General features: G+C 37.5%; 54 protein-coding genes and 1 pseudogene (1 of these 55 running past the window's edge). 25 read left to right on the top strand and 30 right to left on the bottom strand.

Going from position 1 to position 57,671, the window contains the following annotated elements; translation table 11 throughout:
* Nucleotides 1–728: the 3' portion of an alpha/beta fold hydrolase gene (locus H5968_RS10010; protein WP_187039832.1), read on the top strand. It extends 202 nt beyond the left edge of the window; only the last 728 of its 930 coding nucleotides appear in the window; its start codon lies off the left edge, out of view; its stop codon occupies nucleotides 726–728.
* 229 nt (nucleotides 729–957) lie between these two features.
* Here H5968_RS10010 and tsaD read toward each other — a convergent pair whose 3' ends face one another.
* Nucleotides 958–1,995, bottom strand: a complete 1,038-nt coding sequence (gene tsaD / locus H5968_RS10005; protein ID WP_187039842.1) for a tRNA (adenosine(37)-N6)-threonylcarbamoyltransferase complex transferase subunit TsaD — start codon at nucleotides 1,993–1,995, stop codon at nucleotides 958–960.
* Nucleotides 1,996–2,274: 279 nt separating this feature from the next.
* Here tsaD and H5968_RS10000 point away from each other — a divergent pair, with 279 nt between their 5' ends.
* The 3 genes from H5968_RS10000 to H5968_RS09990 all read left to right on the top strand — a co-directional run bounded on the left by H5968_RS10000 (nucleotide 2,275) and on the right by H5968_RS09990 (nucleotide 3,609).
* Nucleotides 2,275–2,769 carry a Photosystem I reaction center subunit III gene (locus H5968_RS10000; protein WP_096565858.1) on the top strand — a complete coding sequence of 165 codons (495 nt, stop codon included), beginning with the start codon at nucleotides 2,275–2,277 and terminating at the stop codon, nucleotides 2,767–2,769.
* A gap of 40 nt (nucleotides 2,770–2,809) precedes the next feature.
* A complete protein-coding gene (psaJ, locus tag H5968_RS09995; RefSeq protein WP_096565856.1) occupies nucleotides 2,810–2,959 on the top strand; it encodes a photosystem I reaction center subunit IX in 150 nt (49 codons plus the stop codon).
* A gap of 128 nt (nucleotides 2,960–3,087) precedes the next feature.
* On the top strand, nucleotides 3,088–3,609 hold the full coding sequence (locus H5968_RS09990) for a photosystem I reaction center protein subunit XI (protein WP_096565854.1): 522 nt from the start codon (nucleotides 3,088–3,090) through the stop codon (nucleotides 3,607–3,609).
* A gap of 70 nt (nucleotides 3,610–3,679) precedes the next feature.
* On the opposite strand, the gene gmk is transcribed toward H5968_RS09990, so the two are convergent.
* The 6 genes and pseudogenes from gmk to hetZ all read right to left on the bottom strand — a co-directional run bounded on the left by gmk (nucleotide 3,680) and on the right by hetZ (nucleotide 9,242).
* Nucleotides 3,680–4,276, bottom strand: coding sequence for a guanylate kinase (gene gmk / locus H5968_RS09985; protein WP_187039831.1), 597 nt, complete (start codon nucleotides 4,274–4,276; stop codon nucleotides 3,680–3,682).
* A 177-nt stretch (nucleotides 4,277–4,453) separates the two neighbouring features.
* Nucleotides 4,454–4,720: an extracellular matrix/biofilm regulator RemA gene (gene remA / locus H5968_RS09980; protein ID WP_096565850.1), complete on the bottom strand. Its 267-nt coding sequence runs from the start codon at nucleotides 4,718–4,720 to the stop codon at nucleotides 4,454–4,456.
* A gap of 56 nt (nucleotides 4,721–4,776) precedes the next feature.
* Nucleotides 4,777–4,914 carry a hypothetical protein gene (locus tag H5968_RS09975; protein ID WP_187039830.1) on the bottom strand — a complete coding sequence of 46 codons (138 nt, stop codon included), beginning with the start codon at nucleotides 4,912–4,914 and terminating at the stop codon, nucleotides 4,777–4,779.
* 463 nt (nucleotides 4,915–5,377) lie between these two features.
* Entirely contained in the window at nucleotides 5,378–7,624 is a 2,247-nt protein-coding gene (locus H5968_RS09970) for a DUF3488 and DUF4129 domain-containing transglutaminase family protein (RefSeq protein WP_187039829.1), read from the bottom strand.
* Between the two features lie 16 nt (nucleotides 7,625–7,640).
* Nucleotides 7,641–8,059 (bottom strand): annotated as a pseudogene (locus H5968_RS09965) (PatU); the annotation flags it as partial.
* The gene (gene hetZ / locus H5968_RS09960; RefSeq protein WP_187039828.1) at nucleotides 8,052–9,242 is read right to left on the bottom strand and encodes a heterocyst differentiation protein HetZ; all 1,191 of its coding nucleotides are present in this window, start codon (nucleotides 9,240–9,242) and stop codon (nucleotides 8,052–8,054) included. The gene hetZ and the pseudogene H5968_RS09965, both read right to left, overlap by 8 nt.
* Before the next feature lie 207 nt (nucleotides 9,243–9,449).
* Between hetZ and H5968_RS09955 the strand changes: the two genes are divergently transcribed.
* Nucleotides 9,450–9,941, top strand: a complete 492-nt coding sequence (locus tag H5968_RS09955; RefSeq protein WP_187039827.1) for a hypothetical protein — start codon at nucleotides 9,450–9,452, stop codon at nucleotides 9,939–9,941.
* Between the two features lie 76 nt (nucleotides 9,942–10,017).
* On the opposite strand, the gene sds is transcribed toward H5968_RS09955, so the two are convergent.
* On the bottom strand, nucleotides 10,018–10,989 hold the full coding sequence (gene sds / locus H5968_RS09950; RefSeq protein WP_096565828.1) for a solanesyl diphosphate synthase: 972 nt from the start codon (nucleotides 10,987–10,989) through the stop codon (nucleotides 10,018–10,020).
* 859 nt (nucleotides 10,990–11,848) lie between these two features.
* Between sds and H5968_RS09945 the strand changes: the two genes are divergently transcribed.
* From H5968_RS09945 to H5968_RS09930, 4 genes are all read left to right on the top strand, one after another.
* Nucleotides 11,849–12,028 carry a hypothetical protein gene (locus tag H5968_RS09945; protein WP_137667182.1) on the top strand — a complete coding sequence of 60 codons (180 nt, stop codon included), beginning with the start codon at nucleotides 11,849–11,851 and terminating at the stop codon, nucleotides 12,026–12,028.
* A 731-nt stretch (nucleotides 12,029–12,759) separates the two neighbouring features.
* A complete protein-coding gene (locus tag H5968_RS09940; RefSeq protein WP_187039841.1) occupies nucleotides 12,760–12,954 on the top strand; it encodes a transposase in 195 nt (64 codons plus the stop codon).
* A gap of 567 nt (nucleotides 12,955–13,521) precedes the next feature.
* Nucleotides 13,522–14,856 carry a tetratricopeptide repeat protein gene (locus H5968_RS09935; RefSeq protein WP_187039826.1) on the top strand — a complete coding sequence of 445 codons (1,335 nt, stop codon included), beginning with the start codon at nucleotides 13,522–13,524 and terminating at the stop codon, nucleotides 14,854–14,856.
* Nucleotides 14,857–15,260: 404 nt separating this feature from the next.
* Nucleotides 15,261–15,536 carry a transposase gene (locus tag H5968_RS09930; RefSeq protein WP_255427096.1) on the top strand — a complete coding sequence of 92 codons (276 nt, stop codon included), beginning with the start codon at nucleotides 15,261–15,263 and terminating at the stop codon, nucleotides 15,534–15,536.
* Between the two features lie 107 nt (nucleotides 15,537–15,643).
* Here H5968_RS09930 and murI read toward each other — a convergent pair whose 3' ends face one another.
* The 4 genes from murI to H5968_RS09910 form a co-directional block, all read right to left on the bottom strand.
* Nucleotides 15,644–16,498, bottom strand: coding sequence for a glutamate racemase (murI, locus tag H5968_RS09925; protein ID WP_187039825.1), 855 nt, complete (start codon nucleotides 16,496–16,498; stop codon nucleotides 15,644–15,646).
* Between the two features lie 364 nt (nucleotides 16,499–16,862).
* Nucleotides 16,863–18,752: an N-acetylmuramoyl-L-alanine amidase gene (locus tag H5968_RS09920; protein WP_187039824.1), complete on the bottom strand. Its 1,890-nt coding sequence runs from the start codon at nucleotides 18,750–18,752 to the stop codon at nucleotides 16,863–16,865.
* A gap of 391 nt (nucleotides 18,753–19,143) precedes the next feature.
* Complete coding sequence (locus H5968_RS09915) at nucleotides 19,144–21,003, bottom strand: N-acetylmuramoyl-L-alanine amidase (protein ID WP_187039823.1); 1,860 nt, start codon at nucleotides 21,001–21,003, stop codon at nucleotides 19,144–19,146.
* 903 nt (nucleotides 21,004–21,906) lie between these two features.
* Nucleotides 21,907–23,310 (bottom strand): cation:proton antiporter, encoded by a 1,404-nt coding sequence (locus H5968_RS09910; protein WP_187039822.1) that lies wholly within the window; start codon nucleotides 23,308–23,310, stop codon nucleotides 21,907–21,909.
* Nucleotides 23,311–23,540: 230 nt separating this feature from the next.
* On the opposite strand from H5968_RS09910, the gene H5968_RS09905 reads away from it, so the two are divergent.
* From H5968_RS09905 to H5968_RS09895, 3 genes are all read left to right on the top strand, one after another.
* Nucleotides 23,541–24,119, top strand: coding sequence for a hypothetical protein (locus tag H5968_RS09905; RefSeq protein WP_187039821.1), 579 nt, complete (start codon nucleotides 23,541–23,543; stop codon nucleotides 24,117–24,119).
* 255 nt (nucleotides 24,120–24,374) lie between these two features.
* Nucleotides 24,375–24,974, top strand: a complete 600-nt coding sequence (locus H5968_RS09900) for a Uma2 family endonuclease (protein WP_187039820.1) — start codon at nucleotides 24,375–24,377, stop codon at nucleotides 24,972–24,974.
* A 16-nt stretch (nucleotides 24,975–24,990) separates the two neighbouring features.
* Nucleotides 24,991–25,347: a tellurite resistance TerB C-terminal domain-containing protein gene (locus H5968_RS09895; RefSeq protein ID WP_187039819.1), complete on the top strand. Its 357-nt coding sequence runs from the start codon at nucleotides 24,991–24,993 to the stop codon at nucleotides 25,345–25,347.
* A gap of 144 nt (nucleotides 25,348–25,491) precedes the next feature.
* Here the strand turns inward: H5968_RS09895 and H5968_RS09890 are convergent, their stop codons facing one another.
* The 9 genes from H5968_RS09890 to fdxB form a co-directional block, all read right to left on the bottom strand.
* The gene (locus H5968_RS09890) at nucleotides 25,492–25,677 is read right to left on the bottom strand and encodes a type II toxin-antitoxin system HicA family toxin (RefSeq protein WP_370569763.1); all 186 of its coding nucleotides are present in this window, start codon (nucleotides 25,675–25,677) and stop codon (nucleotides 25,492–25,494) included.
* 41 nt (nucleotides 25,678–25,718) lie between these two features.
* Nucleotides 25,719–25,958 carry a type II toxin-antitoxin system HicB family antitoxin gene (locus tag H5968_RS09885; protein WP_096565808.1) on the bottom strand — a complete coding sequence of 80 codons (240 nt, stop codon included), beginning with the start codon at nucleotides 25,956–25,958 and terminating at the stop codon, nucleotides 25,719–25,721.
* Between the two features lie 68 nt (nucleotides 25,959–26,026).
* On the bottom strand, nucleotides 26,027–28,207 hold the full coding sequence (locus H5968_RS09880; RefSeq protein WP_187039840.1) for a DNA phosphorothioation-associated putative methyltransferase: 2,181 nt from the start codon (nucleotides 28,205–28,207) through the stop codon (nucleotides 26,027–26,029).
* A gap of 681 nt (nucleotides 28,208–28,888) precedes the next feature.
* Nucleotides 28,889–29,344, bottom strand: a complete 456-nt coding sequence (locus H5968_RS09875; protein ID WP_187039818.1) for a DUF29 domain-containing protein — start codon at nucleotides 29,342–29,344, stop codon at nucleotides 28,889–28,891.
* Between the two features lie 90 nt (nucleotides 29,345–29,434).
* Nucleotides 29,435–30,004, bottom strand: coding sequence for a Uma2 family endonuclease (locus H5968_RS09870; protein WP_187039817.1), 570 nt, complete (start codon nucleotides 30,002–30,004; stop codon nucleotides 29,435–29,437).
* Between the two features lie 206 nt (nucleotides 30,005–30,210).
* Entirely contained in the window at nucleotides 30,211–30,807 is a 597-nt protein-coding gene (locus H5968_RS09865; RefSeq protein WP_137667010.1) for a heme-copper oxidase subunit III, read from the bottom strand.
* A gap of 100 nt (nucleotides 30,808–30,907) precedes the next feature.
* Nucleotides 30,908–32,587 (bottom strand): cytochrome c oxidase subunit I, encoded by a 1,680-nt coding sequence (gene ctaD / locus H5968_RS09860; RefSeq protein WP_187039816.1) that lies wholly within the window; start codon nucleotides 32,585–32,587, stop codon nucleotides 30,908–30,910.
* A gap of 112 nt (nucleotides 32,588–32,699) precedes the next feature.
* Entirely contained in the window at nucleotides 32,700–33,680 is a 981-nt protein-coding gene (locus H5968_RS09855; RefSeq protein ID WP_187039815.1) for a cytochrome c oxidase subunit II, read from the bottom strand.
* 626 nt (nucleotides 33,681–34,306) lie between these two features.
* Nucleotides 34,307–34,600, bottom strand: coding sequence for a ferredoxin III, nif-specific (gene fdxB, locus H5968_RS09850; protein WP_096565798.1), 294 nt, complete (start codon nucleotides 34,598–34,600; stop codon nucleotides 34,307–34,309).
* A 752-nt stretch (nucleotides 34,601–35,352) separates the two neighbouring features.
* Between fdxB and H5968_RS09845 the strand changes: the two genes are divergently transcribed.
* Complete coding sequence (locus H5968_RS09845; protein ID WP_096565796.1) at nucleotides 35,353–36,942, top strand: helix-turn-helix domain-containing protein; 1,590 nt, start codon at nucleotides 35,353–35,355, stop codon at nucleotides 36,940–36,942.
* Between the two features lie 688 nt (nucleotides 36,943–37,630).
* On the opposite strand, the gene H5968_RS09840 is transcribed toward H5968_RS09845, so the two are convergent.
* The 3 genes from H5968_RS09840 to H5968_RS25105 all read right to left on the bottom strand — a co-directional run bounded on the left by H5968_RS09840 (nucleotide 37,631) and on the right by H5968_RS25105 (nucleotide 39,405).
* The gene (locus tag H5968_RS09840; protein ID WP_187039814.1) at nucleotides 37,631–37,993 is read right to left on the bottom strand and encodes a four-helix bundle copper-binding protein; all 363 of its coding nucleotides are present in this window, start codon (nucleotides 37,991–37,993) and stop codon (nucleotides 37,631–37,633) included.
* A 271-nt stretch (nucleotides 37,994–38,264) separates the two neighbouring features.
* Entirely contained in the window at nucleotides 38,265–38,492 is a 228-nt protein-coding gene (locus H5968_RS09835; RefSeq protein ID WP_096565792.1) for a photosystem II protein, Psb35-related, read from the bottom strand.
* A gap of 721 nt (nucleotides 38,493–39,213) precedes the next feature.
* On the bottom strand, nucleotides 39,214–39,405 hold the full coding sequence (locus tag H5968_RS25105) for a hypothetical protein (RefSeq protein WP_222620633.1): 192 nt from the start codon (nucleotides 39,403–39,405) through the stop codon (nucleotides 39,214–39,216).
* A gap of 157 nt (nucleotides 39,406–39,562) precedes the next feature.
* Here H5968_RS25105 and modD point away from each other — a divergent pair, with 157 nt between their 5' ends.
* Nucleotides 39,563–40,405, top strand: a complete 843-nt coding sequence (modD, locus tag H5968_RS09830; protein WP_187039813.1) for a ModD protein — start codon at nucleotides 39,563–39,565, stop codon at nucleotides 40,403–40,405.
* 297 nt (nucleotides 40,406–40,702) lie between these two features.
* Here modD and H5968_RS09825 read toward each other — a convergent pair whose 3' ends face one another.
* Nucleotides 40,703–40,900 (bottom strand): hypothetical protein, encoded by a 198-nt coding sequence (locus H5968_RS09825; protein WP_187039812.1) that lies wholly within the window; start codon nucleotides 40,898–40,900, stop codon nucleotides 40,703–40,705.
* Between the two features lie 391 nt (nucleotides 40,901–41,291).
* Between H5968_RS09825 and H5968_RS09820 the strand changes: the two genes are divergently transcribed.
* Nucleotides 41,292–41,615, top strand: coding sequence for a nucleotidyltransferase domain-containing protein (locus tag H5968_RS09820; RefSeq protein ID WP_187039811.1), 324 nt, complete (start codon nucleotides 41,292–41,294; stop codon nucleotides 41,613–41,615).
* Nucleotides 41,612–41,992 carry a HEPN domain-containing protein gene (locus H5968_RS09815; RefSeq protein ID WP_187039810.1) on the top strand — a complete coding sequence of 127 codons (381 nt, stop codon included), beginning with the start codon at nucleotides 41,612–41,614 and terminating at the stop codon, nucleotides 41,990–41,992. The genes H5968_RS09820 and H5968_RS09815 overlap by 4 nt, the downstream gene beginning before the upstream one ends.
* Before the next feature lie 417 nt (nucleotides 41,993–42,409).
* Here the strand turns inward: H5968_RS09815 and H5968_RS09810 are convergent, their stop codons facing one another.
* Both H5968_RS09810 and H5968_RS09805 read right to left on the bottom strand, forming a co-directional pair.
* On the bottom strand, nucleotides 42,410–42,832 hold the full coding sequence (locus tag H5968_RS09810) for a type II toxin-antitoxin system VapC family toxin (protein ID WP_187039809.1): 423 nt from the start codon (nucleotides 42,830–42,832) through the stop codon (nucleotides 42,410–42,412).
* Between the two features lie 121 nt (nucleotides 42,833–42,953).
* Complete coding sequence (locus tag H5968_RS09805) at nucleotides 42,954–43,199, bottom strand: hypothetical protein (RefSeq protein WP_187039808.1); 246 nt, start codon at nucleotides 43,197–43,199, stop codon at nucleotides 42,954–42,956.
* A 429-nt stretch (nucleotides 43,200–43,628) separates the two neighbouring features.
* Here H5968_RS09805 and H5968_RS09800 point away from each other — a divergent pair, with 429 nt between their 5' ends.
* Nucleotides 43,629–44,750 carry an SUMF1/EgtB/PvdO family nonheme iron enzyme gene (locus tag H5968_RS09800; protein WP_187039807.1) on the top strand — a complete coding sequence of 374 codons (1,122 nt, stop codon included), beginning with the start codon at nucleotides 43,629–43,631 and terminating at the stop codon, nucleotides 44,748–44,750.
* Between the two features lie 63 nt (nucleotides 44,751–44,813).
* Here H5968_RS09800 and H5968_RS09795 read toward each other — a convergent pair whose 3' ends face one another.
* Nucleotides 44,814–45,509 (bottom strand): DUF4145 domain-containing protein, encoded by a 696-nt coding sequence (locus H5968_RS09795; protein ID WP_187039806.1) that lies wholly within the window; start codon nucleotides 45,507–45,509, stop codon nucleotides 44,814–44,816.
* A gap of 105 nt (nucleotides 45,510–45,614) precedes the next feature.
* On the opposite strand from H5968_RS09795, the gene H5968_RS09790 reads away from it, so the two are divergent.
* The 7 genes from H5968_RS09790 (at nucleotide 45,615) to H5968_RS09760 (ending at nucleotide 52,061) form a co-directional block, all read left to right on the top strand.
* Nucleotides 45,615–47,204: an AAA family ATPase gene (locus tag H5968_RS09790; protein ID WP_187039805.1), complete on the top strand. Its 1,590-nt coding sequence runs from the start codon at nucleotides 45,615–45,617 to the stop codon at nucleotides 47,202–47,204.
* A 62-nt stretch (nucleotides 47,205–47,266) separates the two neighbouring features.
* Complete coding sequence (locus H5968_RS09785; RefSeq protein WP_187039804.1) at nucleotides 47,267–47,641, top strand: DUF1257 domain-containing protein; 375 nt, start codon at nucleotides 47,267–47,269, stop codon at nucleotides 47,639–47,641.
* Between the two features lie 117 nt (nucleotides 47,642–47,758).
* Nucleotides 47,759–47,971, top strand: coding sequence for a DUF2997 domain-containing protein (locus H5968_RS09780; protein WP_187039803.1), 213 nt, complete (start codon nucleotides 47,759–47,761; stop codon nucleotides 47,969–47,971).
* A 208-nt stretch (nucleotides 47,972–48,179) separates the two neighbouring features.
* On the top strand, nucleotides 48,180–49,301 hold the full coding sequence (locus H5968_RS09775; RefSeq protein WP_187039802.1) for an AAA family ATPase: 1,122 nt from the start codon (nucleotides 48,180–48,182) through the stop codon (nucleotides 49,299–49,301).
* A complete protein-coding gene (locus H5968_RS09770; protein WP_187039801.1) occupies nucleotides 49,298–49,798 on the top strand; it encodes a hypothetical protein in 501 nt (166 codons plus the stop codon). Before H5968_RS09775 ends, H5968_RS09770 begins: the two co-directional genes overlap by 4 nt.
* A gap of 4 nt (nucleotides 49,799–49,802) precedes the next feature.
* Nucleotides 49,803–50,354, top strand: coding sequence for a nucleotide exchange factor GrpE (locus tag H5968_RS09765; protein ID WP_187039800.1), 552 nt, complete (start codon nucleotides 49,803–49,805; stop codon nucleotides 50,352–50,354).
* Between the two features lie 123 nt (nucleotides 50,355–50,477).
* Entirely contained in the window at nucleotides 50,478–52,061 is a 1,584-nt protein-coding gene (locus tag H5968_RS09760; protein ID WP_187039799.1) for an Hsp70 family protein, read from the top strand.
* 41 nt (nucleotides 52,062–52,102) lie between these two features.
* Here H5968_RS09760 and pcrA read toward each other — a convergent pair whose 3' ends face one another.
* Together pcrA and H5968_RS09750 are read right to left on the bottom strand one after the other, a co-directional pair.
* The gene (gene pcrA, locus H5968_RS09755; protein WP_187039798.1) at nucleotides 52,103–54,433 is read right to left on the bottom strand and encodes a DNA helicase PcrA; all 2,331 of its coding nucleotides are present in this window, start codon (nucleotides 54,431–54,433) and stop codon (nucleotides 52,103–52,105) included.
* Between the two features lie 213 nt (nucleotides 54,434–54,646).
* Nucleotides 54,647–56,374 carry an ATP-binding protein gene (locus tag H5968_RS09750; protein WP_187039839.1) on the bottom strand — a complete coding sequence of 576 codons (1,728 nt, stop codon included), beginning with the start codon at nucleotides 56,372–56,374 and terminating at the stop codon, nucleotides 54,647–54,649.
* A gap of 731 nt (nucleotides 56,375–57,105) precedes the next feature.
* Here H5968_RS09750 and H5968_RS09745 point away from each other — a divergent pair.
* Complete coding sequence (locus H5968_RS09745; RefSeq protein ID WP_187039797.1) at nucleotides 57,106–57,543, top strand: CAAD domain-containing protein; 438 nt, start codon at nucleotides 57,106–57,108, stop codon at nucleotides 57,541–57,543.
* Nucleotides 57,544–57,671 lie beyond the last annotated feature (128 nt).

The raw sequence follows: 57,671 nt of genomic DNA, 5'->3' as shown, positions 1-57,671 counted from the left end.
TTGATTTTAATCACAGCCGAAACGCCCAAAAACTGCACAAACTAAAGCTCAATTCCACCACAGATCCTAAATTAGTTAGCTATACTGCTGATTCTCTGTATTCTCCTGCCTCATACTCCGAAGATTTAATAGCTCTGCTGGAAGTTCTCAATCTCAAGAGTGTTTGGCTGATTGGTCATTCTTTGGGAGGTACTATTGCTCTATGGACAGCGTCTCAATTACCTGACCGTGTTACAGGAGTTATTTGTATTAATGCTGGTGGTGGAATTTATCTTAAAGAAGCATTTGAGCAGTTTCGCTCAAAGGGTCAAAAATTTCTCCAAGTTCGGCCACGCTGGCTTTACCAAGTGCCTTGGATTGATTTGCTCTTTACCAGAGCCAGTGTATCACGTCCTTTAGACCGTTTTTGGGCGCGTCAACGAATTATTGATTTTGTTGTTGCTGATCCAGAAGCTGCACTAGAAACGCTTTTAGACTCTACAACAGAGGAAGAAGTGAACCGCTTACCTCAGTTAGTTTCACAAATAAAGCAACCAGTTTATTTTTTAGCTGGTGCGGATGACAAGCTTATGGAACCCAAATATGTACGCCATTTAGCCAGCTTCCATAGGCTGTTCCAATACGTTGGTAATAATTTTATTGAAATTCCTAATTGTGGACATCTGGCAATGTTAGAACAACCAGATGCCGTTGCTGATCATATTCGGTCATTAGTCATTAGTCATTAATCATTAGTCATTGGGCAGAAAATTTTAGATTTTAGATTTTAGATTGGGGTTGATAAGCTGTTACACAGCTAAATTGTATAATCCTAATATTCTGAACTCTTGTGGAACACGCATCTTGCCTGTTCCACTTATACAAATTAAATGCACAACAGCTTACAAACAATCCAAAATCCAAAATCCAAAATCCAAAATCCAAAATCCAAAATCCAAAATAAAAAATTCCTGCCTTCTAATACAACTGCATGACTTGGGTTAAAGGCAGTCGAGAATGAACGCCCAAGGTGAGAGAAGATGTATGTCCACGGGAAAGATGATCAGCCGCTGCACAGCCGATCATGGCGGCGTTGTCAGTACAGAATTTTAAGGGCGGGAATAGAACTTGGAGATTATTCTCGGCCGCCGCAGCTTGTAAATGCTTTCTGAGTCCACTGTTGGCCGCTACACCTCCACCTACGGCAATTATATTTAAACCATAGTCACGAGCGCAGGCGATCGCTCTTTTGGTTAAGGCTTTGGCTATTGTTTCTTGAAAACTGGCTGCAATATCTGCTACGGGCAATTGTCCACCATCTTTTTCTAACTGCTGCACTAACCTTAATACGGCTGTTTTTAAACCGCTAAAACTGCCATCATAGGGATGATAACCCCCACCTGGTAGGGAAATTCTTCCTTCTGGTAATGCAAAAGCTTGGGGATCACCTGTCTGCGCCAATTTATCAATCACAGGTCCGCCGGGATACCCCAACTTTAATAATCTTGACACTTTATCAAAAGCCTCACCCGCCGCATCATCACGGGTTTCTCCTAGAGTTTCGTAATTACCACAATCTTTAACATAAATCAAGCTTGTATGTCCGCCTGAAACGAGTAAGCTAAGAAATGGGGGGTCTAAATTGGGTTGTGCTAGGTAAGTAGCATAGATATGACCTTCCAGGTGATGAACTCCCACAAATGGTTTTTCATGCACCATAGCCAGGGTTTTGGCAGCCGTTAACCCTACCAACAATGCTCCTACCAGTCCAGGCGCACAAGTGGCGGCAATCCCGTCAATTTGTCCCCAGTTCATTGCGCTTTCATCGAGAGCTTGGGCTATTGCCTGATTAATTATTTCTAAATGTTGCCTTGAAGCTACTTCTGGAACTACCCCACCATACTGCTGATGGATGGGAATTTGCGAGGCTATGATACTGCTGCACACTTGACGATTCTTGACAATTGCCACAGCAGTTTCATCACAACTTGTTTCGATCGCTAAAACTGTGGTCATGGTGATTAGTGATTGGTGACTGGGGACTGGTGACTGGGGACTGGTGACTAGAAAGAGGCAAGGGGTGCAGGGTACAGGGGAGACTATTTTTCCCAATCACCAATCACCAATCACCAAACCTTACTTTTGGTTGCGAAGCTTTAACTTTTATTTACTTAAACTTTACTCGATTCCCAGCCAAGAGTATGATGACTTGCTAGTTATCCAAATTAAACATTGTACAAGCCGCTTCGTGTTGTACAAAAAACTTCTTGTTTTGTAATAAAAGGAAACAACTCAATGAGACGATTGTTTGCTTTGATTTTAGCGATTGGTCTTTGGTTCAATTTTGCCCCCTCAGCTAATGCTCTGGGCGCTAACCTTGTTCCCTGTAAAGATTCTCCCGCTTTTCAAGAGCTTGCCCTAAATGCCCGTAATACCACCGCTGACCCTGAATCTGGTAAAAAGCGGTTTGAACGCTATTCTCAGGCTTTATGTGGTCCTGAAGGCTATCCTCACTTGATTGTTGATGGTCGCTTGGATCGGGCTGGAGACTTTTTAATCCCCAGCATTCTCTTCCTGTATATCGCTGGTTGGATCGGCTGGGTTGGCCGCGCTTACTTACAAGCGATCAAAAAGGAATCTGATACTGAGCAAAAAGAAATCCAAATTGATTTGGGTTTAGCACTACCCATCATTGCTACTGGGTTTGCTTGGCCAGCAGCTGCAATCAAAGAATTTCTCTCTGGTGAATTAACCGCTAAGGATTCAGAAATCACTATTTCTCCACGCTAATTCATCTGCTCTCATTCACTTGTTTTTGGAGACTAAATTCATGGCTGACAAAGGCGAACAATCATCCTATTTGATTAAGTTCATTTCTACAGCACCTGTAGCCGCTACTATCTGGCTGACCATTACAGCGGGCATTTTGATCGAATTTAACCGCTTCTTCCCTGACCTACTTTTCCACCCTCTACCATAGGGTAAAACGGGTTGATATCAGTAAACAGTACCCAGTAAATAGATCAAATCTGATTGCTGTTTACTGATAACTGAATCAATGCCACCCCTTTTGAATTTTGAAGCTTGAATTTTGAGGCAACATAAAATATGGCACAAGCAGTAAACGCATCCAAAAATCTCCCCAGTGATCCCAGAAATCGGGAAACTGTAAGAGCAGCTGGCGGTAATCCTCAAGATGGAAATTTGGAAACTCCAGTCAATTCTTCTCCCCTGGTTAAGTGGTTTATTGGTAACTTACCCGCTTATCGTCCTGGATTAAATCCTTTTAGACGCGGGCTGGAAGTAGGTATGGCTCATGGTTACTTGCTCTTTGGACCTTTTGATAAGTTAGGTCCCCTGCGGGATGCTGCTAACGCTAACTTAGCTGGTTTATTGGGTAGTATTGGCTTGGTTGTAATTCTTACAGCTTGTTTATCCTTGTATGCTAATAGCAATCCAGCATCAGCACTTCCCAGTGTAACTGTACCTAACCCTCCAATGGATGCTTTTAACTCCAAAGAAAGCTGGAATAACTTCGCTAGTGCTTTCTTAATTGGTGGTATTGGTGGTGCTGTAGTTGCTTTCTTTTTGACTGTCAACTCTGGACTGATCCAAGGTTTAATCGGTTAATTTGATCTGTGGTAATGGGTAATTGGTGATTGGTAATTGTTAATCATTTTTGCCAATTACCTATTACCTGTTACTCAAATAAAACAGCTTCAATTTGATTTAAAGCAGTTTCCAAATCATCATTGACAATTTGAATATCAAATTCTGCTGCTGCTTCTATTTCCTCTTGGGCGCGATTTAGACGACGGGCGATCGCCTCTTGAGAATCTTGTCCTCTTCCCCTTATCCGTTTCTCTAGTTCTGAAAATGAAGGCGGTAGTATAAAAATACTCAGTGCGTTAGGGTAGGAAGTTCTAATTTGTCTTGCCCCTTCCAATTCAATTTCTAGTATCACCAACTTACCAGACTGAATTTGCTCAAGCACCGCTGCACGGGGAGTTCCGTAATAGTTACCAGCAAATTCCGCCCATTCCAAAAGTTCCCCTTGAGCAACTAATTTTTCAAACTGGCTGCGGGTGATAAAGTAATAATTTTGTCCATTAATTTCTCCTGGACGGGGAGAACGAGTCGTGGCAGATACTGAATAATAAAGCTCTGGATGAAGTTGGAGGAGCTTTTGCATCAAAGTTCCTTTGCCAACTCCACTAGGACCAGTTAAAACAATCAGTTTGCCAAAAGACGGACTTTCTGGGGTAGTAGCACCACTAGGTATGGGTAAGACTTGCATTATCCCTTCAACTTCTGAATTTATCAATAAACGTTATTCATTAGTCTTATACTTTGTTGTGAGAGCAAGCTAAGACTAAAGAATGAGAATTGTAGCACCAGTGACAGAAAACTTGTCTAATTGATATCCTAGCGTCGATATAGCATAAATAGGAGGGGTTGACAGCCCCACCTATAATTAGTTATCGGCAGTCTGATGCTCACGGGAAATGACAAACCGATTTGCTACCGTTTCTGGCTGAATCGCTGATAAAATAACATGACTGGAATCAGTGATAATGACAGCCCTAGTTCGTCTACCATAGGTGGCATCTATCAGTTGCCCTCTATCTCTGGCATCGGTAATAATGCGCTTAATTGGGGCAGATTCTGGACTGACAATGGCAACTACTCGATTAGCGGAAACAATGTTGCCAAAACCGATGTTGATTAATTGAATATCCATAAAAAAAATAGGCGCTCAAGGCGCGAGGAAAAGTTCTTGATAAACATATTCTCATGTTATACATAAAAAATGGGAGTTACAACGATTAAAGTCTTGATATCTTGAGTTTTTAAATCACAACTCCCGGCTTTTAGCTTTTTATCAGCTATAAATGCTAAAAATATTTCTAAGGATATATGGAAAATTCTATTCATAAAAGATAGTCGTCGATTGCCCACCAATACTGTTCGGTTAACGAAATTTACGTATTGGAGATCCCCCATTACTCACAAGGGTAGGTAGGGTTTGCTGAGAAAGTCTTTCCGTGAGGGCATAGGAGTCAGGAGTCAGGAGTCAGGAGTCAGGAGGAGATTTGAAAATTTCTTTGCCATCTCTTGAAATCCCAAAAAATGCACACTTTTTCCGGTATACCCTTCAAAACCCTTGCACTAATTTCTGTGTTTATCAGCCTCTAACCTTTGATATATCAAGGTTTTAGGTTTATTCAGCAAACCCTAGGTAGGGTTTGCTGAAAAAGTCTACACTATGGGCGGGCAAGACTTGTACTGAGCGGTTAGTGAGCGGAGTCGAACTATGTCGAAGTATGCCCACCCCACAAGAGTTTTATCATTAATATCTGTACCTCATAATAACGGAAACTGCTGTATCACCTATCACCTATAACTTACTAATAGCTTTCATCTTTTGCAACTCTTTCCAGCGTTGCTGTAATTCTTGCCAATTAGGACTATTCCCACCATAACGCCAACTTACATAAGCTTGACAAATTTCGTCAATTACCTGAGCCGTTTCTCTGGGATGTTGTTGATATGATACCTGAGCATATTCCAAAGGAGTCTGGGCTGGATGTTTACCTAAACCTTTTTGGGCTGTCCATTGCAACATTTGTTGATACAGCCTTTCCATAGGCGGTAACTTCTTCAACCACTTACGGTTAAGCCATTTTTTCCACTGTACCCAACCTAACCACCCCAAGAAAGCAGTTATTGTTCCTACAATTAAACCAGTGAAAATCCCTACCCAACCTTGAGAGAATAAAGAGAAAAACCAAGCGATCGCCCTAAACAACCATCTAAATAATGTACCAAATAAACCATTTAACAAACCAGTAACCGGTGAAGGCAACCAACCAGCTATCCAGTTCCAAAATTGACGCAATACGCTAAAAGTCTGATATTCTTCAATGGAAGGCGGAATTAAAGGATGATTAGGAATAGGATCAAACGCAAACCAGCCATATTTAGGAAAATACACCTCTGTCATGGCGTAAGCATCCGTATTTTTGACAATATACATCCCTGTAAATGGATTAAACTCACCTGGAGCAAAACCAGCTACCAACCGTGCAGGAATGCCTATAGAACGCAACATCACAGTTAAAACAGTAGAAAAATGATCTGGATAACCGCCTTGATGTTTAAATAAAAAAGATTCTACCAAATCATCATTTTGATCTAGATGAGGTAGTCCGAGAGGGTTTTCTGGAAAAGAGTAATTTTGTTTGAGATACTGAGCTAAGTACAGCGTCTTTTCATAAACTGAGTTAAGAGTTCTGACATCTTCAGTACGGGAAACCCGTTGACGATTATAATCAGCGAGAATTGCTTCCGTTTTTTGGCGGACTTGATCAGCAATTTCCGGGGGTATTTGTAGATAATAATCCTTAATTTCCTTGGGGTATTTAGTATCACCCTTACCCAACAAAGTGCGATCGCGGTATGGAACTTCCGATAGTACAGTATAAGTCATACCTTCCGATAATTGTACAGGCGATCGCAAACCCCCTTCCTGATCCACAGCGATCACAGGACCAGGAAAATAGATTTCCTTGGGATAAGACAAAGCAGGTATCAAATTAGGTAAATCCGATACCACATTATAAGTTTGTACAACTTCTCTAGTAGGAGTTTTGATTAATGGTAGATCCAAGTCTATTTTGTAGGACCAAGATGAACGCCTTAAAGTAGTAACATCATCATTACGAGAAATTTTCCAACCCTTACCAGTATATTGATCAAAAGCCAAAACCCGCCAAAAACCTTCCGCTTGGGATCTCACCCGCATCACCACCTTGGGTTTCATTTCCCCCCGCAGGTTTTGGTTCATCTCGCTATTAAAACCGTAATAAAAATTACTATCTACCGTACCTGGTTCACCACTGCTTCCCTGTCCTGTAGCATCAGCATTACCATTACCATCACCACCACCATTGCCTTCTCGAACATAACCAGGATTCATGATACTACGTCCTGTAAACTCGCCTTGTAACTGAATTGGCGTACTCACAGGAAAAGAACGTAATTGATAACCGGGAAAACGAGGTAAAACAGCAAAAATTCCCAGTCCAAGTCCTAAAATCACCAAAAAATTGACAATTAAAACTTTAAAATTAGCACTGGTAAAATTCTTTTTGGTTAACTTTTCTTTTTTTAATGGCTTTAAACCCAAACGTGAGCGATAATCTAGAACCAAAGTTGGCAGAGACACAGCCAAAAATACCAGCAACACAGGAGCAAACGCCATAGTTTGACTTAATGTTGCCGCCACACCTAAAAGTATTAAACCAATAACTATCGAATAGCCTAAATCCTTACGTCGCGGTGTGTCATAACTATGCAGCACCTGAAGCTCAATTAACAACTGAGCCAGATTTAATCGTGTATCATTCAACTGACCGATAAACCGCCCAAAAAAAGCACCCAGAGCGATTAACATTCCTATAGCAATGCAAAACTTGACTGGAATATTAGCATTGTGGCGACGGTAATAACTCCAAATTGTACCCACTGTACTTAGAGGTACTGCCCAAAGACTAAAGGTAGTCTCCGATGCAATATCCGTCGCCACTATTCCTAAAACTACCAGTCCTAGCACCAGCACCCGCAAGGCGATAGAATCTTCCACTTCTGCTAAAGAAGACCATCAATTGCTGAAAAATGGTATCTGGCAGAGAAACTGGTAGATTGAGCTTAGATTGCTGTGCCAACCACCCCCAGGCAGGAACTAAAGCAATCGCTGGCTCTTCCACAAATTCTGGATATTCTACTAATTGACTTTCCCAAGGGAATAAAGGTGGGTGGTTTTGGATTTCGACTTGTAGCCGACGTTTAAGGACTGCTTGGAAACGTTCTTGCACAGTAGGAATTTCTCCTAGTTCAAAGGTTTGGGATTTTCCTCTTTGATCTGGCTGACTACTTGATGATGTAGATGCTGCCAGAAGAGGGTCTTCTACCCCATCAATTTTCTCACACTCTACCCAGGGATGCTCGCCGGTTTGACATTATCTGCCAACAACCAATCGAGCCACTGGTATTGTAAGGGTTGTGAGTCACTATTCATGAGTAGATGCACTAGATCCGGACACAATTGAGTTACGAATTTCCCAAGCTTGTTCCAAAATCTTAAACCACCGTTTTTGTAGTTGTGCCATTGATAATCCTAAAGCTTTGGCAATGGTTTCGTCAGATTCTCCTTGTTGCTTCAAATCTAATAAAGACCGATCTGTATCATCTAATTTGCCTGTGTACAGTTGCCATTGGTGGGATGTTAAACCTAAATTAGTAGGTAAAGACACATCTAACCATTCATGCACCAATTCCCAATGATGTAAGAGAGAAAACCTAATTAAGTGATACTTAAAACGTTGCTGCAAGTAATCACGCTGACGTGGGGTTAAACCTAAAATTGACTCGATCTCTTGTGCTGATAAATCCTTGAGACGGAGAGAGAAATAATCAGCACAGTCTGATTGTTGTCGTTGTTCTAAATAATTCATCAATTCCGTAATCACCACGGAGCGCAAAGTATCTTCATCTGGTTCTGGTTCAGTTTGCATGGCCATAGCAGCACGCAATTGTTGTATGGCTGGTTCTTCCCAAGAACCATCAGTTTCGCCACTACTGCCTTCAGCAGCTTGTTCAATATCCACGCTCGTCTCTGGAGGCTGCTGTTGTGAGAAGGTTTGCGCTCGCAGGATAATTAACTGTTGTTGTCTGCCTGGCAACGGAATCCGGCGTTTAGCATACCTTTCGGTAAATGCCATATATTCGGCTAATTCTAGTAGGGTTTGGGGACGATAGGTAGATGGTTGTTGATTTTCCCTACGGAAAGCATTCAAAGCCTCCAAATAAAAACTTTGAAGAAAATCTTCTATGATAGTCAACCGCCCCTGATAGCTTAGTTGCTTTTGAGGAGGATTAATATAGCGATAAATGATGGCGCTCAAAGTGCTGTGTAATTCTACCCTACCCCGATTAGAACCTAGCTGATAATAGCGGAGACATTGTTGTAGCCGATATCGGGCGAGGGTCATTGCAGAGCTTTCTATTTCTCCAGAAGCCTGAATGCGTTTACTTTCATTACAAATCCGCAGGACTTCGCCCGAAATTCGCAATGCTACATCTCGACAATTCTTTTCTGCCGCCTTTGTTGACTGCTGTAGTTCCTTCAAGAGAAATTGAAAGATAACCTCTACGCCGATAGACTTATCTCCCTGAGTAGTTGCGGTTGCGGGCCAATTCATAGTCGGAATTTTAAAAATAACCTAACATACTTAAACACAACCTGTAAGGCCGTGGCTGTTAGCTTGATAGATGTTATTTATAAGCTACCAGTTATTGGTTGTCAGATGACAAGTGACAGGTGACAAAGAAGGAGGCAGGGGAGCAGTTAATAACCCAGTCCCTCGCATTCATAATTTTGGACATTAATCAAGAACCATTTACAAGCCATGAAAAATTTAGAAGCACAAATTCAACTGTTAATTGATAATGCACCCCAAGATGGTCTGACACCAGAACTTGTGGCTAATATTGCGCCTGTTTTGAGAGCGATCGCTCAAAATTTACAACACTCTCAATACTATATTCTCCAAAATTTGCAGGAACGCTGGGTTTTAACTACATTGAAGCACAAGGCTAATGCAGCCCTAAAAGGAACAACAGAGGAAAAGCGGGTAGTTTACGCCTTTCCTAGATTACAGGATGTTTCCCTGGTTTCATCTATTGGGGTCAGCCCTCAAGCAGTGGCTAAACCCATGCCTGTAATTCATATTTTGTTTCAACTGGTGGCATTAGAACCAGTAGATAGTATAGTTTTTTTTGAGACTCCTGGAACAACCAGCAACGCTATGGAAGTCGAGCGCACTGACCTGCAAAAGATGATTGAACAGAAACTGCAAGAACACATACTGAGTAAGCAAGTACCTCCAGATATCGCCTGAATCAATTTTGGATTTTGGATTTTGGATTTTGGATTTTGGATAGAATCTAAAATCTCAAATCTCAAATCCAAAATGCTTAATAAAGCCGACTTAATACATAATCGGTCATGCTGATTAATGCTTGCCGTGATTCTGAGGGTTCTAAGATGGCAATATGTTCAGATGATACCTTGGCATGATGAGCGGCTAATTCTCTGGCCCGTTGTATGCCTTGGCTATCAGCAATCAGCTTCAGTGCCTGCTCTAAATCCCCTTCTTGGGCAAACTCTCTGTCAATTAGCGCTTCCAGGCAAGGTTGTTCTTCTAGAGCAAATAACACTGGTGCAGTTAGATTACCACTTTTAAGATCCGATGCCGCTGGTTTACCCAAAGTATCTGTTGAACCAGTGAAATCTAGAATATCATCTACTATTTGGAAGGCTAAACCCAGATGCTTACCGTAGTTATACAAGTTTTCAGCAGTCTCTGGGGAAACGTTACTCAATATTCCCGCAGCTTTAGAGCTGTTAGCAATTAATGAGGCTGTTTTGTAATAGCTCTTTTTCAGGTAAGTTTCCGTAGAAAGATTAGTATCAAAACGATTTAGCCCTTGTTGAATCTCCCCAGCGGCCAAATCCATGATTACTTCTGAAAGCAGTTTAACTACATCCAAATTATCCAGATTTGCCAAATACCAGGAAGATTGAGCAAAGAGGAAATCTCCTGCCAGTACGGCAATACGATTGCCAAACAAGCTATGAACCGTAGGAACGCCACGGCGTACATTTGACTCATCCACTACATCATCATGTACCAAGCTGGCTGTGTGGATCATTTCCGTAATCTCTGCTAATCGTCGATGACGAGGCGTAATGTCTTGTTCTAGCATGGTTGCCCGCGATATCAGCAGCACAATGGCTGGCCTAATGCGCTTGCCCCCAGCACCGAATAGATGTTCGGCTGCTGCATAGAGGATGGGGTGGCGGTTTCCAACTAGCTGTGTGAGGTTATCTGCTAGTATTTGCAGGTCTGCTTCCACAGGGGTAAACAGGGAGGTGGCTGGGGTCATGGATGGGCGGACTCTGACTTTGGTTACGAAAGTTTACATATCCTTTACTCATTTTAAGATAAACCATATCCAGCGCCAAGTTTTCATCCAGGAATCCCAAACCATACTTTTCGGATCAGCACAAGTAGCTTCTCTTATATCTTGGAAAAAAGCCCAGGAGTCAAGGAAGATGCGAAAAGAAGAGAATGAAGCAATATTCAGTAAAACGCATTTTTTACATATTTTAATTGTCAAAAATCATACTATAATTATCCTTGATAGGATAATTCAGCAAAACTTGTCTGTCAACATTGAGAAAATTTGAAATTTAGTCCAGAAGGTAGCTGAAAATCCAGGTCTGTTGTGTTACGCTAATGTGTAGGAATTTTAAATTTTTCAGATATTCACTGCCAAAAAACAGTTAATCATCAATAGGTGATTTTACTCATTGGATTTGTGAGTCTAAAATAACAAGTCGCCGACAGAATGAAGGAAATGATTCCTAACGATTTGCTGTGCGGCAGCAATCCTATTGAGTTAGATGATATGCTTTCTCTTAAGAAAGCCACTACACATCCTCAGCTAACGTTGATCATAAGTGTAGCTCTTACTTGATTGGTGTGAGGGTTGAATAAGGCAGACTAGGTAGACTGCTGAGGAGCGCAGTTTTAAGTTGCTATGTAGCAAATTAACTGCTGTTCGATGTCTGGTATGTGAAAAGCTTAATCAAATAATAAATTGTTTAACCAGAGAGAAGTAAAACTCTACTGGTCGGCTTTGCATAGCCTACTACAGCAATCAAGGATGTGCTTGATGTGCTGAAGTTCTACTATTTGTGTATGCAATTTTATAGTCCTTTGAAAGTTGAGTTGGTAGAACAATGATTTATGGAAATATGCCTATGATGATCTTTATTTTAGCTGCTGGATATTTATTTACAGTCTACTTATTATTAGCACTAGCAAAGCGAACAGGTAGAAATAGTGTTATTAAAAGTGGGACTGCGGTTATTCAGGAGCAACACCAGCAGGAAAGAGGTAGTCCTAAGCTGACTATTTGATAGACAAAACTATACTTATGTTGACAAGCATTGACATAAGTGAGTTAAGAAAATCGCCCACTTGATATATAATCCTACGATATCAAGTATTGAATTAAGACTATTGCCAACGCGAAAACCAAGCAATGATAGCGGTAGTCTTTCTTGTAAATCTTAACTTGAGAAATATCGCGTCTGGCTAAGGCGTGCAAGTCTACTGAGGGATAACTGCTCCCATGCTCCCGTTGAAGTAGAAAGTAAAGTCTAGCTTTGTCTAGGTTTTATATAGCAGGTAGTTAATAGTCAATGAAATTTTAGATTTTGGATTTTGGATTTTGGATGAAAGTTGTTTGGTATTCCTAATTCACAAGCAAGCTGGTTATAAAAAGAAGAAATACAAAACAATTGATCTAAAATAATATAAGCGATGCCTGGACTTCGCTAACACAAATCTAAAATCTAAAATTAAATGACTAATGATTAATGACTTAGGAGTATTGTCCTGATTGATTATTTACTAAACAATGTTGAATATTGCACCAACAAGCCTAGATTTTTGAAGTATCAATGAGAAAATGCTAGAATCAATACTGATCGGCATTGCGCCGTGCCTGATAGCTTTGAACACTGGCAGGAAAGTCATTGTCCCCTTGTTCATACGCTTTGACTATTTTTTCCCGCCAATCGATAGAATATGCTTTCATTTTTCTCTTTGATGCACCCTCTCTTACTGCACCTCATTTACTCGCAATCTGCTGTATCAATTATCAATTGAAGAGGCTGGGTGTCAGTTAGTTTACTTACCGCCTTATTCACCTGATCTCAATCGAATTGAAAAGTGTTGGGCTACTTTGAAAAGTAGGTTTCGCAAGCTTTTATCCACATCAGACAATTTACGTGATGCAATGGAAATTGTTCTCAGAGGATGTTTTAAAAGTCCCTCATGATGTATCAAAAATTTTAGATCCCCCTAAATGCCCCTTGAAAAGGGGGACTTTGATTCTAGTTCCCCCCTTAATAAGCTATCCATTATAAACATCTTTCTTAACATTCATGAGAGCGATCGCTTGCAGACCCCCAACCCTTAATCCTCCGTTGCTGATTCTCAATAAGCTGTTACACAGCTAAATTGTATAACCCTAATGTTCTGAACTCTTGTTTAACAGGCAAGATGCCTGTTCCACTTATACAAATTAAATGCACAACAGCTTAAAATGAGGTTTTTACCAATAAAGATGAGGTGCATTTTGTCAAGATCAGGTAAATTCAAAAGTCTTGAAACCTTTACCAAGTATAGGTTTTAAGATTGTTAAGAAAGATGTTTACAATGGATAGCTTATTAAGGGGGGTTAGGGGGGATCTGCAAGTTTATAAAGTCACCATCTAAAACTTTTCAAACAACCTCTCAAGCAAGCAGCGTCCTAATCAACCTGGCTACAGCTATATTACCACGAATTGCAACGTATCATTATGTCTGCTATTCTAGTTATAAAAAATGTTTTGGGTAATAGATAATGCTTAAATATTTTGCTCTTACTGCGGTTTTGTTACAGATTCAAGTTGGTTCTGTCTATGCAAACAATAGTGATATTAACAAAGGACTCAAGGATGAGCAAAGTTATCAATTAAATTTTCAGAAATTAAAACAGGGGAAACCATCTTCACAGGCAGAAGTTTATTATTCTCAAGCTGAAAATAAATATCAAAACAAAGATTATGAAGGAGCAATACTTGATCTTACCCAAGCTATCAAAATTGACCCCAATTATGCAGACGCATACAGGTTGAGGGGAATGTCCCGTTCAATTTTAGGAGATAGACAGGGAGCAATACTTGATTTTACCCAAGCTATCAAAATTGACCCCAATTATGCAGGCGCATACGGGTTGAGGGGAATAACCCGTTCTAACTTAGGAGACGAACAGGGAGCAATACTTGATTTTAACCAAGCTATCAAAATTGACCCCAATTATGCAGACGCATACAGGTTGAGGGGAATGTCCCGTTCAATTTTAGGAGATAGACAGGGAGCAATACTTGATTTTAACCAAGCTATCAAAATTAATCCTAATGATGCATACGCATACTACTGGAGGGGAATATCCCGTTCTGACTTAGGAGATAGACAGGGAGCAATACTTGATTTTACCCAAGCTATCAAAATTAATCCTAATGATGCATACGCATACTACTGGAGGGGAATATCCCGTTCTAACTTAGGAGACGAACAGGGAGCAATACTTGATTTTAACCAAGCTATCAAAATTAATCCTAATGATGCAATGTCCTACAGCGTTAGGGGATTGATTCGTTATAACTTAGGAGATAAACAAGGGGCAATACTTGATTTTAACCAAGCTATCAAAATTAATCCTAATGATGCAGGCGCATACTACTGGAGGGGAATAACCCGTTCTGACTTAGGAGATAAACAAGGGGCAATACTTGATTTTAACCAAGCTATCAAAATTAATCCTAATGATGCATACGCATACTACTGGAGGGGAATATCCCGTTCTGACTTAGGAGATAGACAGGGAGCAATACTTGATTTTAACCAAGCTATCAAAATTAATCCTAATGATGCATACGCATACTACTGGAGGGGAATATCCCGTTCTGACTTAGGAGATAGACAGGGAGCAATACTTGATGTTAACCAAGCTATCAAAATTAATCCTAATGATGCAATATTCTACAGTGCTAGGGGAACGATTCGGTGGGGATTAGGAGATGAACAGGGAGCAATAGTTGATTTTACCCAAGCTGCAAACTTTTATTTACAAAAAGAGGATATGGGAAAGTATTTAGAAGTTTTACAAAATATAAGGCGGATTCAGGGACGTTAAAACTGGCGATCGCTTTTTATCACCGCATAGTCTACACACTCTATTGGCAACTGGCGAGGGAGTGGGAAAATTATCGTTGAAGTTCTGTTCTATCCCGTTATCCCTGTTGATGTTTCCTGAATTTCGTTGACTACAGGGGCGGAAGGGTTGCGATATCGTGCTGGTTTCCACAGGAGAGGACGGCTTTTTTTTTCAACTTATCATTCGCCCCACGCAAGAATAAGACTTTTGGGCTTTTTGATAATCTCTGCTTATATTAGTAAGTTTGTTTTACTTATAGACTTATTTCTATACTCGCTAGATTTTTGGTTGATAATTTTGATGTGATTCTACTTCCTACTTTTAAGACATCTATCATGTCTAGAAAAGCTAAGAGAAGAATTAGGTCTAAATCAGTTCGACAAATGCTTACTTTAAGTCACTACAAATTCAAGAAATTTATCAAGCACAAAGCTAACGAGTTTCATAAGATAGTAGTTGATATCAATGAAGCATATACTTCAAAAACAGTAAGTTGGACTGGTGAAATTATCAATAATCTAGGGGTATCTAAAATCATCAAATCTCGGATAGATGGTAAAGCTATGAACCGAGATTTGAATGGTGCGCGAGGAATTTATCTTCGTGCATTGGTTGATACGCCTTGGTTGAGAGAAAATCTCAACTTATGTATTTGTTAGCATTAGTTAGCAAAAAAGTATCGGACTCCTCCTTCACCGACTGGTGATGCAATCGTTACATATTGAGGATTGTTGATCAATGTTCAGATGTGTTCACCGTAAATGAATCAGACAGTAGCATCAGTCAAGTGTATCTTTTCTACGAGAGGGGTATAGCCTAACCACTGTAATCCAGACTGAGCAAATTGTTGAGGACAACCGCTGACAGCAAAGCGAGTAGGCATTGGTAGGTGATTATTCCTGATGTTTAATAAGTCTAAGTCTTGAGCGCAAGCTGTAACAACATGAACAGCAGGGTCAACTAACTTGACGTGAGCAGGGAGGAGCGATCGTAATACAGGTGCTAGAAGTGGATAATGGGTACAGCCATAAATTAAAGTATCAATTTCCTGTTTAAGTAAAGGTTCAAGATAAGCACTAGCAACTTCAGTAGTATAAGGATCGTGAATGCGATTTTGCTCAATTAGGGGGACAAATTCTGGACAACTAACTTGCCAGACTTGGACATCAGGTTTAATTTCCATCATTGCCTGACGATAGGCATTGCTTTTAGCCGTAGCTGGGGTAGCAATGACACCAATTCGCTTACCCATTTGTACTGCTGCTTTTGCACCTGGTAAGACTACTCCCATAATGGGAAAATTAAATTCTTGACGGACATTTTCCAGTGCTAGAGCAGAACTAGTGTTACAAGCCATAATCACCATTTTCACCCGTTGCTGCTGCATCCAGTTCAGTATTGCCCTCACATATTGTAAAATTTCAGCTTGTGAACGAATACCGTAGGGAAGATGAGCAGTATCCCCAAAATAAATAATTGATTCATTGGGAAGTTGTTTATAGATTTGTCGCAGTACCGTCAGCCCACCTACACCACTGTCAAACACCCCAATGGGAGAGCGTTGAGCTTCTTGATCCGAAAAATTGTCAAGATTACCTTCAAAAATGGAAGATGAAAACACAGGCAAATATTGATTTAGATGTTGCTATTTTAAAATACAGAATTTAGCAGACAATTTGCTTATTGACTACTAATGATAGGTAATTGGTAATTAGGGGTTGCTGAGAAAGTCTTTCCGTGAGGGCATAGGAGTCAGGAGTCAGGAGTCAGGAGGAGATTTGAAAATTTCTTTGCCATCTCTTGAAATCCCCAAAAATGCACACTTTTTCCGGTATAGCCTTCAAAACCCTTGCACTAATTTCTGTGTTTATCAGCCTCTAACCTTTGATATATCAAGGTTTTAGGTTTATTCAGCAAACCCTAATTAGTAATTGGTAATTGGTAAAAACTTATTCCCAGTCCCCAGTCCCCAGTCCCCAATTACCTCATCGTTGCTTTAGGTAATTGAGGATACCACGAGCGATCGCATCAGCCATGCGATTTTGGTATGCTGGAGATCCTAGACGGGGATTGTCCTCACGACCAGTCATGTAACCTGTTTCAACTAAAATTGCTGGCATAGAATTTTTCCTAAGTACATAGAATCTGGCTTTACGTGTGCCTCTATCTTTGATGGTACTAATATCTTGGAGAATAGTCTTGCGAACAGATTCCGCCAGACCATAACCACTGTCGTAATAATATACTTCTAAGCCATTGACATCGGGACGATTATCAACTGAATTGGCGTGAATACTCACAAATAAATTCGCATTTACCCTATTAGCTATATCTACCCTTCCTTGTAGTTCTACGAAAAAGTCAGCATCTCGCGTCATTACAGCTTGTACGCCATTTTGCTGCAAAATTTGCGCTACTCTCTTACCAATGGGCAGAATGACATCCTTTTCTAACAAACCGCCCAAACCGGGAGCGCCCGAATCTTTACCGCCATGTCCGGGGTCAATCACTACTATAACTTTCCCTTTGGGAACTGAGAAGCGTGGCTGAGGTTGTGGTTGAGGATTTTCGATAACTGGGTCTGGTAGCTGTCCTTGGTTTCTAGGTAAAGGAGGTAGAGTAATAGGCGGTTGTAGCTGCCGATAGTTTTGTAATTGCAAAGCTATTATTTGCTCTCCCACTTGGTTAAGTTCGCCAATTTTTATACCCGATGCAGGTTGAACCAAGACAACTACATTGTTAGGCGCTTGTGGTTGTAGGCGTATCCTCAGCACAGGACTATTAGCATCAAAAGCAGGTCCTTTTACCTTACCAGCTAATTTAGCATTAGGAATAGTGATCCGAAATAAACCAGAACTTCTATCCCAAGCACTGGTAGCGGATATAGTTTGATCGGCTCTAATGAGTAATTGTGTACCATTAGCCGCTAATTCCACAGACTCAATAGTGGCTGGGGAATTGCTAACATTTTGTACAGGGGATTGATTTTCTTTAATTTTAGACAGATCGGCAAGACGATCAGGTAATACCATAAAATCACCATTACTGCCGGTTGTTACCCGCCAGTCGGGGCTGTTACTATCCACCTGTAAGATCATGCGGACAGTAGGTGGTTTATTTGTTAATTGGGTAAGCTGGATGCGTTTAACACCATAGCGATTAATCAACAAATCTCTTTGTCCTAGATTTGGTGATAAAGCTGCACCAGCAATGTCAACATTTATAGTGCGGTTATCTTCGCTGCGATTAACTTGAATTTTAAATATATTTGGGGGGGGATTACCACCACTGGTATCAACAAAAAAACCATCTCCTGTAATTCGCAAATGTTCAATTTGAACTATCCCCCCACTGGTGTTAGCGGCTATGTCTTGGTTAGGTATGCTGACAGCAGTTGTTGTCACCATGTTGTAAGTATTTTTGGGGGTGAGTGTTGGTGTTTCTCCTGGGGGTTGATTGGCAGAAGCGGTTACAGGGACTACATCAGCTTCTAGATTTGGTAATTGTACAATCCAGCGACTACCAGTAGAGGGTGTAAATTTGACTAGGTTGGGGTCAATAGTATAACCAGGATTCAGTTCTACAACTACCCGTGTTGTTTGTTGATCAAACTGTCCAATGCGGATAGCGCGAATTGCTCCGCCTATTTGTTGGGTTAATTGGGGACGACCAAAGCTAGTCCCTGGTAAATCTATTACTAACCGAGTAGGGTTAAAAATGAGTTGCGCTTGGGGTTGTACAGGACTAGATGTGTTGATTTCTAGTCTGTTTTGATTGGTATCAAATCGCCAAGATTCTAGTTTAGCTGCCGAAGCTGGCGATGATACTAATAAGATAGTGCCGACAGTGCTGGGTATTAACCACTGTAGTTTCAAAGTTTTTACTCCTGATTTGCATTCATGGAATCCGTAAATATTTCAACATCCTTGTAAATCCTCACACCTTTCCCGTCCACACTGGCGCTTGGCACTGGGAGCCAGACACCACAGTTAATGGCGTAATATTATAGCTTATGTTTTTGATTGTGCCATGTTGTCGTCAGGCAAATCAATTTTAGAGCTAACGAGCGACGCTCAACGAATACAGGAGAATAGAGAATGCAGAAGAACTAAGACTGTGAGTATTATGTTTGATATTTTTGTGAAATTCTCGAATCTTTTAATTCTTGTAATTCTTGATTTGATAATTCTCCTGAGTAGAAAAGTTCCACCGGAAAGACGTTCCACCGGAACGTCTCTACTGACTTACTGAATTATTAGAAATTACTTATCTTTGTCTCAGGTACTGAAGAATACCTTGAGCGATCGCCTCAGCCATTTGATTTTGATAAGTTGGATTTCTCAGTTTAGCAATATCTTCCCTACCAGTGAGATAACCTGTTTCTACTAAAATTGAGGGCATAGAAATTTTTCTAAGGACATAAAATCTAGCTTTTCGCACTCTCCTGTCTCTAACATTGACACTTTGGAGAATTCTATTATGAACGGCACGAGCCAAGCCCAAGCCACTGTCATAATAATAAGTTTCTAAACCACTAACTTCGGGACGATTGAGACCGACTGAATTGGCGTGAATGCTGACAAATACATCCGCGTTAGCTCTTTCTGCCATTTGTACTCGTCCGGGGAGGCTGACGAAATAATCAGAATCCCTTGTTAATAGCACTTGTACTCCGTTTTGCTGTAAAACTTCTGCGACTCTCAGGCTAATAGGTAAAATTATATCTTTCTCTCGTGTTCCACCAATACCAATTGCTCCGGGGTCTTTACCACCATGTCCAGGGTCAATCACCACTAATAATTTACCTTTGGGAACGGAGGGGCGGGGACGTGGCTGGGGATTCTTGATATTTGGATCTGGTAATTGCCCGCTGTTGGGAGATGGTAAGGGGGGTAGGCTAATGGGGGGTCTAACTTGACGATATCTTTCTAATTGTAAAGCTAAAAGTTCGTTACCGACTTGGTTGAGTTCGCCAATTCTGACTCCTGATGCTGGTTGGACAAAAATAACTACGGTGTTGGGGGCTTGGGGTTGCAACCTGACTCTCAGGACGGGGCTATTGGCTTCTAGGGACAGTCCTTGGACTCTGGGAGCTAATTTAGCATTTTCGATGGTGATGCGATATAGTCCAGAGCTTCTATCCCAGCCACCAGTAGCGGATAAATTTTGATCGGCTCTAATTAGTAGTTGTGTGCCATTACCAGCTAATTCTACAGACTCGATAGTGGCTGGGGAGTTATTAGCAACTATGGGTTTGTTAGGGGTGGAAACAGGTGTTGATGGACTAATACTTTGAGGTAAGCGCACAACTCCTTTAGTTGGTAATAGAACCAATCCGCCAGCACTACTGCTTATTACTTCCCAATCGGGACTATTTTTGTCCAACCGTAATGTCATGCGGACACTGCTGGGAGTGGTTCGCAGTTGGGTAAATTCAATGCGGCTGACACCATGTTTATTGATGGCTAAATTTTTTTGTGTTAGTTCTGGTGATAGGGTAGCGTTGGCAATATCCATAAATATGGTGGTGCGATCAAGGCTACGATTGGCCTTAATCTGAGGATTACCGCCACTGGTACGAATAAAAAACCCATCTCCTGTTGTTTGTACTCTCTGAATTTGAGTAGTTCCTAGTGTGATATTGGCTGCTGTGGAAAATTCCGGTTGAGTTGGGGAACTTTGGGAATCGATGGTGGCTAAATTATATGTATTATTACTAGCAGTGGGCGGTAGTTCTTCAATTTCTGGCTTGGGTAGTTGTACTGTCCAGCGTCGGGGATTGATGCCGACAAATTTAACTTCTTGGGGGTTGAGGGTATAACCGGGGGTGAGTTCTATAACTAGGCGGGTTGTTTGTGGATCAAGCTGTCCAATCCGTACTGCTCTAATAGCTCCGCCTATGGTTTGGGTTTGCGATCGCCCAAATTGAGTGTTTGGTAAATCAATTACCAAGCGTGTGGGGTTAAAAATTAGTTTTGCTTGGGGTTGTACAGCACCAGAAGTATTAATTTCTAAGCGGTTGAGATTTTTATCAAATCGCCAAGATTCCAATTTGGCGGCTAAGGTGGGGGAAGATAGTAAAAGAACTGTTCCAACAGTACTGGGCAATAAGTAGTGTAGTTTCAAAGTTATTTCTCCTGAGTTACATTTATAAAAGTAAAGTCATCAATATCTCAATTCCACATTTTTGGCAAATCTGCATACTGTCACCACTGATAATAATTTGGTTTTTAATTGGGGATTTTTTGATTACTATTCTCTAATACCAGGTTATTCTCAGCCGCTAATATTTGATATTAAAATTTTTTTGTTTAGTCAATGGTCAGTTGTCTGTGGTCATGAGATGATTAACCTCTCCCTGGACTTTGCTGGTTCTTAATTGTACCTAGTTCCCAGTGTTTTATTCTCTGTGTTTCTGGAAATAACAATCATATTTAAGTGTGTTATTGAATCCTCATCTTGGAAAATACCCACTATGATCTCGTAATGAAGTTAAGTAGGTAGGCGTTGAAATTTATCGTTGTGGCAAGGCAGGAGGCAGAAGGCAGGAGGGATGAGGTTTTTAGGCATTTTACATTTTGTTACATAACTTGTTTTTTTCATGCCGACTTAGTTAAGTTGCCGGATGCTCATCCATAATTACTGGATAAATATTGAGAATATAATAGGTGAATGAAGGACAGGTAGAAACCAACATCATCAGCAAGATTATAAAAACCGAAATACCAAAGAAATTTGACTATTGCAGAAGACGGTGATCGAGAAATATAAGTTTCTGTTAAGTATTAATACTCTAAATACAGGTTTTGTGTGTGCGGTTTGAAAAGAAGCTGTGTTCATGAATTAAATCAGACTGCTATATCATAGTTAGAGTTCCCAAAAAGAAACAGTTATAGAAATTTCCGTCATGGAAAAAATTGGCCAAAAGATACTTGTCCATAGTTGATTATGGACAAGCACAAACCGGACAAAGACTGCTTTTACTTATTCAGACTCTCCTGAGAATTTGAGGTGAGTTCCATTCTGCCATCATTTGCCGTTGCTCCCGATTAATGATGGATCTGTAGCACCATCTACAGTAGCGGCGGTTTTTGGTTCGGGGAAAACGAATCTTAACAAAGGAGGAGCTAAGAAGGTAGTAAGAATTACCATCATAATGATTGCTGCTCCTAGTGGTTTTGAGAGAGCGCCACTAGCTGCACCAACACCGGCAAATACCAAACCTACTTCACCTCTGGGAATCATACCCACACCGATGGCTAAACGGTTAATACCTGGTTGACCAAATACAGCCAAACCTGTGATCACTTTACCAATAATGGCGACTGTGATCAGGAAGATTGCCATAATTAAACCTTCTCTGTTGGTGGGAATAGCTGGGTTTAAAACTCCTAAGTCGGTTTTTGCGCCGACGGCGACGAAGAAAACTGGAACTAGCATATCCGCAATGGGAAGAACTTGATTTTGTAGTTCTTTGCGTTTATCGGTTTCTTCAAGAACTAAACCTGCTGCAAATGCTCCCAGAATTGCTTCTAAGTTGATGACATCAGCAATGTAGGCCATGATGAAGGCGAAAATGAACGCTGGGATAACTACTCCACCGCGTGTTTTGAGTAGATCAGCGATCGCCACAAAGGTTTTATTAAAAACGTTACCCAGGATAACTGCTCCAATCAGAAAAGCTGTGGCGCTCACGATCAAATAAATGACGTTGCTTACATCTACTGCGCCATCTTTGGCCAAACTAGCAACTACGGCTAAAACGATGATTCCCAATACGTCATCTATTACTGCTGCACCGAGAATTATCTGGCCTTCTTTGGAATTTAACCTTCCTATTTCTGATAGCACTTTGGAGGTAATACCGATACTGGTAGCTGTCAAAGCTGCACCGGCAAAAATTGCGGGTACTGCACTGATACCAAAGATGATCATTAAACCTGCTGTACCTGCGGCAAAGGGTACTACTACGCCCACTACTGCGACTACAAAAGCTTGGATACCGACTTCCATTAAGTCTTTTAAATTAGATTCCAAGCCAATTTCAAACAGCAGGATAATTACACCCAGTTCGGCTAAAACTGAAATTACCTCTGACTGTGCTGCAAAAACCTGGGGAGTTGCTTCTGGAGTTAAACCAGCGGTGATTTGCAGGAATGTCATAATTAAGGAGTTGGAACTGTCTGTACCTCCTTCTGGAAATACCAACAGATGCAAAACAGATGTACCGATGATCACACCACCAACGAGTTCACCTAAAACGGGTGGTAAACCGATTTTGTTGGATAGTTCGCCTCCCAGTTTGCTGGCGAAATAAATTACTACTAAACTCAGTAGCACGGCTGCTACTACCATTGTACTGTCTACGGGTTCTGTGGCTGTGGCATTAGCCAATAGGGGAACTGTAAAGTTGATTGTGTTCAAAAACTGCATTGGTTCTGTGAATATCCTTCTTTAGTTATTTGTACCTTGTTATGGAAACTATTTCATAGGTCTTGATGTATTGGCAGTCCTAACACAAACGATAAGTTATTTAATATATTTACTCTGCTAATACAATATATAAATTCAGTAGAGGGTAAATTGTATTGTATAGATTAGATAGGTCTATGTAGGGTGTGGCTGTAAACAATGATGATGTTACTTGCTAAAGGGTGCTAGGAATGAATAAGAAAGAACTGAAACTAGGTAAATACCTGACTTTAGAAGATTTTTGTACCTGTACTCAGACTTATCAAAAATATGCTCAATATATCAACCCTTTCCCTCAGAATATTCTAGAGACTATTCCGGCTTTACAAGATTTAAATAAGTTGATCATTGATCCTGTTATTGATAATTACGGCAGGGACAAGTTTATTTTAACTTATGGTTTTTGTTCTGCTGATTTAAAAAAGTTTTTGGAGAAAAAAGATCCATTAACGGGTGAAAAAAATGGTCGGGTTGCACCTAAGTTAGATCAGCATATCAGTTATGAAATTAACAAGAATGGTAAATATTATTGTGAAAGGTTGGGTGCTGCTTGTGATTTTATGATTGCAGATTTACCTAGTGAATGTTTGGTAGATTGGATTTTACAGCATAAGTTACCTTTTGATTCTTTGTATTTTTATGGTAGCACTAGACCGATTCATGTTAGTTATGGATTGCAGCATAAACGGGATATTTGGACGTTTGGGGATGTGCGACAACCGACGAAGAAGGGGATTGAGCATTGGGTGAAGTTGGCGAAGGAGATATGATGTTTCTGGGAATTAGGGGAATTGTTTGAGGCGATCGCCCGGTGAAAATTAAGTGAAAATTAAGTGAAAATTAAGTGAACATCAGGTGACAATTATTTTATTTTTGGTATAATTTTTTATTATACCTGTGTTCCTATTGTGATTGAGTAGTTTGTAGTGAGGAATTTATTCCTCATTTGAGGACTAAAGTCCTCACTACGAAATATTATCAATCAGAAGTCGGGTATCTGATCATTAACTGTGGAGTTAAATCTAATGACACAAATTACAACCACAAATTTTGAATTAATTCAACCTTCAGCTAATCATCAAACTTTGACAGATGAGCAGTTTATGTTATTAAAGGAGGACGGAAATCTTTATGAATATGTGGATGGAGAGCTAGTTATTGTGGCAAATTCAGGTTTAGAACATGGTTATTTAGCTCTAACTCTCGGATATTTTTTAACTGGTTTTGTGCGCGAACATAAACTTGGTATAACTTGCGATTCTAGCACTGCTTTTAAAATGAAAACTGGTAACAAAAGATCCCCTGATCTGGCTTTTATTGATAAAGAAAGATTACAAGGTTTAAAGAGATTACCCAAGGGTTTTTTTGATGGCGCTCCTGATTTAGCTGTAGAAATTATATCTCCTAATAATACTTTTGAGGAAATTCATAATAAATTAGTAGAGTATTTTGAAAATGGAACTCGTTTAGCATGGGTGATTTTGCCAGATGAAGAATGTGTATTAGTTTATCGCAAACCTAAGCCATCACAGCTTTTACAATTAGAAGATAGTCTTGATGGAGAAGATGTGATTCCTAATTTTCATCTTCCTTTGACAGAGTTATTTCAAGAATTGTCTTTTTAAATATGGATTCTCAACTATGGACTTGCGCGAATTTATAGATAAAACTCAATCATTACTAGATCGATTAAAATCCACTTTTGAAATATATGAAGGATTTCAATATCAGAGAGATGATAGAAACGTAGAATGGCAAAACTTCCGAGAAAAAATATCTCAGGATCAAATAGAAATATTAACAGCAATAGCTACACAAGAAAACCTGCAAGATACGATCAAAAAAATTGCCGAAAGAAATATTACCATGCCCAGCTTACTAATTGATGATATTAATAAAATAGCCTATGATACCCTGGGAGAAATAATTATTGAGACAAATAATGAAATACCAAAAATAGCTAATGACTATTTATTAATGGTCGAAACAATGATATAAAGCCTGTAGGGTGCGTTGGGTGGTGATAATTTTTCACAAAACAAGCTACAAACCCAATGTAACGCCTCAATTATATCATCAATTCGGTGCTTTACGCTGTCGCTAACTTACCCTACTGTTCTAATTTGGAAGTCACAATAAATCTTATTTTCCTAACAAATTAAATAATGGTTCTTTATCCATACCAACATCTTGAATCATTCCCATTAAAGTACCTTGTTTAATATCTTTACCCGAATGAATAGGAATCACAACTCTACGCCCATCATTATGCTTGTAAATCGCGTGACTTCCCTTTTGACGATCAAAATAAAAACCTATTTTTTCAATAACTTTAATAAATTATTTAGCTTTGACACTCGGAAAAATACTCATACTAAAACACTTAATGGCTTAACAATAATATCTTCTTTAGGGATAGATTGACCATCAGCTATTAAACTTTCAAGATATAATTCAATAGCTTCTTGAATATTAGCGATCGCCTCTTCAAAAGTATCTCCTTGAGAATGACAACCTTTCAAAAGAGGACAAAAAGCATGATATCCTCCCTCTTGTTCTCTTTCCAGAATAACGGTGTAATTATAAACTTGTTTGCTATGATTACTCATACTGTAATTTCCTCATTAATCACTTTTTCATTATAAACCATCTTTTCAAATATCCTCTAAAACTACAACTAATTCCTCTCAGCATCTATCCCCGCAACATCCCCATTTTCAACTACTTCTATTTCCTTTTCTCTCTCTTTTTTCCGATTATTCATAGCATTTTTAAACAACTTCAACTTATAAGGATCAGCATCTTTACACCAATATAATTTATATCCCTTAATCACAGTAAAATGTTCCTTTAAACATTTCTGCCACCCTGAAAGATGACTAATACTTTGCCAATTTTCCAACAGTCCTCTTTCCTCTTCCTGAAGCGTTAATTTTACCAACTTATCATACAATGGATAATCAGGAGTTAGTAAAGTTTCTAATTGATGCAATATCGGCAGATCATCATCAACATCATATTCTCTATAGGTAACTTGTAAATCCCGTAAATCAACTTTCATTGATCTATATAATGTCGGGTGAGGATCGGTATCAAAATCAGGATAACACAAATAGGAAATCTTTGGTGTTTGCAAATGGAATTTAATCACATTTGCTTCTTCTAACCTACCAATAGTCCGACTAGCGCAACCTTCATATAATCGTAATAAAGGATCAAGTGCTTGTAACGCAGAAATGTGAACCCAAAGAGAATTATTTAATTTTTTCCCTATTTTACTTTCTTGAAAACGTTTAATAATTAATTCTCTATTTCCCACACTTTTTAACATTTGATCCGCATCTGAACACGCCTGTTTATAACTACTATATAATCCTAGAACATCTTCTTGAACTGCTGGCGGTAGTTTTGATAATCTGGGACGATGACTAAACTTTGTTAATGCTAAATAAACTAATAAATCTTGACGACGTTTATCTGCGATCGCTTCCCATTCTTCTGAGTCTGTCGCTTTAATAATCACTTGGAAAGCTCGTCTTAAACTACTAAAATGTTGACAAATTTCCTCTTCTTGGGCTAACTCTCCCTTACCAGGTATTCTACCCCGGTCAGTCATAAAATTCATCAAAGGTGTTAACAATTCTCGATGTTCTTCAAACTTTTGAATACAAGCTCTAACTTTAGGAGTAGTAGCGCGAGAACGATAACGAGAAGCGCGAAATAATTCGGTTTCCGCAGGATCTCTAAAAACAAAATAAACCCCCAAAGCTATAGGAATAGCATCAACTTCCAAAACTTGATCAATGTAAACTTTTAATTCTTCTTGTTCATAATATTTTTGAAATGTGTTACGCTTAGTAATCACACCATCACCATAAGCCATTATACCTTTCTGAGAGTCTGATATTAACACCTGAGCAGATACCAACAGAACTCTTTGCGTCAGTTCCCAAGCTTTTATTAATGCTTCCCTACGTTCACCTTGATCTTCAATAACATTAATCACAAAACCAATATTCACAATATCCGCAGGTATGCGGGGAGCGTCTGGTAAATAATAAGGGTCCCAACCATTACTGACATAACCTTGATCTGCGATGCGCTGCATATCTCCACCATGTCCACAACCATAATCAAAAAAGGTGGTTTCTGAACCAAACAAACCTGCATCTAAAGCTAAACGCAAAGGTCGAGAAAAATCATGACGGATAATAGCAGCTTTATGTCTTTCAATTTTAGGTATTGTTGGGATTGAATCTGCTGAATTATTATTTGTGTTGTTATTTTTTGTTATAACTAAAGTATGTCCCTGTATTTCTACTCCGTATCTTTTTAACTTTTCTTCCCAACCCAACCGAGTACCAATACCCCTAGTATTGTAGAGTAAACCTAACGCTACTTGAGCGCGAGTTAAATTGGCAAACTCTTCATACAAAGGATAATCAGGAGTAACAAAAGTCTCCTTACGGTGAAGAATAGGCGGATTATCTGTATCTGTATAATCTCTGAAATTAAAAGTCAGAGTTTTTACATCAACTTGAATACTAGAATGTAAAGCTGGATGAGGATCAGTATCAAAATCAGGATAAAATAAGTAAGAAACCTTGGGTTTATTCGTGCTAAATTTAACAATTGTTGCCAGTTCCGCTTGGGGTGCGACACTGCGAGCTAGACTTTCATATTGCTGAAGTTGGACATCCAGTGTATGCAGCGCAGAAAGATGAATGTAAAAAGCATCTGGGAGAAGTTTGCCATATTGACTGTTATAGCAGCAAGCAGCGATGGTGCTAAATTCTATCTGCTTGGACGTTTGGCAAATTTCTTTAAAGGTGTTCAAGTTGTTCTCAGGCTTAACCATTGCACTCATTAGCAGAAAACTGCCAGTCATTCGATTTTAGATTTTAGATTTTAGATTGATTAGCCGGAATTTTAAGTAGGCTTTTGACAATCCAGAAATTATGGAAATTGGAAATTATTGGTCAAAAATAATTATTAACCCAGTTTTGATAGTAATTCTCCCATAATAAATTATGATTTTGTCTTTTTTGTCAATAATAAGATTTATTATTAACCAAGTGAGTCTGAACTGAGATTAATATCACAATAAATAAATAGGGTTTGCTGAATAAACCTAAAACCTTGATATATCAAAGGTTAGAGGCTGATAAACACAGAAATTAGTGCAAGGGTTTTGAAGGGTATACCGGAAAAAGTGTGCATTTTTTGGGATTTCAAGAGATGGCAAAGAAATTTTCAAATCTCCTCCTGACTCCTGACTCCTGACTCCTGACTCCTATGCCCTCACGGAAAGACTTTCTCAGCAACCCCTAAATATAGGACTCCTATTGGAATTTTGAACAGATTCCGTACATCTGAAGAGTGGCAAAATCAAAGGTAGTGTGTCAAATAAACCACTCAAACATTCACTTTAAATGCGAGAATGTTGGTATCAATGCACAGAAACGCCTAACCCATGTTTTGGCTTGTAATCCCAGAAGACACATTTTGGGTGTTGAAAATATTAGTAAAAACCCGCTTTTTATTCTGGGAAAAAATCAGATTTGAGAACCAAGTCAGAATTAAAAGGACATTCCCCAGGAAACACAGATATAGATAAACCTGTTTCTGAAGCAGCTAAGTCTCTCGCTTTTTGATAACATTCATTGAATATTTCTAAATAGTAATTCCTTAAACTAGGACTATCTGCAAAATCATCCTCTAATCTGTTACGATGTTCTTTAATTGTTGTACGCCAGCTATTTGTCCTTTTTTCTGGTTGATATTGCCATTTGAGTAAGTGCATTAATAAAATTCTCAGGTTACTTTTAACTGATTTTTTATCATTATTCCCCATGCTTTCTATTTCAGCAATTAAATTTTCGATATCTAATTGATCAAATCTTTTTTGTTGTAATATTTTGATAGTTGATTCTACCCAAAGATGAAAATCTTGGTTGTAGAGAGATTCTGATAAATTTAGTAATGTAGTTTTCATAATCTTTCTCTCATATTTTTAACTCCAAGATCCCCCACTTCTTTGAGAACTTTATCATGAATTAGAGGATTGATCTGAGAAGTCGGGGATCTAATCAAAAACAACACCGCGATAAATTTCTGCTATCGGTAATTCAACCCCAATTGAATCTAAAGAAATAGATTTTTCTAAATTATTAAAATCACTGAATAACCAACCTTGAGACAGTTTACTGTATTTTTCTATAAAAACTTCGTCTTGTTCAACTAATAAATATTCACAAAAATTGCTAATTGAACGATACATTCTAAACTTACTTTGTCGGTCATAATCTGCCGTCGAAGGGGATAATACTTCTATAATTAAAGTAGGATTTAAAACTTCATCATTGCGATTTTCATTTAATTGTGGTTCACCATCAAAAACCATCACATCTGGATATAATCCGCGTTTATATTCAGGAATCCATAACCGTAAATCACTATTAATTGGTTCAAACTGACTATCACGCAGAAGATATGTAAGATATGTTAATATATTGCGGCCGATACGGCTGTGGTTGAGTGATCCTCCTGGCATGGGTACAATTTCTCCATCATGATACTCATTGCGTGTTTCAGCTTTTTCTTCAATGGCGCGATATTCATCTAAACTATAACGACGCTCAACAGTGGTAATCATTATACTGTCACCGATTATATTGAAGTCATTATGATTATAGCAGAATTACGGCTAATTGTCAGAATCAGGATGTCCAGGATTTAAGGATTTTCAGGATGTGATTGGATGATGTTTTCACAGTTGTGAAAGATGTATAATCAGGTAAAAGGTAAAGAGTTAATAATTACCCATTACCCATTACCCATGACCCATTACCTATTACCAACTTAAAAAGCATTCATCAGATAAACCAAAGTAAAAAGAATAATCCAAATTATATCAACAAAGTGCCAGTAAATTTCCGCCATTTCAATGCCAGTATGTTGCATGGAATTATAATGATTGGGACCGAAAGACCGCACAAAAACACCTAAAATTAATAACAGTCCCACAAATACATGAAGTCCGTGAAAACCTGTCATTAAATAAAAGCAGTTAGCGAAAACATTGGTAGTTAAACCATAACCTAAGTTCATGTATTCATAAACTTGCCCTACTAGAAATACTGCACCCATTAAAAAAGTAATGAAGTACCAAAACCGCATCCAACCAACGCTATTCTTTTTGATTGCTTTATCACCAAAATGAATGATAAAACTACTAGAAACGAGGATGATGGTATTAACTGTAGGTACTAATAATTCCACTTCTGTTCCTTCTGGTGGCCAGACTGCGGTAGTACCTTTAAAAAATAAGTAGGTGGCAAAAAATCCACCAAACATTAATGATTCAGAAATTAAAAAAGTTAATAGTCCCCAAACTCTTAAATCTGGGTGTTGTTCGTGTTCACTGGTGTGATTTTCGCTGGTTGTAATTGCTGTCATGCTATTTTCCTAATAAATTCTGATTTGTCTCACGCAAAGACGCAAAGGCGCAAAGAATTAGTTTTAAAATACTCTGCTTACCTTCGCGTACCTCTAAGTTTTAAGCTACAGTCTCTGTTACTGATGATTTATCATGGTTATGGCCATAGTCATAAGGACCATAAGTGACTACGGGTAAAACTTCCCAGTTTTCAATTATTGGTGGGGAACTGGTGGTCCATTCTAAGCTCAATGCTTCCCAGGGGTTATCTCCTGCAAATTCTCCTTTTAGCCAGCTATTAATGATGTTGTAAGCGAAGGGAATGACGGAAATACCCAAAATGAATGCGCCGATGGTGCAAAGTTGGTTTAAGCTGGTAAATTGGGGGTCATACATGGCAACTCGGCGTGGCATTCCTTGTAATCCAAGTTCGTGCATGGGTAAAAATGTTAAGTTTGTGCCAATAAATGTGAGAGCAAAGTGAACTCTTCCCCAGGTTTCGTTAATCATTCTGCCGGTGATTTTGGGGAACCAATGATAGATTCCGGCGTAAATTCCAAAGACTGAACCACCAAATAAAACGTAGTGGAAATGTCCCACTACATAATAGGTATCGTGAACGTGAACGTCAAAGGGTGCTGTTCCCATTGTTACGCCGCTTAAACCACCCATGACGAACATTGATAATAAACCAATGGCGAATAACATGGCGCTGGTAAACCGAATTTTTCCACCCCATAAAGTTGCCACCCAACCGAATATTTTGACTCCTGTGGGAACGGCTACTATTAATGTGGAAATAGTGAAGAACATTCGCATCCATCCGGGTGTTCCACTGGTGAACATATGGTGTACCCAAACGAATAAACCAACGACGCAAATAGCAACGCTGGAATAGGCGATCGCTTTATATCCAAATATCGGTTTTCGTGCATGAACGGGAATTACTTCTGACATGATCCCGAAAATTGGCAGGATCATTAAATAAACTGCGGGGTGGGAATAAAACCAGAATAAATGTTGGTAAATAATGACGTTACCACCTGCATCTGGTTTGAAGAATGATGTACCAAAGTTAATATCAAATAGCAGTAAAATTAATCCTGCTGCTAAGACTGGTGTAGATAAAAGTGCCAGGATGGATGTTGCTAAAATTGCCCAACAAAATAAAGGAATTTGATCCCATTTCATGCTGGGAACTTTCATCATTAAAATGGTGATGACGAAGTTTATTGATCCTAAAATTGAGGATGTTCCTACTAAGACTATCGCTAATATCCACATTGTTTGCGCGGTATTAGCAGTGATTAAACTTAGTGGTGGGTAAGCTGTCCATCCAGATTGAGAACCACCGAAAAAGAAGCTACCTAATAATAGTAATCCTGCGGGGGGGTTTAACCAAAAAGCAATGGCATTTAATTTAGGAAATGCCATATCTCTAGCACCTACCATTAAGGGTACTAAATAATTACCAAAACCACCGATCGCGCTAGGAACAATCCAGAGAAAGATCATGATTGTTCCGTGATTTGTCATGAAGGCATTATACAGATTTGGATCAAGTAAGTCGGAGTCTGGTGTGGCTAACTCGGTGCGGATAGCCACGGCCATCAAACCACCAATTAAATAAAATATAAATGCTGTCACCAAATATTGAATACCAATCACTTTGTGATCAATATTAAAGGTGAAATAATCATACCATTTCCAAGCTTGGAGATGTTGAGTATGGGCAACCAGTAAAGTCTTTTGTTGACTATTATCTGGTGGTATGTTGGGTGAAAATTCTGTTTGGGTCATGCGATTTTGGATTTTAGATTTTAGATTTTGGTTTTTCAGTAGTCAGGAGTCAGGAGTCAGGATAATTAAGAATAAATCATCAGATCATTTCTTTCCTATTACCTATTACCTATTACCTATTACCTTCTTCTACTAATGACTGAATATTCTCTACATTTATTCCCATTTCCTGAACATAAGGTTCAAGAAATTCAGAAGGTGATAAATTATCAGGATTGACTGCTATAATTTGCTGTGGTTCTTGTTTTTGTGCCAACTGATTTTCGGTTAACCAGTTATTAAAATCTTCTGGACTGTGAACTACAACTTGTGTCCGCATTGATCCATGATAACCACCACATAATTCAGCACAAACTACGGGATAAACACCTGGTTTTGTAGCTACAAATCTTAGTTCTGTGGGTACACCAGGAATTGCATCTTGTTTTAACCGAAATTGGGGAACCCAGAAGGAATGAATAACATCATCTGCGGATAAATTTAACTGCACATCTGCACCGACGGGAACATGAAGTTCTCCAGCAACTATGCCGGTTTCAGGATAGTTAAATAACCACGCAAATTGTATTCCTTTAACATCAACTACCAAGTCTGCTGGTTTATTTTTAGTTTGGGGACTTGCACCGATGCCAATATTAGGAGCAGCTAAAGATTGAGATTGAGAATTATCATTCATACTAGCTGCCATTGCCGTACCAGAAACATGAGCAACATGATGAGGATGAGTACCTGGTTCTAAACCTCCCATTTGGTTATAAACATCTACGCTGTAGATACCTAAACCAATGACAATGACACTGGGAATAGCTGTCCAAAATATTTCTAATGCTAAGTTGCCTTCTATCGGTACACCATCACTATTGTCTCCAGTACGACGACGGTAGACAAATAGGAAAATTAAGATTGTGCCTTCCACTATTAAAAATAGTGCGATCGCAATGGTAAACATGACATTAAAAAAGCCGTCCACCAAAGGCGCTTGTTGTGATGCTTGTTCTGGTAATAAATGATGATGTTGACCTATCCAAATACTAATAGGGGCAATGAACATCCCCGCTAATAGTGTCCACAATGACACAGGAACTTTTTGCATACTACCTGCTCTTTATCAATTAACAATTATCAATGGAAGTTGGGTGTCGGGTATGGGTCTTAGAAGAAGAAAAATTCATTCTTAAACATGAGATACCATTCTCTTCTTACTGTCACCTGTCACCTGTCACCTGTCACCTGTCACCTTTTTTCCTGACTCCTGACTCCTCAATTTTTACTTATTACCGTTCTAACTTGTAAGTCATCAAAATTGGGTAAACTTCCAGATTTTTTTCACATCTTGCTCATAAATATTACAAAAATATTACAAATTATATTTTTTCTTCTGTTTACCTTGACTCAAAAACTCAATTTATATACAATTAGCCTTCTTTATGATTAATTATGGCAACAGAATTAATCAGTCATGGGATTTTAGATTTTGGTTAACTTCTCATTAAAATCACCATAATTTTATCATTAAGGTAATGAACCCTAACAAGTTTAAATCTATGTTTTTGTTAATCCTAAAATTTTTAATATTTTTTTAACTAATTAGGTAAAGTTAGGTAAGGATTGAGTATTCCCCTCTAAATGAACTTTCATCAATCAGTGATGCTGATGTCAGGAGTTAAACAATTTCTTTTCTCCTTGTAACTTACTGACTGTAGTTGATGCCCATAGGTATTACTGGTCTAATGTTGTATGGGAATAACAATTTTTGGGACAAATACGAGAACAAGCTTCACAACCAATACAATTTTCTGGGTGAGCAACTACCATCACCTTGCGTTCAATTTCTTCATCATCTTCATCTTCTACAAATTCACCTTCTTCATTCAATGCCATCAACCCTAAAACTGTGTAACCACATACTTTAATACATCTGCCACAACCAATACATTTATCCTTGTCAATTTCTGTAACAAATTTAGGTGTCCAAGACTTACCGCCAAATGTCAATCCTGTTAATGTTGCCATGAATCTAACCTCAGCAATTTCGCTTACAATTTTCTTGGTGATTTACTCTTAATAGTAGCCTAATATTTTGGCATTTTGCTGATAAAAATTAACTTTTTTATCAAGTTTTGCTGACTTGAAAAATCATGTCAATTTATCTCGAATATTTTTCTAGGCTAGATGCAATTTTTTATTAAAAAATCTCTACTCGATCCTTAGTATTCAAAGGGAAAATCCAGTTATTTTTTAGATCAAGATAATTTATATCTTGATATTTTTATTGATAGGTTTTCGCAAAAATCAACAAGTAGAAAATAGTCCATAAGGTTAAAGTAATAATTTTGACAGTATTTGCAGATACTAAATAATCAACAATCAGAAGTAAACAGTTAGTGAACAGGAATTTAAACATTAACTAATTAAAAACAATTTCCAATTTTTATGATGTTATTTAAAAACAGTTTTTGTCAAGATTTCCTGTGAAAGCAGAACACAAATATTAAAAAAATTCTCCAAGCTCATTATGAACAAACTTAGCGAAATCTTTATGAAATGTATAGTTAATGAAGAAGCAATGAAGCCTTACTTTCAAAGTCCCAAAGAGGTGACAGGTAAAAATCAACAGTGAACAGTCAATACTCAAAGACAATAACTGTTAACTGAATAACTGATCTTGTCATGGAGATAATTTGGTAGCAAGTTATGAATCAAGACGAGACATCGAGGGTAGACTTGAGCCAAACATCTCAGCAATTAGACTAGGAAGCAGCCTTATGCCTTATACAATTCCTAACAAAAATTGCGATGGATGTGATAACTGCCGCCCCCAATGTCCTACGGGTGCAATCAAAATCGAAAATAACGAATATTGGATTGATCCTTGTCTTTGTAACAATTGTGAGGGTTATTATCCAGAACCGCAATGTGTAATTGCTTGTCCTACAAATTCCCCCATACCCTGGCAAGCAAAAAAAGGCAGATGCAAAGTTGAAGCGCGAGAACCTACCAGTCCTAATTTGTTTTCTAATGGCAAGAATCATCCCTTTGCTTCGGCAATAGTTATTTGGGAAGCTTGCAACTTATTAGCACAACGTAAATCATTACAATGGGAAACAGATGCAGCAGGTAATTTACACTATAGCCGACAAGTTAATCAAGGTCGGGGTGCAATTTCTTTTCAGCTTCAGGACTCATTTCAAGTTAGTAACCGGGCTAAAAATTTACCAACAATTGAAAATCTTGATCTTCGAGCTGCTTGTATTCATCTGATTTTTGCTGCCTATGCTACAACTTTAGATCAACCCTGGGAACAAGAGTTTTCAATTGATGAGCGACAATTTGAAGCATACTTGGGATTAGAAAAACGTAAAGACCTCAACAAAACCGCCAAGTTATGTTTAATTAAAAACATCGTTCAACAAGCTTGCTCTCTGGTTGTTTCTATTGACTGGCAAGCAAGAGGTAAAGTTCCCGGTTTTTCTGTTAAAGAAAGTCCTTTGTGGCATTTAACAGATATTCATCATCATTTTCAGGAAGATGCACAGGGATGTAAATATTTAGTTGGGTTGACATTTAAAGTTAAAGCCGGTCTTTGGGCGCAGCATTTTTTAAATAAACAAGGCTGTAAAGAACGGACTGGTTTCTATCAATATGGTAGTCTGCCGAAAACGCTGTTAACTACTGTTATGAGTCTGTGGCAGCAACATGAAGGCGCAGTCAGATTGATGTTATGGTTACTTTTTAAAACCAAGATGGGTAGAGAACAACGGATTACTGTTCCTACTTTACTGCGTGTTGCTTATGGTGAGGAAAAAATTAACTTAGCTTCCAGATTGCGAGATGAACGTAAGCGTTTATTACGAACTTTTGAAAATGATTTGGAAGTTCTCAATCATTCTGGAGTTAAGCCAATTTTTGATCCTGTTACCTACCCCATAGAAATCCAACCGTTATGGGCAAAATTAGTTGATATTCCCGAAGATCCAGATGAGGCTTTAGAGTTTTGGATCAATGACGGTGGTGGTGATCATCGACTTACAGATAGCGGTCCCCGTGGTAAGTGGAATATGTTGATGAATGCCCGGATTTTATCTTTTGAATTACCACCAGAATGGGAAAATATCAGTGCAGATGCTGAGAAAAAAAAGCGGCGTAATGTGAGAAGTAAAAAAACCGTCAAAACTACGGATAATTTATTAGCTGAACAAGTATCTCAAGCCCGCAAAAGTATCAATATCTCCCAAAGAGAATTAGCAAAGTTAACAGGTAAAAGTCAAAGTTGGATTCGTGATGTGGAAAATGGTCGTCTGAAACCTAAACCTGAAGATCAAGCTTTATTAAGGAGGGTGCTGAATATTCTTTAACAGGACTTGTGCAAAACAGAACGAAAGTAGGGGTAATTTAAAGTAGGGGTAATTCATGAATTACCCCTACGTAAGAATTATCTCGTTCCCAGTCTCTGACTGGGAATGTTATTACAGAGGCTCTGCCTCTAGTTTAATTTACTGGGTAAACTTAAGTAAGTAAACAGCGATCGCTATTGGGTGTTTTCTAATAATTAAATCTTATCTAAATCTAGAAACAGTTTTAAAATATATAAGTTTCCAAATTTTCCCTTTATATTTTCTTAACATTTAATTGAGAATTATTTTTATTTATCAACGAGCTTGCAATACTTTCAGCCATCTGCTATGATTTAAGAGAATTTGTAAATTGTCCTATTGTGCCTATTTTTAAGATGTATCTTTTAGCACAAGTTCACAAGCCTTGACTGATAAACGCTTCAGGGATAGCCAAAAAAGAAATAACCCAAAAAATCAAAAATTTATCAAAAAATCCTGACACGAGATTTACCAAAATTCCCTGCTGTTGTTTGCGGGTGAGAAATAGGGGCATTGACAAATCAGACAATTTATGGTAATGATATTAAACGTTGAATGAAACAATTATCAATTGTCAATTTTCAATTGATCAGCGCCCAAACCACCACAGCCTGAGCGCCTAAATAGGTTGCAGATAAATTGATAATAGTTAATCTGCTAGTTATTCAAATTAAGCACGCGCCATTTGCATTGATCGGCAAGTTTCCGCACATCTACGACAAGCTGCGGCGCAATCTCTCATTTTGCTGTCATCGCTAATGGTTTCACAGGCAGCAGCACAGCGATCGCACATTTCCGCACACAGCATACAAGTGCGTTCCATAAATTCAGAACCACTCATCATCATATTTGTACACATCATGCACATTTCAGAGCAGTCACGTATTATGCTCATCATGCCCATATCCATGTACCTACCACCTTTGCTCATGCAGTAAGTCATGGTTTCCAAGCATATTTTATGACATTCCATGCAAGCATTCATGCAAGTTTGCATTTCCTTAGTCATGGATTCAGTCATCATCATCATCATAGCAAATACTCCTGATTTTTTGATGCGTATTTATAGTCATGAATTAGACTAATAACCACATTAATTACTGATGTTTTCAGGGTAAATAATAGGGGAAGCCCTGAATTGATCAGCCGATAATTCCGACAATGAATACTAACAACAAAATCAGAATCTTTCTTGCTACTTTGGCAGTAATTTCTATTGGAAAAGAAAACCGTTGAATATTTAAATCCCTGTCTTCTTGAAGAAAACAGGGATCTATGGGCATTTGATTAAGCGTTATGTACTACTATTGGGGTAGAGTGCGACTGGCATAAGCATCCATCGCATAGGCAGGAGTGCGATCGCTGTAATCAATTTCCATGCCAGTAATAGACTTAGCCAATTGTGCAAAAGACTCAGAACGCCAGTTCCGTTCATGGATAGGCTTGCTTTGTTCACCCATGAAGTAAGCCAAAGAACCAATCACAGAAGCAGCAACCCAACCTACAACTAATAATGCAATTAAGATAGTCATCTTTAACCTCGTGTTTTTATTGTGTCTTAACTTTTGTGTCTTAATTTTTATTGCTTTATGTAAATAAATGTAACAGATTGTTTTCAAAATTGTCAAATGTTCCCCAGTTGTGCTAACCGATGTTTGTGGTAGAGTATTCCACACTCTCAGACTAAATAAATTACTGTACTACTATATGGTAGTTTGGTGTATAAATAAGATCAATTGCTGGTTAGAGCAAGTCCTAAGTTGACAATTTCATAGACAAAACGGCATTGCATAAATGCGGGATGTTTTTTGTGTGTAGAGACGTTCCATGGAACGTCTCTACAAGGGGTTTGAATATATGCAATATTGTTTTCATCCCCAAAATCAGCAACACCGACAAAACTATACTTGTATTGACAAAAATCAATATATTTTTAGGAAAAAATCAACTACTTGATATATAATACGGTGATATCAAGTATTGAATTGAGACTATTGCCGACGCGAAAACCAAGCAATGATGGTGGTAGTCTTTTTCAGAAACTTAATTGGAACACAATCGCCTCTGGCTAAGGCGTGAAAGTCTACTGAGGGATAACTGCTCCCATGCTCCCGTTGAAGTAGAAAGTAAAGTCTAGTTTTGTCTAGGTTTTATATAGCAGAGGAACATTACCCATTAAACCTCTCTGAAAATCAATGTAGGGACAATTCATGAATTGTCCCTACGAATGGGTTTCAGGTTATGCACATTTCATTACCAGAGATGTCTATTACCAGCCTCAACAAAATCACCAGTAGCTGAGTAATTGTCTCTGCGTTCATGGGGAGAGTAATAAAGATGTAATTGCGATCGCAATTCAACTAGGGGCAACAGTCTATGATAGTGATTGGTGATTGGGTTATTTACCTCCCTATCTCCCCATCTCCCTCCTGTTCCCCCCCTCAAACAGATATGTTCCCTATTCCAACGGACAAAATAAATGATATCAAGTCCAGTTAATTACTGATAATCAACTAATCAACTTTCTCCTCTTCACTCTTGCCTCTTGCCTTTTGCCTATCCTCACAGATAATATAACTATTCCAACGGATCTGATATGAGAATGTTCTTTTCTGATGAAGAAATAGCACAATTAATTGCAGAAGATGTCCCATTTCTCGATTTAACTACCTATGGATTAAATATAGGTAAAGAATTAGGAGAAATTGAATTTTCTACCCGTCACACCATGACTATTTGTGCAACAGAAGAAGCAGCAAGAGTATTTGAAAAATGCGGTGCAAAAGTTGAATATTTAGTAGAAAGTGGAACTTGTTTACAAGCACAGCAATTAATTCTCAAAGCTAGTGGTTGTGCGGAAGCTTTACATATTGGTTGGAGAGTAGCGTTAAATTTAATGGAATACGCTTCTGGTATTGCTACCCGTGCAAAAGAATTGGTTGATGCTGCTAAAAATGTAAATTCTGATGTGGCAGTTGTCACCACTCGCAAATGCTTTCCTGGTACAAGAATTATTTCCATGAAAGCAATTTTAGCTGGTGGTGCTACTCCCCACCGTTTAGGACTATCAGAAACAGTTTTGATTTTTAAACAACACCTACTATTTATAGATAGTATTGCAGAAATAAGTGAACGTATCAACCAAATGAGAAAACGATTTCCAGAACAAAAAATTGCTATTGAAGTGGAAACAGAAACCGATGCTTGGATGGTGGCTGAAGCAGGAGTTGATTTAATTCAATTTGATAAAATTCCTACTGTAGAACTTAGTGGTTTAGTTACAGAATTAAAGCAGAAATATCCAGGTTTAAAATTAGCAGCAGCAGGTGGAATTAATTTAGAAAATGTCAGGAATTATGCCAGCACAGGGGTAGATATTTTGGTGACAAGTTACCCGTATTTTGGTAAACCTGCTGATATTGGGGCGAAGATGAAACGGAGGTAATAATTGTCTGAATCAGGTGGTTATCGAGCGAACATCGGCTAAATAGGGGTTGCTGAGAAAGTCTTTCCGTGAGGGCATAGGAGTCAGGAGTCAGGAGTCAGGAGTCAGGAGGAGATTGGAAAATTTCTTTGCCATCTCTTGAAATCCCAAAAAATGCACACTTTTTCTGGTATACCCTTCAAAACCCTTGCACTAATTTCTGTGTTTATCAGCCTCTAACCTTTGATATATCAAGGTTTTAGGTTTATTCAGCAAACCCTAAATAGTAAATAAAAATATTTGTATCATAAAGATATCTCATTTATCCCACTCCTGACGCAGATGATCTAAATGAGCTAACATAGCAGATTTTCTATGTTTTAAAATACCTTTAGCTTTACTAATTTTTTCATAGTCTTTTTTCCAATGTAATAGCATTGATTCAGGTACATCTACTATAATTGAATCTTCATCTTGAGATACAAGATAATGTTTTGGTATTTTGATTAATGGCATAGTTTTATGCTCCTGTTTCTCTCAATTCAAATTGTAACATATTGTGAGAATCAGGATAACCAAGATTAAAGGATTAACAGGATGATTATTTAATGGTTAATGAGTATTAACTTAATTTTTTGTCTGAATCAGGATAACCAGGATGATAGGATTAACAGGATGATTATTTGATGGTTAATCACTGTTGTTTATGTATTGATTCTTCTTACATCACACTTAATAAATATTTACCTTTCCCTATAACAATCATCAAAACCTAACCAATAATTAAACAATCACATCCTGTACATCCTCAAATCCTGGACATCCTGATTCTGACAATAATATGCTATTTTGAATATAGGATACATCAAAGTAACCATTAACTCAGAGTAATTGTTGATTAAAAATTATGCTAAATCAACCTATTTCCACTGTTTTAACCCAAGTACAGAAAAACTTAAAACAACTTTATGGAGAACAGTTAGAAAAACTCATTTTATATGGTTCACAAGCTAGAGGAACAGCAGAACCCGATTCAGATATTGATATTTTGATTGTATTAAAAGATGTTTTTAATTATTCTCAAGAAAGTGAAAGAATTAGTCAATTAATTGCTGATTTATGCCTAGAATATAATGTTTTAATCAGTTGCGCTTTTGCTAATTCTCAACAATTAGAAAATCATGATAGTGGGTTTTTCCGTAATGTGAGAAAAGATGGTTTAGTAATATGAATCTTGAACAACAAAGACTGTTAGAAAAAGCAGAGAGAAGTTTACAAGCAGCAGTGGAACTTAACCAAAAAGGTTTTGCTGAATTTGCTGTTTCTCGTGGTTATTATGCTATGTTTTATATTGCTACAGCTTTTTTAGAAGGAGAAGGACTAGCTTATTCTAAACATTCAGCCGTTATTGCTGCTTTTGGAGAAAAATTTGCTCGCACAGAAAGAGTTCCTCGTGAATTTCATCGTTATTTAATTGATGCAGAAAGAACTCGTTTACGCGGTGACTATAATACTGATCCTAATATTACAGAAGATGATGCGGATTTGATTATTCAAAGAACTATAGAAATTCTGAATTTTGCCAAAGCAAATATTGATTATTTATAAATTGAGGCTATTTTGTCAGAATCAGGATAACCAGGATTAAAGGATTTACAGGATGATTATTTGATGATTACTAGACGGGAATGATGTATTGATTATTATAGTCAATTCATAAAAATTAGGCTTTTGTCTGAATCAGGATAACCAGGATTAGAGGATTAACAGGATGATTATTTGATAATTACTAGACGTGAATGATGTATTGATTATTACAGTAATTTCATAAAAATTAACCTTTCTCCATACTAATCATCAACACCTAACCAATAATTAAACAATCACATCCTGTACATCCTCAAATCCTGGACATCCTGATTCTGACAACCACAACATTCATCACACAACAAATAATCATCCAATCACATCCTGTACATCCTCAAATCCTGGACATCCTGATTCTGACAATAATATGCTATATTCTTAGCTATTCATATTTTCAGGATGAATAATTGTAATTTCAGGAACATCTATAAAATCTTTAGGATTTAAAGTTAAAACATGGCTGATATTATGAGCAATCATCACTGCTAATATGTGTATATCGTGAGTTCGTTTACCAGAAATATTATATGTTGTTACTAAGTTCAACCAAATAGAAAATACATCTGGTGTTTCTGCTAATAAATCAAATTGACTTATTAACATTTGTACTGCTTGAGTTGTTTGTTCTACAGTCCATCCTAAGCCATTAACATTGACAGGACGAGTAGCAACAACCCAAAATTCAATGATTACTTGAGAGGTAATAAAACATTGACCACCTCGTAATAAAATTTCAGAAATAGTATTCCGTATCAGATTGTAAGCTGTTGTGCATTTAATTTGTATAAGTGGAACAGGCATCTTGCCTGTTAAACAAGAGTTCAGAACATTAGGGTTATACAATTTAGCTGTGTAACAGCTTATTCCTGAGATTGAGAATTTGCAAATCTAAGAATAATATTCGTATCAAGTAAATAGCTTTTCATATCCCTCTATCATCATAAATATTTTCTCGACGCAATGCTTCATCTGATAGGGTAATACTACTTTGAGGAAATTGAGATAACCATTCTTGAAATTTTGCGGCTTTTTCTGCTGATGTTAAATTTTGTTGTTCTGCTGATGGAATTATATTTCTATGAGAAAGTTTAGATAAAAAAAGTTTTTGATCTTCGGGAGTTAATTTGGAAACAATTTCTACAAGCGAGTCAACAAGTTGTACATTCATAATTATCTATTTTATTTACTAGGTTATAGGCAATATTGTACTGTATTTTAATTATAATCTGTCAACTGTCAGAATCAGGATACCCAGGATTATAGGATTAATAGGATGATTATTTGATGATTACTAGACGTGAATCATGTATTGATTATTAAAGTAATTTCATAAAAATTAACCTTTCTTCATACTAATCATCAACACCTAACCAATAATCAAACAATCACATCCTGTACATCCTTAAATCCTGGACATCCTGATTCAGACAACCACAACTTTCACCACACAACAAAAAATCATCCAATCACATCCTGTACATCCTTAAATCCTGGACATCCTGATTCAGACAATATTAAATTTATCTAAACAACTAGCAAAATTACCCAAATATGCTATTTTAAATACAGCATACATGAAACCAACCATTAACCAATCATGAATAATCCACAACAACCGCGAGAATACGATGCTGTGCTTGGTGGTAATAGTCCATCACTAGAAGGTGCAGCCGTTTTAGGTGGAATTGAAGGGGTAAAATTGCGGTTACAAAATCCAGATGCAAAGGTGAGAATTGCTGCACTTAAGCAAGCTGTGAATTATGGAGAACAGGGCTTAGATTTAGTGATTGCAAGTTTAAAGGATAAATCTTGGGATATTCAAAATACGGCTTATTTAATATTAAGTGACAGAACAGAAACAAAAGTTAAACAAGCATTAATTTCTAATCTCCAAGGGTTAAAACTAGAAAAGATTGAAGTAGTAACAACTAACAAATTTGGAGAAATTATTCAACGACAGCAACGTATAGCCAAATATTTTACTGAAGATGTGGGTAATGGTGTCAAATTAGAAATGGCTGCAATTCCTGGTGGTACTTTTATGATGGGTTCACCAGAAAATGAAGCGGGAAGACGAGATAATGAAAGTCCTCAACACCAAGTTACTGTTCCTAGTTTCTTTATGGGAAAATATCCGGTAACACAGGCACAATATCAAGCTATCACGGGAAATAACCCTTCTCGTTCCAAAGGTAGTAATCGTCCTGTTGAGTTCTCTAATTGGAATAATGCGGTGGCTTTCTGTGAAAAGTTAAGCCAAAAAATCGGAAAAACCTACAGACTGCCAAGTGAAGCGGAATGGGAATATGCTTGTAGAGCAGGAACTACCACACCATTTCACTTTGGAGAGGCGATTACAACGGATTTAGCCAACTATTATGGTTACTCTACTTATGGACAAGAACCCAAAGGAGTTTATAGAAAAGAAACAACAGAAGTAGGGAGTTTTGGAGTAGCCAATAACTTTGGATTATACGATATGCACGGCAATGTATGGGAGTCGTGTCAAGATCATTGGCATAGTAACTATGAAGGTGCGCCGACAGATGGAAGCTTATGGCTAGATATTGAAGAGAATATTACCAGAACACTGCTGCGCGGTGGTTCGTGGAGCAACGATCCTGACTATTGCCGTTCTGCTTTTCGCTACATCGACCGCCCCATCCCCTTCAACAACTTTGGTTTTCGGGTTGTATGTGGTGGTGCGGCGAGGACTTAATAGCCATTTATACTGTTACTCTTTTGCGCTTTAGCAATTAGTAATTGTAACTTTAGAGAAAATTTAAAGCTCCATAACAGTCTTTTCATCTATTTTTTTCTTTTCTTGTGTTAAATATTTAAACTGTTCATTTACCTTGAATTTTCTAAGTCTCAACTCTAATGAGTATTCAATCAAAGCTCCTGTCAAATCTATAATATTTTTAGCTATATTTTCATGATATTCATGGTAATCATGTGTTGCTTGATTTCCAAAAAATCTTATAATCTCTGCCCAATTAAATAAAATTTCATCAAAATATTCCTTTTCCTTCATGACTAAAATTCTCTTCTCTAACTTACCTTTTTTTATTTTAAAATCTAAACATAGTGCTTCTAATGCTTTTCTACATTTACTTACACTTTCTTCATATAATTTGCATTTGAACAAGTGTATCGCTTCCTGATATATACGAGGCGATTTAAAGTGTTTGTATCCCATGCCAAACTGTTTAATTTGGGGATATAATAATTCTGTTGAAACTTCTGGTATGTAGGAAAATTCCTTAGTTTCTTCATCATAGACTTCCTTTATATTTTCACTTGAATATGATTCTTGAATAACACTTACTTGCTTGCAGTCGTTACAGAATAAAATCTTCCAACAATATTCTTCCCAAACATCGGACTCAGAATGATTAATAGTAGGAGATTTGCCTTCTGTTATTTTTATTAAGGTCTTTTCATTGCAATGAGGGCATCTTTTTTCATTATTAGACATATATGTTATAGTTTGACTTTTTGTTATGATAATATAAAACTATCTTGTATATTAAAAAAATTAAAAAATTGATACATTAACAACTAACCCCCCTATTTATACATAATGAATAACCCCCATCAAGAACTCATCCAACAAATAGACCTCATGCTTCGCGCCCGCTATCCCCTACTATATATAGTCGGAGTCGAAGAAGAACCAATAGAACAAGTCCTGCAACAACTCACCCAAATATCCCAGACACCACGACAACTATTATTATGGGATATCGTCACCGGTTGGGATGACAACGGAACTGATAAAGGTTCAGTCATGGGTGCATTATCAAGAATTACCAAAACCCCAGAAAATACAACCACAATTTTTGTATTACGAGACATACATTTTATCCTCAAAAACCCCGAAACAGAAAAAAATGCTCCCGTAATTCGTGCTATCAAAAACCTCACCCGTCAACTCAAACGCACACGCCAAACCCTCATCCTCACCAGTCATACTTTAACCATTCCCCCAGAACTACAAGAAGAAATTACAGTAATTGATTTTCCCTTACCCAACATCCAAGAAATAGATTATTTAATTCATCAATTAATAGTCCCCGAAAAACTTAACTTAAATGGACTAGGAAAAGAACAATTAATCAAAGCCTGTCAAGGATTAAGTCGCGCCAGAATTAGAAGAGTTTTAGCCGCCGCTTTAGCAGCCAAAGGACAAGTCAACGAAACAGATATTGATAGAGTTTTAGAAGAGAAAAAACAAGCAGTTCGCCAAACAGGAATCTTAGAATTTTACACATCCAATGAATCATTAAAAAACGTCGGTGGTTTGGAAAATCTTAAACAGTGGGTGCGAATGCGTCAAGATGCTTTTACCGAAGAAGCAAGACGTTATGGCATACCCAACCCCAAAGGCGTTTTATTAGTAGGAATCCAAGGAACAGGAAAATCATTATCAGCCAAAACTATCGCCCACGAATGGCGTTTACCATTGTTACGTTTAGACGTGGGGAGATTATTTGGAGGAATAGTGGGAGAAAGTGAAAATCGCATTCGCCAAATGATACAATTAGCAGAAGCAATATCACCCTGTGTATTGTGGATGGATGAAATAGATAAAGCATTTGGTAATATTAATAGTGGGGTTGATGGTGACTCTGGAACATCGCGCCGAGTATTTGGAACATTAATAACTTGGATGCAAGAAAAAACCAGTCCCGTGTTTATGGTGGCTACTGCTAATAATGTGCAAATATTACCAGCCGAGTTATTAAGAAAAGGGCGATTTGATGAAATATTCTTTTTAAATTTACCCACAGAAAATGAACGCCATGATATTTTTAAAGTCCACATTCAAAAAGTTCGCCATTCCCGACTGCGAGAATTTGATTTACAGCAACTTGCCATAAATACGGAAAATTTTAGCGGTGCTGAAATTCAACAAGTAATTATTGATGGAATGCACCGGGCTTTTGGTAGTTTAATAGATGGTAATAGGCGGGATTTTAACACAGAAGATATTTTAGATGCCATATCGGAAACTGTACCTTTGGCGGCTATTGCTAAGGAACAAATTACCAGTTTAAAACGTTGGGCGGCGGAAGCTGGCGCAAGAACGGCTTCTATTGATACACTGTTAATGGAGGAGTTAAAGGTTTATTCTCAGCAGCAAGGTTTGGGTCCTTTGGAGGTGGATTAAATAATTGATAATTGATAATTGACAATTGATAATTCATAAATGAAAAAAGGAGTTGATTTTTTATGTCTCATTTTACAACTATCAAAGTACAAATTAAAAATGGTGATGTTCTCTATCAAATATTGCAAGAGTTAGGTTATCAAGTTGAGTTAAATTCTCAGGTTCGTGGTTATATCGGTAATAAAACTCATGCTGAATATGTGATTAAACAAGCTAATGGTTATGATTTAGGTTTTCGTAAAAATGCAGAAAGTTATGAATTGGTTGCAGATTTTTGGGGTGCGAAAATTAATCAACAGGAGTTTATTAATAAAATAAGTCAAAAATACGCCCATAGAAGTTTGATGGAAACCATACAAACTGAAGGTTTTGATGTAGAGGAAGAGGAAGTTTTAGCAGATGGTACGGTGCGGGTTGTTGTTGGTAAATGGGTTTAAATAAGAAAGCACAAAAAGATCCCCGACTTCTGACGTAAATTAATTATTGATTGATAAGATGTTAAAAGAAGTCGGGGATCTAAGGACAGTTAACATTATTAACCAGGAAAAATCATTATGGCAGAATATCAAAAGATTGAATATCGCATTGGTAAAGATGGTAAAATTGTAGAACGGGTTTTAAATGCCACTGGTTCTAGTTGTGTGGAAACTACAAAAAGTTTAGAAAAATCTTTAGGAGAAATAGAATCTCAGGAATTATTACCAGAATATTACGAAGGAGAAGAGAATATTAATATCGCTGAAAATCAAACCTTACAACAACAATAAACTATCATTACTCGTTCCTTGTCTCTGACAAGGAATGCAAAAAAGAGGCTCTGCCTCATGATAAAATAGAGGTAGAACTTCTAAAATGGCATTCCCAGTCTGGAGACTGGGAACGAGAAATTTCTTAGATAAGTTGGGTATTTGAACCTATAATGGGTATATCACCGCCCAAGAATCTTCATTTTTTACTTCTAGGAACGGCTTTATTATGCTTCAAAGACTATATGTAAATAATTTCCGATGTTTAGAAAACTTTGAACTGAAAATAAAAGATATGCCATCTGCTATATTGATTGGCAAAAATGGTACAGGTAAATCAACTATTGCTAAAGCATTAGAGGTACTTCAATCTATTGCTAGAGGAATTAATAGACTACGTGAACTTGAAAAAAATAATCTTATTGTACGAAATGATTTTGCTTATGGAAAGTTTGAAGTTCCCATTCGCTTAGAAATAGAAGTATTACTGAAAAATCAATTATATCAGTATATTCTCGCGTTAGAGTTACCAGAAAATTTTCAAGAACTGCGAGTTTTTGAAGAACAACTTCTAGTTGATGGAAATGCAATTTACTCTCGAAAAAACGCTCAAGTTACTATTCATAGTAATACCCAAAATAAAGAAGCTCAGTTTTCTGTAGATTGGCATTTAGTAGCTATGCCAATAATTAGTAATGATAGTCTTTATGTTTTAAAGAATTGGCTGGCTGAGATGATTATTTTAGCACCAATTCCTAGTTTAATGACTGGAGATTCTCACGGGGAAACTTTACAACCAAAAAAAGATGGTACAAATATTGGAGAATGGTTTTCTGGTTTACTGGGTAGATATCCTGCGGCCTATAGAGAAATTGACAAATATCTCCGAAAACTTATGCCAGACTTTCAAGATTTTGTCAATGAAACTATTGGTAAAGACGTGAAAAGTCTAATCGTTAGATTTGAGAAAAATCAAGCTACTTTAAATGTTAATTTTCAAGATTTATCAGATGGTGAAAAATGCTTTTTTCTTTGTGCTGTGGTATTAGCTGCTAATCAATTCTATGGTCCGGTTTTTTGCTTTTGGGATGAACCTGATAATTATCTTTCTCTATCGGTAGTAGGTCATTTTACTATGTCTTTACGACGTTCATTTACAAATAATGGACAACTTTTAGTAACTTCTCACAATCCTGAAGCAATCAAAAAATTCTCTGATGAAAATACCTTTTTCCTTGATCGGAAAAGTCACTTAGAACCAACTTTAATTAGGTTAATTAGTGAGATACCTGGTCGTGGAGATCGAGTTGATCTGATTGATGACCTAATTTGTGGAGATATAGAATTATGAGTCCAAATGAGTATAGACCACATCTTCTCATCTTATTAGAAGATAAGGCTCATAATGATATTGTTAACGGATTTTGTCTAAATTTAAACGTAGATGCGGATAAGATTGAATGTCTACAAAAAGCGCGTGGATGGGTAAATGTTAAAGATAAATTTGAAAAAAAATATATTCCCCAACTGCGACAAAATCTTAACAAACATATCTTATTAATCATTGATCGTGATGTCTATCAAAATAGAGGAAGTTATGTAGAAGAATGTATTCCTGAAGATATAAAAAATAGAGTATTTATTTTGGTGTTCAACCCTAATCCAGAAAGTCTTCAAAGAGATATTAAACAAAGTCGTGAGAATATCGGACAAGCACTTGCTAAAGCTTGCTCTGAAAGGGAAAATGGATTATGGGAACATCCTGTTCTCATAGACAATAAACCTGAGTTAGAACGAATGATTTTATCTGTTAAACCATTTCTGTTTGCAAATTCACCCGAGAAATAATAATATGCTAGAACAAATTAATCATATCGGTTTCGGTCTAATTCTCGCTATCATCTTTTATATTATTCTGCGTTTCCTATTTCCCGAAACTCAGGAAAATACATCTATTCAACATCAAAATACAACCGCAACAGATACAGAACATAAAATCAAAGATTTAGAGTTACAATGTCAACGACTGCGGGAAGAATTAAAACAACAATCTCAACAATTAAAAACTGATTTTCAAAATGAAACCTTTACCCAACTGCAAACCTTACTTAGTAATTATCCCACAGTCAAAAAAATGGCTTTAACAAAACCTGACTTACCTGCTAAAAATATCGTTTCCCTATTTACATCTTTAGATAATTTAATGGACAGTTGGGGTTATACTGTGATTGGGGAAACTTGGGAACAGGTTAATTATAATCCCCAAATACATCAAGCTGATAGTGATGATATTCAAGAAGGTGATTTAGTTTATATTCGGTTTATTGGTTATCAAAATGGTGATCAAGTTCTCTATCCTGCAAAAGTTAGTCGCACTTTACCAGGAGGTTTTAATAATAATTGAATATATCTCACGCAAAGACGCAATCTCCGTCAGGAGATCCCGAAGGGTAGACGCAAAGAAGATAAAGAGAAGTTAATTATATTGATTTATTATTCTGACTCCTGACTCCTGACTCCTAAATTTATGACTACTATTGCAATTGATTTTGGTACGAGTAATACTGTAATTAGTATTTTAGAAGTTGATACCCAACAACCTAAAAGTTTACGTTTCCCTAATTTATCCCGTGTATTTGTGGGTGTTACTCCTCAAGGTGAAAGATTAGAATATCCGGTTATTCCTAGTTTAATGTTTATTCAAGCACCTGATAAGATTATATTAGGTGAAGGTGTGAAAAGTCAACGTTTAGGACTTTCTCAAAATTATCCCCCAGAAAGATTATTTAAAAAGTTTAAACGTGATTTAGCTGGAGATTATCAACCACCACCACGTCAAATTGATGGAATTAGTTATAATTCTGTTGCTGTTTCTGAGTTGTTTATCCAAACTATTTGGCAGGAAATTAAACAGCAGAATATAGAACCTAGTCATTTAGTTTTTACCGTTCCTGTTGGTGCTTTTGAACGTTATTTAGATTGGTTTCGAGAGTTAGGTAATAAATTAAATGTTCCCCATGTTTCTATTATAGATGAATCTACCGCAGCAGCTTTAGGTTATGCTGTAAAATCTCCCGGTAAATTAATTTTAGTAGTTGATTTTGGTGGGGGAACTCTGGATTTAAGTTTAGTGAGAACTATTAATAATTCTCATAATAATAACTTACGTGCTGAGGTTTTAGCAAAATCAGAAGCTTATGTAGGTGGTGAAGATATTGATGTTTGGATAGTTGATGATTATTTGCGATCGCAAAATCTCACACCTGAACAAGTTGGTAAAATCAGTTATCAAAATCTTTTAGAAATTGCTGAACGTTTAAAAATTCAACTTTCTAAAAATCAAACTGCTTCCGAAAGTTGGTTTGATGATGAATCTTTTATGTCTTATGAGTTAAAAATTACCCGTGAAAAATTAGAAGAAATTTTAGAATATCGACAATTTTTACAACAGTTACGCGATGCGTTAGATGAAGTTTTAACATTTGCACTGAGAAAAGGTATTGCTAAAAATGATATTGAACAAGTTTTATTAGTGGGAGGAAGTTGTTTAATTCCCGCAGTTCAACAATTAATCAGTTCTTATTTTGGTAAAAGTAAGGTAAAATTAAATAAACCCTTTGATGCTGTCTGTCATGGTGCGTTAGCAATTACCCAAATTACAGAAATAGATGATTTTTTGCGTCATAGTTACGCGATTCGTTTATGGGATAATTACAGCAAAAGTTATATTTATCATCCTATATTTCCCAAAGGTACAAAATATCCTTGTCAAAGTTCCCAATGGTTAACCTTACAAACAGCAAATAATGGACAAACAGAAATTCGTTTAGATATTGGGGAATTAGGTGATATGACACAAACAGAAATAGCTTTTGACGCTTTAGGTAGAATGACTTCTAGCACTCTCCAACATCAAGAAAGTTACCGTTCCTTAGATACCCAACATCAACAGGTATGTGTAGCAAAACTTAACCCTCCAGGGGCAGCAGGATTTGATAGAATATCAGTATTATTTGAAGTTGATTCTCGTCGGATTTTGTTAGCAACTGTTAAGGATTTATTAACAGCAGAGATATTAGTTAATAGAGGTGAAATTTATAAATTGAGGTAAGATAATATCTCTAAGCGCCAGTCAATGGTCCCCAGTCCCTTTTATTCCATCCTTTGCAACTGCGCTACTTTCGGATCAATGATTTTTTGACCTAAACTAGCAAATTTAATCGCTATAGATATCTTATTACCCGTTCCAAAAACATGAGTAATTTCACCAATGCCAAAAGTTTTATGTAAGACTTTTTCGCCTACTTGCCAATTTTCTGATGCGCCTTGATTATTTGTTTTTGCTGATGGTGATTTAGTGAAAGTACGGGTATTTTTCCGTTTGGTGGTTAATAAATCTGGGGGTAGTTCTTCCAAAAATTGCGATCGCAAAGCTGGTTCTCTACTACCATACAACCTTCTTTCTCTGGCATGGGATAAATACAATCTTTCCTTAGCGCGTGTTATCCCCACATAACACAAACGTCTTTCTTCTTCTAAAGATGCTGGATCTTGTAAGGAACGATAACCAGGAAATAAACCCTGTTCTAACCCAACTAAAAATACTACAGGAAATTCTAAACCTTTAGAAGCGTGCAAAGTCATTAAAGAAACTGCTGTTTGTCCTTCTTTTAAATTATCTAAATCAGAACTTAACGCCGCACTTTGTAAAAACGCTTGTAAGGAAATATCATCACCTTTATTGTCATCTTCAAACTGAGTGATAGCATTAAACAATTCTTTGACGTTACTGATTCTATTATCAGCTTCATCCGTTCCCTGTTCCATCAAATCCCGAATATAGTTAGAATCATCTAAAATTCCTTCTAAAATCTCAGAACCGGGAATTTTTGTAATTTGTTCTTGCCATTTCTGAATTATACTAGCAAAACCATTCACAGACTTGGCTGCACGTCCAGCTAAAGTATTTACTGATGTTTCATCACTTAATATTTCCCATAAAGTTGTACCTAATTGTTGAGAAGCATTCATCAAAGCGTCAATAGTAGCTTTACCAATTCCCCGACGAGGAGTATTAATAACTCTTAATAAACTAACAGTATCTGCTGGATTATTAATTGCTCTTAAATAAGCGACAACATCCTTAATTTCTTTGCGGTCATAAAACTTCATTCCCCCAACAACTGTATAAGGAATTTGATATTTTACTAATAATTCTTCAAAAGGTCGAGATTGAGCATTAGTGCGATAAAGAATAGCAAAACTACCCCAATTTAATTCCGGGTTTTGATGTTCTAAAGTGCGAATTTGATTAATCACAAAATCTGCTTCTGCTATTTCATCATCAGCTTTATAACAATAAATTGCTTCCCCTGCATCTCGTGTAGCTCTGAGAATTTTATCAATACGTTGGGTGTTATTTTCTATTAGTTCATTAGCAGCTTGGAGGATATTTTCACAAGAGCGATAATTTTCTTCTAATTTTACCATTGTTCTGGTATCATCATCCTCTAAACCATCACCAAAATCTTGTTGAAATTCTAGTAATATGGTAAAATCAGCCATTCTAAAACTGTAAATTGATTGGTCAGCATCACCCACCACAAACACAGACCGATTTTGCCAATCCCACTCACTCTTTCTGTTTTCACCATTAGTTACTAACAGACGAATCAATTCATATTGAGTGCGGTTGGTGTCTTGATATTCATCTACTAAAATATGACAAAATTTCCGATGCCAATACCCTAAAACTTGTTCATTTTGTTGAAATAATCTCGTGGGGATTAAAATTAAATCATCAAAATCCAAAGCGTTATTTTGTGCTAATCTATCTTGGTAAAGATTATAAACATCAGCAATTACCCGACCCCGATAATTTGGCTGTTCCCGTTCAAATTCCTGGGGTGATAAACCTTGGTTTTTAGCATTACTAATGGCGTAACGCACAGATTTAGGATCAAATTTTTTACTATCTAAATTAAGTTCTTTAGTAACAATTTCTTTGATTAAGCTTTGGACATCAGATTCATCAAAAATAGAAAAGTTTTTATTCCAACGTCGTCCTTTTTCATCTTGATATTTTTCGATGTCAAAGCGGAGAATGCGAGAAAAAAGACTATGAAAAGTGCCACACCACATATTTTTGATAGTAGTGCGATAAACTTTAGATATCAATTGAGTTTGTTCATATTCTGGTAATAAATCAAACTTTTGACCATGTTGAGAAATTGCTAATTGTTCAGCAAATAACCTTTGAATCCTATCTTTCATTTCCCGTGCAGCTTTGTTAGTGAAAGTCACCGCTAAAATATTTTCAGGGTTAACACGGTTTTGCAGAATTAAATTAGCGATACGGTAAGTAAGCGCACGAGTTTTACCAGAACCCGCACCAGCGACAACTAATAACGGTCCGCAATAGTGTTCAACTGCTATGCGTTGACTGGGGTTAAGATGGCTGAGAAAATCAATATTTGTAGTCATAGGTGTGTGAAAGAGCGATGCAGTGATATCTGTAAAATGATATTTATCAATTGTAGCTATTGGTCAGACTACAATATCCTCAGCAACTTGGGTCAAGAAATATCAGATTCCAACAAACTCTTAACTCTTAACTCTTAACTCTTAACTCTTAACTCTATCACCCATCACCCATCATCTGTCACCTGTCACCTGTCACCTGTCACCTGTCACCTGTCACCTGTCACCTGTGCTTAAAGGTAAATTGACTCTAAAAGTAGAACCAACACCAAGCTGACTTTTGACAATAATCTCACCCCCCATCATTTGACAAAAATGACGGCTAATAGCCAATCCTAACCCAGTACCGCCATATTTCCTCGTAGTGGAATTATCTCCTTGGGTAAAAGGTTGAAATAGCTGCTGCTGCTGACTAGGGGACATTCCAATTCCTGTATCAGTTACAGTAAAACTAATTACACTCAAGGGCGCGTCTTGACGTAATTTGATTTTTTCATGCTTAACCGTCAAAGTCACTTTGCCGTTAGTGGTAAATTTAGCAGCATTACTGAGTAAGTTTAATAATACTTGTTGCATCCTGGTTTGATCAGTATACATTGTCCCTAGATTATCATCACAGTCCACCTGTAAAGTATTGCCATTTTTTTCCATAGCTGGTTTAACTGTGAGAACAACATTATTAATCAAATTTGTAATATCAAATGTCTCTGGGTAAAGAGTCATTTTTCCAGCTTCGATTTTTGACACATCCAGGATATCGTTAATGAGTTTTAGTAAATGTCTACCGGCAGAATTGATAGTTTCTAAATCAGTGATAAAATCTGGGGATGCAGCAAAATCAGCAGCATCATCTTGCAAAAGTTGACTTAAACCAATAACTGCATTTAACGGTGTGCGTAGCTCGTGACTGACATTAGCAAGAAATTGACTTTTTGCTGTGCTGGCAGCTTCAGCTAATTCTTTGGCTTGTTCGAGTTGTTTAGTGCGTTCAGATACTCGCTCAATCAAGCGATTGAGAGATTTAGCCAGCAAGCCAATTTCATCATCAGTGGTGATGGGAGCGCGTAAATCGAAATTAGATTTTTTGGCCACTTGTTCAGCTACTTGAGTGACAGTAATTACAGGTTCAGCGATCGCTCGACTGGTACGCCAAGCTACCACAGCTGCAATAGCCACAGATAGCAGCATACTGACTATAAAAATTGTTCTTTCTACAAATCTCGCTTCCTCTACATCGTTTTGCCTATCCTGTTCTTGTTCTTGCGCCGTTCTTAAAATTCTCGTCAACTTATTTGATAAATTATCTAGATCCTCGATAGTGTTACTGTTCATAACTTCCAGTAACTCTTTGCGTACAGTTTCTACTTGTTCAGACTGTAAAGCATTATTATCAAGTTTTTGTAAAATTTTTTCTACTTGCTCAATATAAACTTTAAAATTACTAGAATAATCTGATAATAAAGTTTGTAAAGTGTTGCTATTGGCAGCTAAAGTCTCGGGCTTACTGCTAATATATGCGCTGATTTTTGTGTCTAATTTTTGAGCTTCAGCAAAAGAAGTCAGTAATTCATCTTTTTTCTGGGTTCGCTTTTGTGTATTTTCTAAAACAGCCACTAAATTCGCGCTATGCAACTGTGCCTCAAATATGGCATTTTTATAATTATTCAGTAGTTGTTCTTGCTGTTTAGCTTGATGGAACTGTCGGACTTCTCTGCCTCGGTAGTAGTTGGCCAGCACTAACCCTGTCAAGGAACCAAAAAAGCCTATTCCAATAGCTACAAAGTAGCCATAGCCAATTTTTTGATGGATACGCCATGAACTAGCTTTAAGTTTCCCACGGGAGGGAAATTCTATTGTTGGAAGTTCATCTATTTTTGGCTCTTGAGTTGACACTTTTTTGCTTTCCCAACTTTTGTCAACAAGGTAAAGCTTTTGATCTGGTATCCCAGCATTTTCTTAACCTTCCTACAAATATCACCAACCAAGTTTAACCTTGATAATGACTTTAAATATGATTAAATTATCATTTATCCTTTTGGATAACAGGATTAAATCATTCTTTTCCAGATAATAGCATGGACTTATAAGAAAATCGAGTGAGCCAAAACCACGCCCGATAAAGTATCGGAACTTGGTAGAGATAAGCTGATGTGCAGCTAAATTGTATAATTAAACAACCTGAAGTTACAGTAGCACAAGCATCTTGCTTGTATTAATTATTCAAGTTAAAGGCACAACAGCTTACTTGATCGGACTTTAGGCAGTGGATGTAGGCGAACGCACCGCCCTCAAGATGAAAAAGCCAATTGACGAATCTGGCTGAATATAGCTTTAATAGTGAGAAATAGGCAAATTAAATCAGCGTTTAACAACATCGGCGTAAGTCCCCGACTACAAGAATGTGAGTTGGGGATATAAGCTGGAAGATTCAGGCGTACATCCTTGATGCACGAACAATATCTAATTATTTTCTGGATTTACTTTGATTTACTTTACTGTTAATGCAGCAAAGGTAAGACGGTCATTAAGGTGATAATACCTATTACAAACACTAAAAACCCTTTTTGACCTCAACCTGATTGTACTGATTCAGGAGTCCATTGCTCAGTAAACAGTCTTGTGGTCAGAATAGTGATGATTAAGAAAACTCCACTGTCAAAATTATGGAAGTGAAAATGCAAGAACCAGAATATACAGAAACCAAGTCAAAAGAAACAACAATCCCAGATATCAACACCCAAGCAGGAAGCATCACCAAACTACAGCCTCCTGCACAGTCTCAAGAGCAATGGCTCAAATATGGGCAGCAAGTTTCTGGCTTTTTAGGCACATTACCTGACTATGCGGGTAACTTCTTTAATCAATACAAGCAGCCTATAATTAGCATTGGTTTAGTGATTACAGCAATTGTCACTGTTAAGGTTTTACTGGCTGTACTAGATTCTCTCAATGGTATTCCCTTGGTAGCACCTACCTTTGAATTGATTGGTATTGGTTATTCTGCCTGGTTTGTGTATCGCTATTTACTCAAAGCTTCAACTCGGCAAGAGTTAACCAGTGAAATTACAACCCTCAAATCACAAGTTGTAGGTAAAGACTCTTCGGAATCTTAATTTTTAAGCAGGCAGGAGGCAGGAGGCAAAAGGCAGGAGGCAGGAGCAAAATAAATATTTCTTGTTCCCTGTTCGCTGCTCCCTGTTCCCTATTTTTTGACTTTTGACTTTTAATTTTCTTCCCCAGT

The organism is Sphaerospermopsis sp. LEGE 00249 (genome assembly GCF_014299995.1).
Classification (GTDB): domain Bacteria; phylum Cyanobacteriota; class Cyanobacteriia; order Cyanobacteriales; family Nostocaceae; genus Sphaerospermopsis; species Sphaerospermopsis kisseleviana.
Note: the sequence above shows the minus strand (reverse complement) of the source record. Positions and strands in the feature narration are given on the sequence as shown.

Coding starts and splice junctions, on each gene's coding strand:
- H5968_RS09840 (WP_187039814.1), bottom strand. CDS start 37,993: ATGATGATGATGATGACTGAATCCATGACTAAGGAAATGCAAACTTGC.
- H5968_RS09775 (WP_187039802.1), top strand. CDS start 48,180: ATGCTTCAAAGACTATATGTAAATAATTTCCGATGTTTAGAAAACTTT.
- H5968_RS09795 (WP_187039806.1), bottom strand. CDS start 45,509: ATGTCTAATAATGAAAAAAGATGCCCTCATTGCAATGAAAAGACCTTA.
- H5968_RS09845 (WP_096565796.1), top strand. CDS start 35,353: ATGCCTTATACAATTCCTAACAAAAATTGCGATGGATGTGATAACTGC.
- H5968_RS09910 (WP_187039822.1), bottom strand. CDS start 23,310: ATGCAGTTTTTGAACACAATCAACTTTACAGTTCCCCTATTGGCTAAT.
- remA (WP_096565850.1), bottom strand. CDS start 4,720: ATGGATATTCAATTAATCAACATCGGTTTTGGCAACATTGTTTCCGCT.
- modD (WP_187039813.1), top strand. CDS start 39,563: ATGTTCTTTTCTGATGAAGAAATAGCACAATTAATTGCAGAAGATGTC.
- H5968_RS09805 (WP_187039808.1), bottom strand. CDS start 43,199: ATGAATGTACAACTTGTTGACTCGCTTGTAGAAATTGTTTCCAAATTA.
- H5968_RS09975 (WP_187039830.1), bottom strand. CDS start 4,914: ATGAATAGAATTTTCCATATATCCTTAGAAATATTTTTAGCATTTATA.
- H5968_RS09880 (WP_187039840.1), bottom strand. CDS start 28,207: ATGGTTAAGCCTGAGAACAACTTGAACACCTTTAAAGAAATTTGCCAA.
- H5968_RS10000 (WP_096565858.1), top strand. CDS start 2,275: ATGAGACGATTGTTTGCTTTGATTTTAGCGATTGGTCTTTGGTTCAAT.
- H5968_RS09875 (WP_187039818.1), bottom strand. CDS start 29,344: ATGAAAACTACATTACTAAATTTATCAGAATCTCTCTACAACCAAGAT.
- H5968_RS09955 (WP_187039827.1), top strand. CDS start 9,450: ATGAAAAATTTAGAAGCACAAATTCAACTGTTAATTGATAATGCACCC.
- H5968_RS09815 (WP_187039810.1), top strand. CDS start 41,612: ATGAATCTTGAACAACAAAGACTGTTAGAAAAAGCAGAGAGAAGTTTA.
- tsaD (WP_187039842.1), bottom strand. CDS start 1,995: ATGACCACAGTTTTAGCGATCGAAACAAGTTGTGATGAAACTGCTGTG.
- pcrA (WP_187039798.1), bottom strand. CDS start 54,433: ATGACTACAAATATTGATTTTCTCAGCCATCTTAACCCCAGTCAACGC.
- H5968_RS09990 (WP_096565854.1), top strand. CDS start 3,088: ATGGCACAAGCAGTAAACGCATCCAAAAATCTCCCCAGTGATCCCAGA.
- H5968_RS09870 (WP_187039817.1), bottom strand. CDS start 30,004: ATGATTACCACTGTTGAGCGTCGTTATAGTTTAGATGAATATCGCGCC.
- H5968_RS09895 (WP_187039819.1), top strand. CDS start 24,991: ATGGACTTGCGCGAATTTATAGATAAAACTCAATCATTACTAGATCGA.
- H5968_RS09865 (WP_137667010.1), bottom strand. CDS start 30,807: ATGACAGCAATTACAACCAGCGAAAATCACACCAGTGAACACGAACAA.
- H5968_RS09825 (WP_187039812.1), bottom strand. CDS start 40,900: ATGCCATTAATCAAAATACCAAAACATTATCTTGTATCTCAAGATGAA.
- H5968_RS09820 (WP_187039811.1), top strand. CDS start 41,292: ATGCTAAATCAACCTATTTCCACTGTTTTAACCCAAGTACAGAAAAAC.
- H5968_RS09790 (WP_187039805.1), top strand. CDS start 45,615: ATGAATAACCCCCATCAAGAACTCATCCAACAAATAGACCTCATGCTT.
- H5968_RS09765 (WP_187039800.1), top strand. CDS start 49,803: ATGCTAGAACAAATTAATCATATCGGTTTCGGTCTAATTCTCGCTATC.
- H5968_RS09835 (WP_096565792.1), bottom strand. CDS start 38,492: ATGACTATCTTAATTGCATTATTAGTTGTAGGTTGGGTTGCTGCTTCT.
- H5968_RS09760 (WP_187039799.1), top strand. CDS start 50,478: ATGACTACTATTGCAATTGATTTTGGTACGAGTAATACTGTAATTAGT.
- H5968_RS09800 (WP_187039807.1), top strand. CDS start 43,629: ATGAATAATCCACAACAACCGCGAGAATACGATGCTGTGCTTGGTGGT.
- H5968_RS09935 (WP_187039826.1), top strand. CDS start 13,522: ATGCTTAAATATTTTGCTCTTACTGCGGTTTTGTTACAGATTCAAGTT.
- H5968_RS09945 (WP_137667182.1), top strand. CDS start 11,849: ATGATTTATGGAAATATGCCTATGATGATCTTTATTTTAGCTGCTGGA.
- H5968_RS09780 (WP_187039803.1), top strand. CDS start 47,759: ATGGCAGAATATCAAAAGATTGAATATCGCATTGGTAAAGATGGTAAA.
- gmk (WP_187039831.1), bottom strand. CDS start 4,276: ATGCAAGTCTTACCCATACCTAGTGGTGCTACTACCCCAGAAAGTCCG.
- H5968_RS09900 (WP_187039820.1), top strand. CDS start 24,375: ATGACACAAATTACAACCACAAATTTTGAATTAATTCAACCTTCAGCT.
- ctaD (WP_187039816.1), bottom strand. CDS start 32,587: ATGACCCAAACAGAATTTTCACCCAACATACCACCAGATAATAGTCAA.
- H5968_RS09785 (WP_187039804.1), top strand. CDS start 47,267: ATGTCTCATTTTACAACTATCAAAGTACAAATTAAAAATGGTGATGTT.
- H5968_RS09885 (WP_096565808.1), bottom strand. CDS start 25,958: ATGAGTAATCATAGCAAACAAGTTTATAATTACACCGTTATTCTGGAA.
- H5968_RS09770 (WP_187039801.1), top strand. CDS start 49,298: ATGAGTCCAAATGAGTATAGACCACATCTTCTCATCTTATTAGAAGAT.
- fdxB (WP_096565798.1), bottom strand. CDS start 34,600: ATGGCAACATTAACAGGATTGACATTTGGCGGTAAGTCTTGGACACCT.
- H5968_RS09745 (WP_187039797.1), top strand. CDS start 57,106: ATGCAAGAACCAGAATATACAGAAACCAAGTCAAAAGAAACAACAATC.
- sds (WP_096565828.1), bottom strand. CDS start 10,989: ATGACCCCAGCCACCTCCCTGTTTACCCCTGTGGAAGCAGACCTGCAA.
- psaJ (WP_096565856.1), top strand. CDS start 2,810: ATGGCTGACAAAGGCGAACAATCATCCTATTTGATTAAGTTCATTTCT.
- H5968_RS09855 (WP_187039815.1), bottom strand. CDS start 33,680: ATGCAAAAAGTTCCTGTGTCATTGTGGACACTATTAGCGGGGATGTTC.
- H5968_RS09905 (WP_187039821.1), top strand. CDS start 23,541: ATGAATAAGAAAGAACTGAAACTAGGTAAATACCTGACTTTAGAAGAT.
- H5968_RS09930 (WP_255427096.1), top strand. CDS start 15,261: ATGCTTACTTTAAGTCACTACAAATTCAAGAAATTTATCAAGCACAAA.
- H5968_RS09810 (WP_187039809.1), bottom strand. CDS start 42,832: ATGCCTGTTCCACTTATACAAATTAAATGCACAACAGCTTACAATCTG.
- hetZ (WP_187039828.1), bottom strand. CDS start 9,242: ATGAATTGGCCCGCAACCGCAACTACTCAGGGAGATAAGTCTATCGGC.